56 protein-coding genes and 1 pseudogene (2 of these 57 running past the window's edge) are annotated in these 54,878 nt (G+C 74.0%); 29 read left to right on the forward strand and 28 right to left on the reverse strand.

Features of this window, described 5'->3' with window-relative positions:
• The 3 genes from IE244_RS30090 to IE244_RS30100 all read right to left on the reverse strand — a co-directional run.
• On the reverse strand, positions 1-865 hold the 5' portion of the coding sequence (locus IE244_RS30090; protein ID WP_191876707.1) for a pyridoxal-phosphate dependent enzyme. It extends 110 nt beyond the left edge of the window; 865 of the gene's 975 nt are visible here — the first part of the coding sequence; its start codon is at positions 863-865; its stop codon lies beyond the left edge, outside the window.
• A gap of 100 nt (positions 866-965) precedes the next feature.
• Entirely contained in the window at positions 966-2,318 is a 1,353-nt protein-coding gene (locus IE244_RS30095) for a VWA domain-containing protein (protein ID WP_191876708.1), read from the reverse strand.
• Entirely contained in the window at positions 2,315-3,172 is an 858-nt protein-coding gene (locus IE244_RS30100) for an AAA family ATPase (protein WP_191876709.1), read from the reverse strand. The genes IE244_RS30095 and IE244_RS30100 overlap by 4 nt, the downstream gene beginning before the upstream one ends.
• Positions 3,173-3,326: 154 nt before the next feature.
• Here IE244_RS30100 and IE244_RS30105 point away from each other — a divergent pair, with 154 nt between their 5' ends.
• From IE244_RS30105 to IE244_RS30120, 4 genes are all read left to right on the forward strand, one after another.
• Entirely contained in the window at positions 3,327-3,899 is a 573-nt protein-coding gene (locus IE244_RS30105; protein ID WP_191876710.1) for a TetR/AcrR family transcriptional regulator, read from the forward strand.
• A 106-nt stretch (positions 3,900-4,005) separates the two neighbouring features.
• Entirely contained in the window at positions 4,006-4,749 is a 744-nt protein-coding gene (locus tag IE244_RS30110) for an ABC transporter permease (protein ID WP_191876711.1), read from the forward strand.
• Positions 4,746-5,417, forward strand: a complete 672-nt coding sequence (locus tag IE244_RS30115; RefSeq protein WP_191876712.1) for an ABC transporter permease — start codon at positions 4,746-4,748, stop codon at positions 5,415-5,417. Before IE244_RS30110 ends, IE244_RS30115 begins: the two co-directional genes overlap by 4 nt.
• Before the next feature lie 137 nt (positions 5,418-5,554).
• Positions 5,555-6,481, forward strand: a complete 927-nt coding sequence (locus IE244_RS30120; RefSeq protein ID WP_373305794.1) for an ABC transporter substrate-binding protein — start codon at positions 5,555-5,557, stop codon at positions 6,479-6,481.
• A gap of 29 nt (positions 6,482-6,510) precedes the next feature.
• Here IE244_RS30120 and IE244_RS30125 read toward each other — a convergent pair whose 3' ends face one another.
• The 5 genes and pseudogenes from IE244_RS30125 to IE244_RS42360 all read right to left on the reverse strand — a co-directional run.
• On the reverse strand, positions 6,511-7,665 hold the full coding sequence (locus tag IE244_RS30125) for a betaine/proline/choline family ABC transporter ATP-binding protein (protein WP_191876714.1): 1,155 nt from the start codon (positions 7,663-7,665) through the stop codon (positions 6,511-6,513).
• Between the two features lie 151 nt (positions 7,666-7,816).
• A complete protein-coding gene (locus tag IE244_RS30130) occupies positions 7,817-8,458 on the reverse strand; it encodes a LutC/YkgG family protein (protein ID WP_191876715.1) in 642 nt (213 codons plus the stop codon).
• The gene (locus IE244_RS30135) at positions 8,455-9,933 is read right to left on the reverse strand and encodes a LutB/LldF family L-lactate oxidation iron-sulfur protein (protein ID WP_191876716.1); all 1,479 of its coding nucleotides are present in this window, start codon (positions 9,931-9,933) and stop codon (positions 8,455-8,457) included. The genes IE244_RS30130 and IE244_RS30135 overlap by 4 nt, the downstream gene beginning before the upstream one ends.
• Positions 9,930-10,685, reverse strand: a complete 756-nt coding sequence (locus IE244_RS30140; RefSeq protein ID WP_191876717.1) for a (Fe-S)-binding protein — start codon at positions 10,683-10,685, stop codon at positions 9,930-9,932. The genes IE244_RS30135 and IE244_RS30140 overlap by 4 nt, the downstream gene beginning before the upstream one ends.
• A 122-nt stretch (positions 10,686-10,807) precedes the next feature.
• A pseudogene (locus tag IE244_RS42360) lies at positions 10,808-10,963 on the reverse strand (rhamnulokinase); the annotation flags it as partial.
• A gap of 162 nt (positions 10,964-11,125) precedes the next feature.
• Here IE244_RS42360 and IE244_RS30145 point away from each other — a divergent pair.
• The 4 genes from IE244_RS30145 (at position 11,126) to IE244_RS30160 (ending at position 15,447) form a co-directional block, all read left to right on the forward strand.
• Entirely contained in the window at positions 11,126-12,427 is a 1,302-nt protein-coding gene (locus IE244_RS30145) for an alpha/beta fold hydrolase (RefSeq protein WP_191876718.1), read from the forward strand.
• Between the two features lie 92 nt (positions 12,428-12,519).
• A complete protein-coding gene (locus tag IE244_RS30150; protein ID WP_191876832.1) occupies positions 12,520-13,320 on the forward strand; it encodes a MerR family transcriptional regulator in 801 nt (266 codons plus the stop codon).
• A complete protein-coding gene (locus IE244_RS30155; protein ID WP_191876719.1) occupies positions 13,317-14,531 on the forward strand; it encodes a nucleotide disphospho-sugar-binding domain-containing protein in 1,215 nt (404 codons plus the stop codon). The genes IE244_RS30150 and IE244_RS30155 overlap by 4 nt, the downstream gene beginning before the upstream one ends.
• A gap of 52 nt (positions 14,532-14,583) precedes the next feature.
• Positions 14,584-15,447: a pentapeptide repeat-containing protein gene (locus tag IE244_RS30160; RefSeq protein WP_191876720.1), complete on the forward strand. Its 864-nt coding sequence runs from the start codon at positions 14,584-14,586 to the stop codon at positions 15,445-15,447.
• Positions 15,448-15,489: 42 nt separating this feature from the next.
• Here IE244_RS30160 and IE244_RS30165 read toward each other — a convergent pair whose 3' ends face one another.
• Positions 15,490-17,142, reverse strand: a complete 1,653-nt coding sequence (locus IE244_RS30165) for a cytochrome P450 (RefSeq protein ID WP_191876721.1) — start codon at positions 17,140-17,142, stop codon at positions 15,490-15,492.
• A gap of 119 nt (positions 17,143-17,261) precedes the next feature.
• Between IE244_RS30165 and IE244_RS30170 the strand changes: the two genes are divergently transcribed.
• Complete coding sequence (locus IE244_RS30170; RefSeq protein WP_191876722.1) at positions 17,262-17,867, forward strand: TetR/AcrR family transcriptional regulator; 606 nt, start codon at positions 17,262-17,264, stop codon at positions 17,865-17,867.
• Between the two features lie 82 nt (positions 17,868-17,949).
• Positions 17,950-18,675 (forward strand): DUF2470 domain-containing protein, encoded by a 726-nt coding sequence (locus tag IE244_RS30175; RefSeq protein WP_191876723.1) that lies wholly within the window; start codon positions 17,950-17,952, stop codon positions 18,673-18,675.
• Here IE244_RS30175 and IE244_RS30180 read toward each other — a convergent pair.
• The 3 genes from IE244_RS30180 to IE244_RS30190 all read right to left on the reverse strand — a co-directional run bounded on the left by IE244_RS30180 (position 18,643) and on the right by IE244_RS30190 (position 22,390).
• Complete coding sequence (locus tag IE244_RS30180) at positions 18,643-19,875, reverse strand: lactonase family protein (RefSeq protein WP_191876724.1); 1,233 nt, start codon at positions 19,873-19,875, stop codon at positions 18,643-18,645. The genes IE244_RS30175 and IE244_RS30180 overlap by 33 nt on opposite strands.
• 112 nt (positions 19,876-19,987) lie before the next feature.
• Complete coding sequence (locus IE244_RS30185) at positions 19,988-21,070, reverse strand: hypothetical protein (RefSeq protein WP_191876725.1); 1,083 nt, start codon at positions 21,068-21,070, stop codon at positions 19,988-19,990.
• Between the two features lie 66 nt (positions 21,071-21,136).
• On the reverse strand, positions 21,137-22,390 hold the full coding sequence (locus tag IE244_RS30190; RefSeq protein ID WP_191876726.1) for an aromatic acid exporter family protein: 1,254 nt from the start codon (positions 22,388-22,390) through the stop codon (positions 21,137-21,139).
• A gap of 128 nt (positions 22,391-22,518) precedes the next feature.
• Here IE244_RS30190 and IE244_RS30195 point away from each other — a divergent pair, with 128 nt between their 5' ends.
• Together IE244_RS30195 and IE244_RS30200 are read left to right on the forward strand one after the other, a co-directional pair.
• On the forward strand, positions 22,519-23,127 hold the full coding sequence (locus IE244_RS30195) for a TIGR03086 family metal-binding protein (protein ID WP_191876727.1): 609 nt from the start codon (positions 22,519-22,521) through the stop codon (positions 23,125-23,127).
• A 196-nt stretch (positions 23,128-23,323) separates the two neighbouring features.
• A complete protein-coding gene (locus IE244_RS30200; RefSeq protein ID WP_191876728.1) occupies positions 23,324-24,697 on the forward strand; it encodes an erythromycin esterase family protein in 1,374 nt (457 codons plus the stop codon).
• Here the strand turns inward: IE244_RS30200 and IE244_RS30205 are convergent.
• On the reverse strand, positions 24,661-25,239 hold the full coding sequence (locus IE244_RS30205) for a CGNR zinc finger domain-containing protein (protein WP_191876729.1): 579 nt from the start codon (positions 25,237-25,239) through the stop codon (positions 24,661-24,663). The two genes, IE244_RS30200 and IE244_RS30205, sit on opposite strands and share 37 nt — an antisense overlap.
• A gap of 218 nt (positions 25,240-25,457) precedes the next feature.
• On the opposite strand from IE244_RS30205, the gene IE244_RS30210 reads away from it, so the two are divergent.
• The gene (locus IE244_RS30210) at positions 25,458-26,450 is read left to right on the forward strand and encodes a quinone oxidoreductase family protein (protein WP_191876730.1); all 993 of its coding nucleotides are present in this window, start codon (positions 25,458-25,460) and stop codon (positions 26,448-26,450) included.
• A 33-nt stretch (positions 26,451-26,483) separates the two neighbouring features.
• Here the strand turns inward: IE244_RS30210 and IE244_RS30215 are convergent, their stop codons facing one another.
• Positions 26,484-26,978 carry an FBP domain-containing protein gene (locus IE244_RS30215; RefSeq protein ID WP_191876731.1) on the reverse strand — a complete coding sequence of 165 codons (495 nt, stop codon included), beginning with the start codon at positions 26,976-26,978 and terminating at the stop codon, positions 26,484-26,486.
• A gap of 134 nt (positions 26,979-27,112) precedes the next feature.
• Positions 27,113-27,754: a PAS domain-containing protein gene (locus IE244_RS30220; RefSeq protein WP_191876732.1), complete on the reverse strand. Its 642-nt coding sequence runs from the start codon at positions 27,752-27,754 to the stop codon at positions 27,113-27,115.
• Positions 27,755-28,003: 249 nt separating this feature from the next.
• Between IE244_RS30220 and IE244_RS30225 the strand changes: the two genes are divergently transcribed.
• Positions 28,004-31,186 (forward strand): bifunctional cytochrome P450/NADPH--P450 reductase, encoded by a 3,183-nt coding sequence (locus tag IE244_RS30225; RefSeq protein ID WP_191876733.1) that lies wholly within the window; start codon positions 28,004-28,006, stop codon positions 31,184-31,186.
• A gap of 113 nt (positions 31,187-31,299) precedes the next feature.
• Entirely contained in the window at positions 31,300-32,592 is a 1,293-nt protein-coding gene (locus tag IE244_RS30230) for an ROK family protein (protein ID WP_191876734.1), read from the forward strand.
• A gap of 143 nt (positions 32,593-32,735) precedes the next feature.
• On the opposite strand, the gene IE244_RS30235 is transcribed toward IE244_RS30230, so the two are convergent.
• Together IE244_RS30235 and IE244_RS30240 are read right to left on the reverse strand one after the other, a co-directional pair.
• Entirely contained in the window at positions 32,736-32,912 is a 177-nt protein-coding gene (locus IE244_RS30235; protein ID WP_191876843.1) for a hypothetical protein, read from the reverse strand.
• A gap of 21 nt (positions 32,913-32,933) precedes the next feature.
• Positions 32,934-33,965 (reverse strand): SDR family oxidoreductase, encoded by a 1,032-nt coding sequence (locus IE244_RS30240; RefSeq protein WP_191876735.1) that lies wholly within the window; start codon positions 33,963-33,965, stop codon positions 32,934-32,936.
• 173 nt (positions 33,966-34,138) lie between these two features.
• On the opposite strand from IE244_RS30240, the gene IE244_RS30245 reads away from it, so the two are divergent.
• Positions 34,139-35,017, forward strand: a complete 879-nt coding sequence (locus IE244_RS30245; RefSeq protein ID WP_191876736.1) for an alpha/beta fold hydrolase — start codon at positions 34,139-34,141, stop codon at positions 35,015-35,017.
• Positions 35,018-35,254: 237 nt separating this feature from the next.
• On the opposite strand, the gene IE244_RS30250 is transcribed toward IE244_RS30245, so the two are convergent.
• Both IE244_RS30250 and IE244_RS30255 read right to left on the reverse strand, forming a co-directional pair.
• On the reverse strand, positions 35,255-35,911 hold the full coding sequence (locus tag IE244_RS30250) for an HAD family hydrolase (RefSeq protein ID WP_191876737.1): 657 nt from the start codon (positions 35,909-35,911) through the stop codon (positions 35,255-35,257).
• Between the two features lie 52 nt (positions 35,912-35,963).
• Positions 35,964-37,004 (reverse strand): PHP domain-containing protein, encoded by a 1,041-nt coding sequence (locus IE244_RS30255; protein ID WP_191876738.1) that lies wholly within the window; start codon positions 37,002-37,004, stop codon positions 35,964-35,966.
• 162 nt (positions 37,005-37,166) lie between these two features.
• Between IE244_RS30255 and IE244_RS30260 the strand changes: the two genes are divergently transcribed.
• On the forward strand, positions 37,167-37,952 hold the full coding sequence (locus IE244_RS30260) for an SDR family oxidoreductase (protein ID WP_191876739.1): 786 nt from the start codon (positions 37,167-37,169) through the stop codon (positions 37,950-37,952).
• Positions 37,953-38,141: 189 nt separating this feature from the next.
• Positions 38,142-38,387, forward strand: coding sequence for a hypothetical protein (locus tag IE244_RS30265; protein ID WP_191876740.1), 246 nt, complete (start codon positions 38,142-38,144; stop codon positions 38,385-38,387).
• A gap of 9 nt (positions 38,388-38,396) precedes the next feature.
• Here the strand turns inward: IE244_RS30265 and IE244_RS30270 are convergent, their stop codons facing one another.
• Both IE244_RS30270 and IE244_RS30275 read right to left on the reverse strand, forming a co-directional pair.
• Complete coding sequence (locus IE244_RS30270; RefSeq protein ID WP_191876741.1) at positions 38,397-39,632, reverse strand: lectin; 1,236 nt, start codon at positions 39,630-39,632, stop codon at positions 38,397-38,399.
• Positions 39,633-39,733: 101 nt separating this feature from the next.
• A complete protein-coding gene (locus tag IE244_RS30275; RefSeq protein ID WP_191876742.1) occupies positions 39,734-40,366 on the reverse strand; it encodes a VanZ family protein in 633 nt (210 codons plus the stop codon).
• A 252-nt stretch (positions 40,367-40,618) separates the two neighbouring features.
• Between IE244_RS30275 and IE244_RS30280 the strand changes: the two genes are divergently transcribed.
• Genes IE244_RS30280 through IE244_RS30305 form a run of 6 tightly spaced genes read left to right on the forward strand, consistent with a single transcriptional unit; the run spans position 40,619 to position 44,423 of the window.
• Positions 40,619-40,813 carry a hypothetical protein gene (locus IE244_RS30280; protein ID WP_031172398.1) on the forward strand — a complete coding sequence of 65 codons (195 nt, stop codon included), beginning with the start codon at positions 40,619-40,621 and terminating at the stop codon, positions 40,811-40,813.
• On the forward strand, positions 40,810-41,262 hold the full coding sequence (locus IE244_RS30285; RefSeq protein WP_191876743.1) for an MrpF/PhaF family protein: 453 nt from the start codon (positions 40,810-40,812) through the stop codon (positions 41,260-41,262). The genes IE244_RS30280 and IE244_RS30285 overlap by 4 nt, the downstream gene beginning before the upstream one ends.
• Positions 41,263-41,283: 21 nt before the next feature.
• Positions 41,284-41,559 carry a Na(+)/H(+) antiporter subunit B gene (locus IE244_RS30290; RefSeq protein WP_191876744.1) on the forward strand — a complete coding sequence of 92 codons (276 nt, stop codon included), beginning with the start codon at positions 41,284-41,286 and terminating at the stop codon, positions 41,557-41,559.
• Complete coding sequence (locus IE244_RS30295; protein ID WP_191876745.1) at positions 41,556-42,293, forward strand: MnhB domain-containing protein; 738 nt, start codon at positions 41,556-41,558, stop codon at positions 42,291-42,293. The genes IE244_RS30290 and IE244_RS30295 overlap by 4 nt, the downstream gene beginning before the upstream one ends.
• Positions 42,294-42,300: 7 nt before the next feature.
• Positions 42,301-42,651 (forward strand): sodium:proton antiporter, encoded by a 351-nt coding sequence (locus IE244_RS30300; RefSeq protein WP_191876746.1) that lies wholly within the window; start codon positions 42,301-42,303, stop codon positions 42,649-42,651.
• The gene (locus IE244_RS30305) at positions 42,651-44,423 is read left to right on the forward strand and encodes a complex I subunit 5 family protein (protein WP_191876747.1); all 1,773 of its coding nucleotides are present in this window, start codon (positions 42,651-42,653) and stop codon (positions 44,421-44,423) included. The genes IE244_RS30300 and IE244_RS30305 overlap by 1 nt, the downstream gene beginning before the upstream one ends.
• Here IE244_RS30305 and IE244_RS30310 read toward each other — a convergent pair whose 3' ends face one another.
• Complete coding sequence (locus tag IE244_RS30310; protein WP_191876748.1) at positions 44,424-45,083, reverse strand: DUF4230 domain-containing protein; 660 nt, start codon at positions 45,081-45,083, stop codon at positions 44,424-44,426.
• Between the two features lie 156 nt (positions 45,084-45,239).
• Here IE244_RS30310 and IE244_RS30315 point away from each other — a divergent pair, with 156 nt between their 5' ends.
• Positions 45,240-46,187 carry a ribose-phosphate diphosphokinase gene (locus tag IE244_RS30315; protein WP_191876749.1) on the forward strand — a complete coding sequence of 316 codons (948 nt, stop codon included), beginning with the start codon at positions 45,240-45,242 and terminating at the stop codon, positions 46,185-46,187.
• Between the two features lie 3 nt (positions 46,188-46,190).
• On the opposite strand, the gene IE244_RS30320 is transcribed toward IE244_RS30315, so the two are convergent.
• A complete protein-coding gene (locus tag IE244_RS30320) occupies positions 46,191-46,571 on the reverse strand; it encodes an anti-sigma factor antagonist (RefSeq protein ID WP_191876750.1) in 381 nt (126 codons plus the stop codon).
• A 142-nt stretch (positions 46,572-46,713) separates the two neighbouring features.
• On the reverse strand, positions 46,714-47,664 hold the full coding sequence (locus IE244_RS30325; protein ID WP_191876751.1) for an NADP-dependent oxidoreductase: 951 nt from the start codon (positions 47,662-47,664) through the stop codon (positions 46,714-46,716).
• 71 nt (positions 47,665-47,735) lie between these two features.
• Here IE244_RS30325 and IE244_RS30330 point away from each other — a divergent pair, with 71 nt between their 5' ends.
• The gene (locus IE244_RS30330; RefSeq protein ID WP_191876752.1) at positions 47,736-48,704 is read left to right on the forward strand and encodes a GlxA family transcriptional regulator; all 969 of its coding nucleotides are present in this window, start codon (positions 47,736-47,738) and stop codon (positions 48,702-48,704) included.
• Between the two features lie 44 nt (positions 48,705-48,748).
• Here IE244_RS30330 and IE244_RS30335 read toward each other — a convergent pair whose 3' ends face one another.
• Together IE244_RS30335 and IE244_RS30340 are read right to left on the reverse strand one after the other, a co-directional pair.
• Complete coding sequence (locus IE244_RS30335; protein WP_191876753.1) at positions 48,749-50,383, reverse strand: amidohydrolase; 1,635 nt, start codon at positions 50,381-50,383, stop codon at positions 48,749-48,751.
• A gap of 20 nt (positions 50,384-50,403) precedes the next feature.
• Positions 50,404-51,906, reverse strand: coding sequence for an APC family permease (locus IE244_RS30340; RefSeq protein ID WP_191876754.1), 1,503 nt, complete (start codon positions 51,904-51,906; stop codon positions 50,404-50,406).
• A gap of 126 nt (positions 51,907-52,032) precedes the next feature.
• Between IE244_RS30340 and IE244_RS30345 the strand changes: the two genes are divergently transcribed.
• From IE244_RS30345 to IE244_RS30355, 3 genes are read left to right on the forward strand one after another with little or no spacing between them, the layout of a single operon-like run.
• On the forward strand, positions 52,033-52,752 hold the full coding sequence (locus IE244_RS30345) for a TetR/AcrR family transcriptional regulator (RefSeq protein WP_191876755.1): 720 nt from the start codon (positions 52,033-52,035) through the stop codon (positions 52,750-52,752).
• 44 nt (positions 52,753-52,796) lie between these two features.
• Positions 52,797-53,261 carry a pyridoxamine 5'-phosphate oxidase family protein gene (locus tag IE244_RS30350; RefSeq protein ID WP_191876756.1) on the forward strand — a complete coding sequence of 155 codons (465 nt, stop codon included), beginning with the start codon at positions 52,797-52,799 and terminating at the stop codon, positions 53,259-53,261.
• Between the two features lie 50 nt (positions 53,262-53,311).
• Positions 53,312-53,704, forward strand: coding sequence for a VOC family protein (locus tag IE244_RS30355; protein WP_191876757.1), 393 nt, complete (start codon positions 53,312-53,314; stop codon positions 53,702-53,704).
• A 161-nt stretch (positions 53,705-53,865) separates the two neighbouring features.
• Here IE244_RS30355 and IE244_RS30360 read toward each other — a convergent pair whose 3' ends face one another.
• Both IE244_RS30360 and IE244_RS30365 read right to left on the reverse strand, forming a co-directional pair.
• Positions 53,866-54,168, reverse strand: coding sequence for a DUF4235 domain-containing protein (locus tag IE244_RS30360; protein WP_191876758.1), 303 nt, complete (start codon positions 54,166-54,168; stop codon positions 53,866-53,868).
• A 35-nt stretch (positions 54,169-54,203) separates the two neighbouring features.
• Positions 54,204-54,878, reverse strand: the 3' portion of a protein-coding gene (locus IE244_RS30365) for a glutathione S-transferase family protein (RefSeq protein ID WP_191876759.1). 345 nt of this gene lie beyond the right edge of the window; the window shows 675 of its 1,020 coding nt (coding positions 346-1,020); its start codon lies beyond the right edge, outside the window — the gene reads right to left on this strand; the stop codon is at positions 54,204-54,206.

The raw sequence follows: 54,878 nt of genomic DNA on the forward strand, positions 1-54,878 counted from the left end.
GGACGGTACCGTCGCGGACGGCCGCGTGGAGGCCGGCGAGGGCCCGGCCCGTGTAGACCGGGTCGAGGACCAGGCCCTCGGTACGGGCCGCGAGCCGGAGCGCCTCGCCCGCCGGGCCGGTCAGCGTCGCGTACCCGGCCCCCACCTGGTCCCGGCGCACCCGCAGCCCCTCGGCCGTGACCCTCTCCGTGGTGAGCGGCGCCGCGAAGGCCACCACGGCGGCCGCCGGGTCGGCCAGGGCGCCCACGTCGACGCCGAGCACCGAACCGGCGCCCAGGGCCGCGACCAGCCCGGCCATGGTGCCGCCCGAGCCGAGCGCGACCACCACCGTCCGCAGCTCCGGCAGCTGCTCGTCCAACTCCTCGCCGCAGCGCACATAGCCCCGCGCGCCCAGCACACCCGACCCGCCGAACGGGATCAGCGCGGGCCGGGCCCCGCCGGCCCGCAGCCGCGCGCACACCTCGGCCGCCGCCGCGTCCAGCCCCGCCTGGTCCACCTGGCCCGCCCAGGCGAGCCGTGCCCCGAACAGCCCGTCCAGCGCGAGGTTCCCGGAGCGCGAGGCGCCCGGCGTGCCGCGCAGTACGAGGACCGCGGTCAGGCCCAGCCGGGCGGCCGCCGCGGCGGTCAGCCGGGCGTGGTTGCTCTGCGGCGCCCCCGTGGTCACGAGCGTGTCAGCGCCCTCGGCGAGGGCCGCGCCCACCATCCACTCCAGCTTGCGGATCTTGTTTCCGCCGCCGCCCAGGCCGGTCAGGTCGTCCCGCTTGATCCACAGGTCCTGTGTTCCCAGCCCGAGCGCGGCGGCGAGCCGGGGCGCCGGTTCGAGGGGGGTGGGGAAGGTGCCGAGCGGTACGGGGGAGTGGCTCATGGCGTACGTCCTTCGAATGCGGATCAGGCGCCGGGCAGGTGCCGATCAGGTGCTCATCAGTGCCGACCGGGTGCGGATCGCGGTCGTTCGGACCAGTCGATCACACCGGCAGCAGCCGGGCGATGAGCGCGCCGAGCTGACGGGCCGTACGGCACTCGTGCATCTCGGCCAGCTCGGCGTAGGCGGGCGCGGCCGAGTCGCCGGTACCCCACTGGGCGCGCGGCTCGGGGTTCAGCCAGTACACGCGGCGGGCCCGCCGGGCGAGATCGCGCACGGCGGCCAGGTTGGGGTCGCCCATGTTCGTCCGGGCGTCGCCGAGGACGAACACGGTCGTGCGCGGGCCCACCGCCTCGCCGTACCGCTCGGCGAACTCGCCCAGCGCCACGCCGTAGTCGCTGCTGCCGTGCCAGCCGGTGAGCGTGGCTTCGGCGCGGATCCGGGCGCCGAGCCCGCCGGGGTCGGCGCGGCCGTGGTCGAGCAGCCCGGTCACCTCGTCCAGCCGGTTGACGAAGGCGAAGACCCGGACCTTGCTGAACTGGTCGTGCAGTGCCTGCACCAGCAGCATCGTGAAGTCCGAGAAGCCGGACACCGAGCCGGACGCATCGCACAGCAGCACCAGTTCGGGGCGGACCGGACGGCGCCGGCGCAGCACCGGCCGCATCGGCACCCCGCCCGTGGACAGCGAGGAACGCAGGGTGCGGCGCAGGTCGACCGTACCGCGCGCGGCGCGGCGGCGGCGCGCGGCCAGCCGGGTGGCGAGCTTGCGCGCGAGCGGCTGAACCGTCCTGCGCAGTTCGGCCAGTTGGTCCCGGTTCGCGAACAGGAAGTCCACCCGGTCCGCGGTCGGGACGACACCGCGCCGGGCGATCTCGTCCGGCCCGCGCCGCTCGGCGACACGGCGCCGCGCGTCCGCCCCGACCATCCGCCGGAAGGCCTCGATCCGGCGCCGGATCTCGTCGTCCAGCAGCCGGTCCGCGAAGCCGCCGCCGCTCCCCTCGCCGCCCCGGACATCGGCCTGCACCCGGGCCAGGAGGGTCTGCGGGCGCAGCCGGTCCAGGGTCTGGTACGCCGACCAGCCGTCCGAGCCGGGTGAACTGCCGTACCCGCCGAGGCCGTCGACGGCCTCCGCCGCCAACTGGGCCATCAGCGCCCGGTCGTCGGCCGCGAGGGCCTGGGCCAGGCGGTCGCGCAGTGCCTCGCGGTCCGTGGCGGCGCCGTCCGGGCCGCCGACCCCGCGCGGGAAGTACAGGTCGAAGACGGGGTCGAACACCGCCCGCTGCCCCGGCCCGTGCAGCAGCGCGGCGGCCAGCCCCTCGCGCAGCCGCTCCCGGTCCGCGAGCCCCAGCGCCTCCAGCGCACGGGCCGCGTCCACGGTCTCGCCCGTGCCGATCCGCACGCCGTGCGCGCGCAGCGCCCCGACCAGCCCGGTGATCCGCTCGGCGAGCGCGGTCACAGCGCGTCCAGGTCGAGTTTCGCCGCCGCCTTCTGGATGTCGTCCTGGTGCTTGAGGATCACCCCGAGGCTGTCCCGTACGACCGTCTCGTCCAGCGTGCCGGCGCCCAGGGCCAGCAGGGTGCGCGCCCAGTCGACGGTCTCGGCGACGGACGGCGCCTTGCGCAGGTCCATGGCCCGCAGCGCCCCCACGACCCGCACCACCGACTCGGTCAGCGCCGCGCCGAGGCCCGGCACCTTCAGCCGTACGATCCGCCGCTCCAGCTCCTCCTCGGGGAAGCCGATGTGCAGGAACAGGCACCGGCGGCGCAGCGCCTCGGACAGCTCCCGGCCGGCGTTGGAGGTCAGCACGACGAACGGGCGGCGGGTCGCGGTGACCGTGCCCAGCTCCGGGACCGTGATCTGGAAGTCGCTGAGCACCTCCAGGAGCAGCCCCTCCATCTCGACGTCGGCCTTGTCGGTCTCGTCGATCAGCAGCACCGTCGGCTCCTCGCCCCGGATGGCGGTGAGCAGCGGGCGGGGGAGCAGGAACTCCTCGCTGAAGATGTCGGTGCGGGTCTCGTCCCAGCTCTCGTCGCGGCCGGCGCTGATGCGCAGCAGCTGCTTGGCGTGGTTCCACTCGTACAGCGCCCGGGACTCGTCCACCCCCTCGTAGCACTGGAGCCGGACCAGCCGCGCCCCGGCCACCTGGGCGACGGCCTTGGCCAGCTCGGTCTTGCCGACTCCGGCGGGGCCCTCCACCAGCAGCGGCTTGCCCAGCCGGTCGGCGAGGAACACGGTCGTGGCGACGGCGGGCGAGGCGAGGTAACCGGTCTCGGCGAGGCGGGCGGAGACGTCGTCGACGGACGTGAACAACGGGGCCTCCGGCGGGTCGGAAAGGGTGTCCAGACTCCTATCTAAGCGCTTGTTCAGTCGATCTGTCACGTGGGTCCGGCGGGGGCGGCCCCGGACGCCGCACGGTATACACCGATCGGTTTCCTTTCGTCCGCCGTCCGGCTACCCTCGCCGCATGGCCTCCACGGACAAGCTGTCCCCGCGCGACCGGCTGCTCGACGCGGCCGCCCGGCTCTCGTACCGCGACGGCGTCTCCGTCGGCATCGAGGCGCTGTGCCGGGAGGCGGGCGTCTCGAAGCGGTCCATGTACCAGCTCTTCGACAGCAAGGACGCGATGCTGGCCGCGAGCCTGGAACGGCGCGTCCCCTGGTACGACGCCCAGCTCGCGCACCCCGATCCGGAGGCCGCCACCCCGCGCGAGCGCATCCTGTACGTCTTCGAACGCCTGGAGCGGGCCTCCCGGGACGCCGGATACCACGGCTGTCCCTACCTGGCCGTCCTGGTGGAGCTGAAGAACCCGGAGCACCCGGCGAGCGTGGTCGCCCGCACCGTCAAGGACCGGCTGGCGGCGACCTTCCGCGCCGAGGCCGAGCGAGGCGGCGCCCGCGACCCCGACCTGCTCGCCCGCCAGCTCCTGCTGGTCTTCGACGGTGCCAGCGCCCGCGCCGGGGCGAAGGTGGAGGACCTGCGCGACGGCCTGGCCACGACGACGGTGACGGCACTGCTGGACGCGGCGGGGATGGACTAGCGCCCCAGGGGAGGGCCCACGAGGGGGAGCGGGGCTGCCGGCGGAGCGCACCCGTACGGGGCAGCCCAACGCGCCGCCCGCCTCGCCCACCCGGTCCAATGAAACCGTGACCGCGCCCCCAAACGACTGCCTCGCGCGCAACGAGTGGATCTGCGGCGCCTATCTGAGCACCCGCCGCCAGATACTCCTCGACGCGGTCGTCCAGCACCTCCAGCTGACCGCCCTGTCGGTCCTCGTCGGCCTGGTCATCGCCCTGCCCCTCGCGGTGCTGGCCCGTCGCTGGGGCTGGGCGGCCGGCCCCGTCCTCGCCGTGACGACGATCCTCTACACCATCCCGTCCCTCGCCATGTTCTCCCTGCTCCTGCCCCTGTACGGCCTCTCGGCCACCCTCGTCGTCGCCGGGCTCGTGCTGTACTCGCTGACCCTGCTCGTCCGGAACATCCTCGCGGGCCTGCGCGCGGTCCCCGAGGAGACCCGGCAGGCCGCACGCGGCCTCGGCTACGGCCCGGTCCGCCTGCTGCTCACCGTGGAGCTACCCCTCGCCGTGCCCGCCGCCATGGCCGGCCTGCGCATCGCCACCGTCTCGGCGGTGTCCCTGGTCACGGTCGGCGCGATCGTCGGTTTCGGCGGCCTCGGCAACCTCATCTACGCGGGCATGAACACCTATTTCAAGGCCCAGGTCCTCACCGCGTCCGTGCTGTGCGTACTGATCGCCGTCGCCGCCGACCTGCTCCTGCTGGCGGTGCAGTGGCTGATCACGCCCTGGACCAGGGCGGGCCGTGCCCGAGCGGCTCCCCGGCGACGGCGCGCCCGGGTGAGAGCCGCCGGGGCGAAGGCAGGCCGCGCATGAGCACGCTCACGGCCACCTGGCACTGGCTCGCCGACCCCGCGCACTGGTCCGGCGACGACGGCGTCCGGCACCGGCTGTTCCAGCACCTGGTGCTCACCGTGGTCTGCCTGGCCCTCAGCTGTCTGGTCGCGCTGCCCGTCGCCCTGGTCCTCGGCCACCTCGGCAGGGGCGGCGCGCTCGCCGTCAACATCTCCAACGTCGGCCGGGCCGTGCCCACCTTCGCCGTCCTGGTCCTGCTGCTCCTGACGCCGGTCGGCAGATGGGGCGAGGGGCCCACGGTGGTGGCCCTGGTGCTGTTCGCCGTCCCACCGCTGCTCACCAACGCCTACGTCGGCATGCGCGAGGTCGACCGCGGTGTCGTAGGGGCGGCCCGGGGCATGGGGATGACCGGACGGCAGATGCTGCTGCGCGTGGAGCTGCCCCTCGCGCTGCCGATGGTCCTGAACGGGGTGCGGATCGCTGCCGTCCAGCTCGTCGCCACCGCCACCATCGCCGCGCTCGCGGGCGGCGGCGGCCTCGGCCGGATCATCACCGCCGGCTTCAACCTCGCCAGCACGCCCCAGGTCGTCGCGGGCGCCCTGCTCGTCGCCGGGTTCGCACTCGTCGTCGAGGGCGTCTTCGAACTCGCAGAGAGGCTGGCACCGACCTGGACGAGGGCCGGCCGGTGAGAAGAGCTCCCGCCGGCGCGGGGCGGCTGGCGAGCAGAGCGGCTGCCGCTCCGGGGCGGCAGGTGAGGAGAGATCCCGCCTGCCCGGGGTGGCCGGTGCGGAGAGCCTCTGCCGGACCAGGGGCGCCGGTGAGAAGGATCTTCGCGGTGGTCGCCCTCCTCACGGCCACCGCCTGCTCCACGGGCCCCTCCCTGGAGGACCGCGGGCAGGTCACCGCGCCGCCCGGTGACCGTCACCACCTGACCATCGGCTCGGCCGGCTTCACGGAGAGCGATCTGCTCGCCCAGATGTACGCACAGCTGCTGAACCAGGCCGGCTACAAGACCTCCATCCTCACGGTCGCCAACCGGGAGCTGTACGAACCGGCGCTGGAGTCCGGCCAGATCGACGTCGTGCCCGAGTACGCGGCCACCTTCGCCGACTGGCTGAACGCCAGGACCCACGGCGCCGACGCGAAACCGGTCGGCTCACCCGACCTCGCCACCACCATGAAGGCCCTGCGCACGCTCGCCACGCCCCGCGGGCTCACCGTCCTTCCGCCGGGCCGGGCGGTCGACCAGAACGCCTTCGCCGTCAGCGCCGCCTACGCCCGCGCGCACGGCCTCACGACCCTCAGCGACCTGGGCGCCGCCAAGCTGAAGGTGCGGCTCGCGGCAGGGGACGAGTGCGTGCAACGCCCGTACTGCGAACCGGGCCTGAGGAAGGTGTACGGCATCGACATCACCGGCGTCGACCCCAAGGGCGTCGGCACCACCCAGGCGAAGCGGGCCGTGCAGGACGGCCGGGACCAGATGGTGCTGACCACCACCACGGACGCCACGCTCGACTCCTTCGGCCTGGTCCTGCTCGCCGACGACAGGCACCTGCAGAACGCCGACTACCTGGTCCCGGTCGTCAACCGCTCCCGGGCCGGCAGCGACCGCGTGGCCAAGGCGCTCGGCAGGCTCAACGACGTCCTCACCACGCGCGACCTGGCCGGGATGAACCAGCAGGTCGACGGCTGGCGGCGGCTGCCCGCCGACGTGGCCCGCACCTACCTGAAGGACAAGGGCCTGCTGACGTAGCGGGGAACGGAACCCCGGGCCGGGCGGCGTCAGGCGTCCGCCACCGAGTCGAACGGCACCTGTCCCCGCGTCACACCCCGCGCGTCCGCGTCCACCGAACGGCGCAGCGCCTCGTGCAGCTTCGCCGGGGTGAGCACACCGAGGAAGCGGGCGCCGTCCAGGACCGCGACCCATCCGGCGTCGTACTGGAGCATCACCCCGAACGCCTGCTTCAGCGGCGCGCCCACCGGCACCCAGGCGGTCATCCGGTGGGCCAGATCCCCGACCCGGCCGCCCGCCGACAGATCCTCGATGCCGGCCCAGCCGTGCAGATCCCCGTGTGCGTCGAGCACGACCGCCCACCGCGCGCCCTCGGCGCGCAGCCGCTCGACGGCCCGTTCGGCGGGCTCGTCCAGCCGGGCCACGGGCGGCTGCTCCAGGTCGTCCGGCTCGATCGGGGTGACCGACAGCCGCTTCAGCCCCCGGTCCGCGCCCACGAAACCGGCCACGTACGCGGTCGCGGGCGCCCCGAGCACCGCGCCCGGCGTGTCGAACTGCTCGATCCGGCCCTGTCCGTAGACGGCGATGCGGTCCCCGAGCCGGACGGCCTCCTCGATGTCGTGCGTGACCAGCAGCACCGTCTTGCGCACGGCGGCCTGCATGCGCAGGAACTCGTCCTGCAGCTGCTCGCGCACCACCGGATCGACCGCGCCGAACGGCTCGTCCATCAGCAGCACCGGCGGATCCGCCGCGAGCGCCCGCGCCACGCCGACCCGCTGCCGCTGGCCGCCGGACAGCTGTTCCGGGTAGCGGGGTCCGTACCTCCGTGGGTCGAGTCCCACCAGATCGAGCAGTTCGGCGGCCCGCGCCCGTGCCCTGGCGCGCTTCCAGCCGAGCAGGGCGGGCACGGTCGCGGTGTTGTCCAGGACGGTACGGTGCGGGAAGAGGCCCACCTGCTGGATGACGTACCCGATACGGCGGCGCAGCCGCACCGGATCGACGCCGGCGATGTCCTCGCCGTCGACCAGGATCCGGCCTCGGGTCGGCTCGATCAGCCGGTTCACCATCATCATGGTCGTCGTCTTGCCGCAGCCCGACGGGCCGACGAGCGTGACCAGCTCCCCCTGGGCCACCTCGAAGGAGAGGTCGTCCACGGCCGTCGTACCGTCCGGATACCGCTTGGTGACGTGCTCGAACCGGATCATTCCCTCACGCTAACGGTGCCGTCCCCGGCATGCCCTCCGAAACATCCGCAGCTACCCGGACAGCTTCACTCGTCGATCGCTCCGCATCGATCGGACGGTGTGGCGGGCGCCGCGCCCGCCCACCCGGCGACACCGCCGGCGGAGCGCCCGCTCAGCTCAGCAGGATCACTTCCAGCGTGCGCGGACCGTGCACCCCCTCCACCCGGTCCAGCTCGATGTCACTGGTGGCCGACGGGCCGGAGATCCAGGTCAACGGGCGTGCCGGGTCCAGGCGTTCGAGAGCCTCCGGGACCGAGGAGACGACCTGGCCGGGCACGCGCACCACACAGATGTGATGGTCCGGGACGAGCGAGATGCGGCGCCGGCCCTGGTCGGAGGAGCCGTCCAGGACGATCGTGCCGGTCTCGGCGATCGCCACCGCACACCCCGTCACCACGCTGTCCACCCGGTCCAGGCGCTGCGGTGTGTGCTCCGCCCGGTCGTGGATCCGCGCCACGTCCGCGGCGGCCGTCCACCGCGTCGGCAGCCCGGACGGCACCAGCACCTCCCGCGCGCCGCGCTCGGCCAGCAGCCGCATGACGAGCAGCGGCAGTCCCTCCGCGTCGGCGCGGTGCACGACCGCCCGGTAGTCCGCCAGGTTCTCGGCCAGCAGCTCCACCGTCTGCTCCGGCGTCCGCTCCCCGTGCACGCGCAGGTGGTCCCGGGGCACCGCTTCCCCGTACGGCCGCTCGTCCGGTGTCACATCGGCGAGCGCCCGCCGCACCCGTCCCAGGATCCTGTCCCTGCTGCTCACTCTGCGCCGTCCCTTCCGGCGCGGGTGCGCTGCCACCAGTCCCGGAACGGCTCCGCCGGCACGGCCGGCAGATCCCGGGTGCCGCTCCACGCCCTGCCCGGGCCGGGCAGCGTACGGGGGTGCAGCCGGCGGGTGCGGGAGGCGAGCCGCTGACCGGCGCGCAGGGTGCCGGGGTGGGCGAACGCCCAGCGTGCCGCGCGCATCGCCGCCCGCTCGGCCGCGTGCCCGCGGGCGGGCTTGAGCACCACCTTGTTGCCCTGCCGGACCGCGGGGCCGCCCTCGACGACCCGCTCCCGCAGATGCACCAGCACCTCGGGGATGTCGATGGCGACCGGGCACACCTCGTAGCAGGCGCCGCACAGACTCGACGCGTACGGCAGCGAGGCGTCGATCTCGCTCGCCGTGCCCCGCAGCTGGGGGCTGAGGATCGCGCCGATCGGGCCCGGGTAGACCGAGCCGTAGGCGTGCCCGCCGGCCCGCTCGTAGACGGGGCAGACGTTCAGGCAGGCCGAGCAGCGGATGCAGCGCAGGGCCTGGCGGCCCACCTGGTCGGCGAGGGCGTCGGTGCGGCCGTTGTCGAGCAGGACCAGGTGGAAGGCCCGGGGCCCGTCCTCGTCCGTCGTGCCGGTCCACATGCTCGTGTACGGGTTCATGCGCTCGGCGGTGGAGGAGCGCGGCAGGGTCTGCAGGAAGACCTCAAGGTCCCGCCAGGTCGGCACGATCTTCTCGATGCCGACGACCGAGATCAGCGTCTCGGGGAGGGTCAGACACATCCGGCCGTTGCCCTCGGACTCGACGACCACCAGGGTGCCGGTCTCGGCGACCATGAAGTTGGCGCCGGAGATGCCGACCCTGGCCCGCAGGAACTTCTCGCGCAGGTGCAGCCGGGCCGCCTCGGCGAGCTCGGCGGGCGTGTCGGTCAGGTCCTCGGGAGCCGGGCGGCCCCACGCGCCCATCTCGGAGCGGAAGACGTCCCGGATCTCCCCCCGGTTGCGGTGGATGGCCGGCACCAGGATGTGCGAGGGCCGGTCCTTGCCCAACTGCACGATCAGCTCGGCGAGATCGGTCTCGTAGGCGTGGATGCCCTCCGCGAGAAGGGCCTCGTTGAGCCCGATCTCCTGCGTGGCCATCGACTTGACCTTGACGACCTCCGACTCGCCGGTCGCCTTCACCAGGTCCGCGACGATGCGGTTGGCCTCCTCGGCGTCGGCGGCCCAGTGGACCGTGCCGCCCGCCGCGGTGACCGACTCCTCCAACTGCTCCAGATACCGGTCGAGATGGCGCAGGGTGTGGTCCTTGATCCGGCGGCCCGCCTCGCGCAGCGCCGGCCAGTCGTCCAACTCGGCGACCGCGCGGGCCCGTTTGGCGCGGATGGTGTGCGTGGCGTGCCGCAGGTTGCCCCGCAGGGTGGCGTTGTGGACCGCCGCGCGCGCCGCCTCAGGAAAGGCCGGCATGCCGACGAACGTTCCGCTCATGCCGCCGGTTCCTCCTCCGTGCTCGCCAGGATCTCCGCGATGTGCACCGGCCGCATGTCCGTCCGCAGCCGGCTCATCGTGCCGCCGATGTGCATCAGACAGGAGTTGTCGGCCGCGCACAGCACCTCCGCGCCCGTCGACTCGGCGGCGCGCACCTTGTCCGCGCCCATCGCCGCCGACACCTCGGCGTTCTTCAGCGCGAACGTGCCACCGAACCCGCAGCACTCCTCGGCACCCGGCAACTCGACCAGTTCCAGCCCCTTGACGGCCTCCAGGAGCCGGCGCGGCCGGTCGCCGAGGCCCAGGCCGCGCAGTCCGTGGCAGGTCGGGTGATAGGTGACCGTGTGCGGGTAGCAGGCGCCCACATCCGTCACGCCCAGCACATCCACCAGGAACTCCGTCAGCTCGTACGTCTTGTGCACCACCGGCGCCAGGGTCCGTGCCAGTGAGTCCCCGCGCCCCTCGGCCCTGGCCCGCTCGCCCATCCGCGGATACAGCTCCCGCACCATCGCCCCGCAGGAGCCGGACGGGGTCACGATCGCCTCGTACCCCCGGAAGACATCGGAGAAGTGCCGGGCCAGCGGCTCGGCCTCGTGCCGGTAACCGGTGTTGTAGTGCGCCTGTCCGCAGCAGCTCTGGCCCATCGGGAAGTCGACGTCGACACCCAGCCTGGTCAGCAGTTTCACCACGGCCCGGCCGGTGTCCGGATAGAGCGTGTCGTTGACACAGGTCAGGAACAGGGCGACACGCATCGCGGCTCCTCGGGTCGGTCATCGGACGAGTGCAGGGTAGTGGGCGGACACTGCCGGGGGGAGACGGCCTCGCCGTGGACGGCGTCCTCACCGGGTGGCGAGCCGCGCCTCGGCCTCCACCCCGGCCGCAGCACGCCGGCCGGATCACCGGGCTGCCGCAGCGGCGCGAGCAGCCCGAGGCCGACACCGAGCCGCTCCGCCACGCCGTACGCCCAGTCGCGTGTCCGGGGATCGATCAGCCGGGTGGCCGAGGCGTCGGTCAGCTCGGTGCCCTGCTCGCGGCTGGTGGTGCGCCGTTCCAGGCTCGTCGCACGCTGAGCCGTATCCCGGCCGGGCGCTGACCGGAAGTTCAGTAACAATCCATGATCCCAGGGGTCGGCGCGCGGCCGGTCATGTGCTGAACTTGGGATGCGTCCGTCCCACCCGTCCGGAGAGACCCGTTGAGCCTCAGCTACCGCCAGCCCGGCGTCATCCTCACCGACCGCCGCTTCACCGTGCCCCTCGACCACGCCGACCCGGGAGGGGAGAGGATCGAGCTGTACGCCCGCGAGGCGGTGGCGAGCGACAAGGCAGGACAGGAGCTGCCCTGGCTGCTGTATCTCCAGGGCGGCCCGGGCTTCGGGGCGAATCGTTTCGTCGGACGTCAGGCGTGGCTCGACCGGGCCTTGCAGGACTACCGGGTCCTGCTGCTCGACCAGCGCGGCACCGGAAGCTCGACGCCCGCCAACCGGCAGACGCTCCCGCTGCGCGGCGGCCCCGCCGCGCAGGCCGACTACCTCACCCGGTTCCGCGCCGACTCCATCGTCCGGGACTGCGAGACCATCCGCCCCGAGGTCACCGGCGGCGCCCCGTGGACCGTGCTGGGCCAGAGCTTCGGCGGCTTCTGCACGGTGTCGTACCTCTCCCACGCCCCCGAGGGCCTCGCCACCGCCGTCATCACCGGCGGCCTGCCCTCCCTGCAGGCCCACGCCGACGACGTCTACCGCGCGGCCTACCCGCGCACCGAACGCAAGGTCACCGCGCACTACGCCCGCTACCCGCAGGACGTGGAACGCGCCCGCCGGATCGCCGACCACCTCCTCAGCCGCGACGTGGTCCTCCCGAACGGCTACCGGTTCACCGTCGAGGCCTTCCAGTCCCTCGGACTGATGCTCGGCATGAGCGACGGCAGCCACCGGCTGCACCACCTCCTGGAGGACGCCTTCGTGCGCACACCGGGTGGCCACGAACTGTCGGACGCCTTCCAGGAGCAGGCCCAGTCCCTGCTGTCGCACGCCGCGCACCCCCTCTACGCGCTCGTCCACGAGTCGATCTACGGCCAGGACGCCCGCCCGACCGCATGGGCCGCCGAGCGGATCCGCGCCGAGTTCCCGCAGTTCGACGCGGCCAAGGCGCTCGCCGGAGACACACCGGTCCTCTTCACCGGCGAGACGGTCCACCCGTGGATGTTCGAGACCGACCCGGCGCTGCGCCCGCTGCGCGAGACGGCCGGCCTGCTCGCCGCCCGCACCGACTGGCAGCCCCTGTACGACCCCGCCCGCCTCGCCGCCAACGACGTCCCGGTCGCCGCCGCGGTCTTCCACGACGACATGTACGTCGACGCCGCCCACTCCCTGCAGACCGCCCGCGCGGTCCGGGGCCTGCGCACCTGGGTCACCGACGAGTTCGAACACGACGGTCTCCGCGTGGGCGCACCGCGGGTCCTGGACCGCCTGCTGGCACTGGCACGCGACGAGGTCTGAGGCGGCGCCCCGCGAAGCAGCGCGGGGCCGCGCCGGGTTGACCCTCCCCTTACGTCAGGCTTGAGGCTGTGAGCGGACGAAAGGGCGGACACATGGGCTACGCGGTGGGGGAGGTGGCGGCGTTCGCGGGGGTGACCGTGCGGACGCTGCACCACTACGACAAGCACGGCCTGCTCTCACCCGGCGAACGCAGCCGCGCCGGCTACCGCTCCTACGGCGACGCCGACCTGGCCCGGCTCCAGCAGATCCTCTTCTACCGCGAACTGGGCTTCCCGCTCGACGAGATCGCCCTCATCCTGCGCGACCCGCAGGCCAACGCCCTGCACCAGCTGCGGGCGCGGCAGCGGCAGTTGCGCGAGGAGATCCACCGGCTGGAGCGCCTCGCCGAGGTGGCCGAACAGGCCATCGAGGTGCAGCGCACCGGGGTGGCGCTCACCCCCGAGGAGCGCTTCGAGGTCTTCGGCGAGATCTCCTTCGACCTCAGCTACGCCACCCAGGCACAGCAGAAGTGGCAGCACTCGGCGGCGTACCGCGAGGCGATGGCACGGGCCGGGGCCCACACCAAGGAGGACTGGCGGCAGCTCATGAACGAGGCCGCCGCCTGGCGGGGCGAGCTGCTCGCCGCCTTCGACGCGCACGAACCCGCCGACGGGGAGCGGGCGATGGCCCTCGCCGAGGAGCACCGCCGCCATCTCACCCGCTGGTTCGCCCCGTGCCCGCCGGACATGCACCGGCGCATCGCGGACGACCTCATCGCCGACCCGCGCGCCTTCGCCCTCCTCGTCCCGCCGTCCCACGGCCGGCCCGGCCTCGCCGCCTACACCGGCAAGGCGATCCACGCCAACGCCGCCCGCCACGACGGCTCCCGCACCGATTCCGAGGAGCACCCATGAGAATCCTGATCGCCACGGCGGGATCACGCGGCGACGTCGCGCCCTACACCGGTCTCGGCGCGGCACTGGCCGCCGCCGGGCACGAGGTCACGCTGGCCACCACCGACGCCTTCGCCCCGCTCGCACAGGGCGCCGGACTCGGCTTCCGGCGGCTGCCGGCCGACCCGCGGGGGCACGGCCGGGGCGGCAGCGGACGGGAACTGATGCGCACGGCCGCCGCGTTCGTCACGGAACTCGGCCGGGGGTTCGCCGACGCGGTCGCCGAGGGCACGGATCTGCTGCTGCTGTCGGCCACGACGGCCCCGCTCGGCTGGCATCTCACCGAGGCCACCGGAACCCCGAGCCTCGGTGTCTACCTCCAGCCCGCGGCAGCCACCGGCGACTTCCCGCCGGTCATCACGGCCATGCGGTCGCTGGGCCGGGCCGGCAACCGGGCGGCCGGCCGGTTCGCCCTGCGCATGGCCGACCGTGTCTTCGCGCCGGCGGTCACCGAGCTGCGGCGCGACCTCGGGCTGCCGCCGCTGTCCGCGGTGGCGATGCGCCGGCGCCGGGAGCGGGAGAACTGGCCCGTGCTGCACGGCTTCAGCACGGCCCTCGTGCCACGGCCCGCCGACTGGCGGCCCGGCCTGGAGGTCGCCGGCACCTTCTGGCCCCACGTCGGTCCCGATGAGCACCTGCCCGGTGCCGTGGAGGACTTCCTGCGGGCCGGGCCCCGGCCGGTCCTGGTCGGCTTCGGGTCCATGGCGAACGGTGAGGGCGAACGGCTGAGCGAGATCGCCGTACAGGCCCTGCGGCGCGCGGGGCTGCGCGGCATCCTGCAGTCGGGCGCCGCCGGGCTCGCCGCCGACGGCGACGACGTGCTGACCATCGGCGACACGCCGCACGCCCTGCTCATGCCACGGCTCGCCGCCGCCGTCCACCATGCGGGAGCGGGCACCGCGGCCGCCGCGCTGCGCGCCGGGATCCCGTCCGTCCCCGTGCCGGTCATGGCGGATCAGCCGTTCTGGGCGGCGCGCCTCGCCGCGATCGGCGCCGCCTGCGAGCCCGTCCCGTTCTCCGGCCTGAGCGCCGGCCGGCTCGCCGAGGCACTCGCACGGGTGGTGCGGCAGCAGTCGTACAGCCGGGCCGCCGCGACCGCCGCGGCGCACCTGGCCGGGGAGGACGGCGCGGCCCGCGTGGTGAAGGCGGTCGAACCGCTGGCACACCGCTGACCTGCACGATCTGGCCGGATCCGGGACGAGGTGACCCAGTAGGCTGTCCCGTATGCCAGATCAGACAGCGGACCTCTCCAAGCTGCGCGGGGACTGCGCGCGTTGCTTCGGGCTGTGCTGCGTAGCCCTGCCCTTCGCCGCGTCCGCCGACTTCGCGCTGAACAAGCCCGCCGGGAAGCCGTGCCCGAACCTGCAGGGTGACCACCGCTGCGGCATCCACGCCGACCTGCGGACGAAGGGGTTCACCGGCTGCACGGTCTACGACTGCTTCGGCGCGGGCCAGAAGGTCTCGCAGGTCACCTTCGGCGGCCAGGACTGGCGTACGGGGCCGAAGGAGCACGCCCGCCGGATGCTCGACGTGTTCCCGGTCGTACGGCAGCTGCACGAGCTGCTGTGGTACCTGACCGAGGCGCTCGGACTGCCCGCCGCCCGCCCGGTCCGTCCCGAGCTGCGGCGGGCGCTGGAGGAGACCGAGCGGCTGACCCGGCTGACCCCCGAGGAACTGGCCGCGCTGGACGTGCCCGCGCACCGCCATGAGGTCAACCTGCTGCTCCTGCGCACCAGCGACCTGGCCCGCTCAGGGGCCGCCGACGCCCGGAGCGGCGCGAAGGGCAAGGGCAAGGGCAAGGCGAAGGACCGCCGGGGCGCGGACCTGATCGGCGCCCGGCTGCGGGGTGCCGATCTGCGCGGGGCGAGCCTGCGCGGCGCCTACCTGATCGCCGCCGACCTCACCGGTGCCGATCTGCGCGGCGCGGACATGATCGGTGCCGACCTGCGCGACGCCGACCTGACCGACGCGGACCTCACCGGCGCGTTCTTCCTGACCCAGCCCCAGCTCAACGCGGCTCGCGGCAGCGCCGGCACCCGACTGCCGGCGTCGGTGACGCGCCCGGCGCACTGGACGGCGGGCGACTGAGCCGCAGGAGGCGTCGACAGCGGCCCGGCGTGGCCGCCGGGATCAGTGCGCCGGCCGGCGCACCGGACAACCGTCGGCCGGGACGGTGACCGGCGCGGCTTCGCCGGTTTCCGTCGCCCGCCCCGGGCCTTCCCCCGTGCCCGCGGGCGCGTCCACGCCGTGCGCGGGGCAGGCCCCCGGCGTACTGAGCGCCTCCGTTAGCGCCGAGGGGGGCGCCGGGGCCCGCGTCGGCGCCGGGCGCCGCTCCAGTCGCAGCCGCAGGCCGTCCGGCATCACCGTCAGCCGTTCCGTCACGCTCAGCCGGTAGGCGGGGTCGGCCGACAGGTCGTAGCGGCGCAGCAGCAGGCCCAGGACCAGGGTCGCCTCGTGCAGGGCGAACTGGCGGCCGATGCAGGCCCGTGCTCCGGTGCCGAAGGGCTTGAAGGTGTGCGGGGGCCGGGCCCGTACGGCCGCTGCCTCGAAGCGGTCGGGGTCGAAGCGTTCGGCGTCCTCGCCCCACACCTGAGGGTCGCGGTGCAGCATCGGGGTGAGGACGAGCGCCCAGGCGCCCCGCAGCATCGGATGCTCGCCGGCGAGGACCGTGTCCTGGCGGGCCTCGCGGGCGAAGGCGGGCGCGGTCGGCCACAGCCGCAGCGACTCGTCCAGCACCCGGCGCACCTGGCGCAGCCTGGCGATCTGGTCGTAGGCGGGCCGTTCGGTGTCGCCCCAGACCCGGTCCACCTCGGCGCGGGCGCGGGCGGCGACCTCGGGATGCCGGGCGAGGTAGTACAGGGCGAAGGAGAGCGCGCCCGAGGTGGTCTCGTGGCCCGCGACCAGGAAGGTGATCACCTGCTTGCGGACGTTCTCCGCCGACAGCTTCTCGCCGGTCTGCGGATGCGCCGTCTCCAGCATCCGGTCCAGCAGGTCGCCGTCCCCGCGTCCGGAGCGGCGGCGGGCCGCGACCAGGCCGTCGACCGTGCGGTCGAGGTACGCCATGTCGGCGGCGTTGCGCCGGGCGGCGGCGCGCAGCAGCAGCGGGGCCAGCGGCGCGGGCACGCTGTTCAGGCGCTGGGCGTAGGTGAGGGTGCCGACCATCGCGGTCACGAAGGGGTGCGGCCGGTCCCGCTCGAAGGAGCCGAAGTCATGCCCGAAGCCGGTGCGTGCGATGGTCTCCAGGGTCAGTTTCGTCATGTCGCCGGGCACGTCCACCCCGCGCCCGGCCGCCGCCTCACGGTCCCAGTGATCGGTCAGCCGCTGTGCGGCCGCCAGCATCATGCCGTGGTACCCCTCCATGGCCTCCCGGCTGAACCCGGGCGCCAGGACGTCGTGCGCCAGCTGCCAGTTGGGCTCGTGGTTGTAGGCGGTGAACAGGCCGTCCCCGGCGACCGGCCGCAGATTGGCCACGCCCAGCCCGACATGCTTGGCGAACCGGGACTCGTCGGCCAGGTCCGCGACCAGCGGCGCGCCCCACACGAACACGAACTCCTTGCCGAAGGCCCGCCGCCGGAACACCGGCCCCAGCTCGCGCGCGAAGCGCATGGAGTCCTGCAACGGCCTGCGCCGGTCGGCCCCGAGCACATCGCCGAGCAGCGGCACCCGGCGCGGCGGATGCGGGATGCGGTGCAGCTCGGGCCAGCCCTTTTCGGCACTCCGGAAGCCCTTCGCCGGGCCCGGCTCCCTCGTCCCCGTCTGCCTCGTCCCCGCTGTCCCCGCCATGACGCCGATCTCCCTTGATCCAGCGGACGTTGATCCCTGAACGCGCGTGTTGTACGTGGGTTCAATAACGCGTTCCAGTGTGGGCCGCTTGTTGAACCCACGTCAAGTAAAGTGACGCCATGCCCGCGAACCAGGGGGAGCGCGTCCGGCGCCGCCTCAGCACCGAGGAACGCCGTGAGCAGCTGCTGTCGGTCGGCGCGAGACTCTTCTCGGAGAGCCCCTACGACGACGTGTGGATCGAGCAGGTCGCCGAGATCGCCGGGGTCTCCCGGGGGCTGCTGTACCACTACTTCCCGACCAAGCGGGACTTCTTCGCGGCGGTCGTGGAGCGCGAGAGCGAGCGGATGCTGCGCATGACGGCGGGTGTGCCCGGCGTGCCGGTGCGCGAGCAGCTCAGCGCGGGCCTCGACGCCTACCTCGCCTACGTCCAGGCCCACGCGCACGGCTTCCGCGCCTTCCATCGCGCCGACGCGGCCGGCGACCAGGCCGTACGCCGGGTCTACCGGCGGGCCCTGGCCGCCCAGGAGCGGCAGATCCTCGCCGCGCTCGCCGCCGACCCCGAGTTCGGACCCGCCTTGGGGGGCGCTCCGCGGGTGCGCCTGGCCGTGCGCGGCTGGCTCGCCTTCACCACGGCCGTGTGCCTGGAGTGGCTGCGCGACGGCGAGTTGACCCGGGAGCAGGTGCGCGACCTGTGCGCCCGGGCGCTGTTGGGCGTCATCGCCTGATCCCGCACGCCGGTGGGGGTGTGGTTGGCGTGCGCCCCGATCTTCGATAAGTTAGGCAAGGCTTACCTAAGGAGGTCTCGGGATGGGTGACACGCAGGACTGGACGGCCGCACCCGGCGCGGCGGAACGGGCGCGGTCGGTGCTGGCCGCCGCCTGGTCGTGCGCGGTGACCGCGGACGGTGCCCGCGAGGAACACGTCGGCGCGCACACCGTGACCGACGACGGCGCCGTACGCCTGACGGTGCCCGACGGCAGCGCCCTGTTCGCGGCGGCCCTGTGCGCCCCGCGCCAGGAACCCTCCGCCGTGCTGGAGTTCGCCGACGTGGCGCCCGTACCGGTCCGGGGCCGGATCCGGGCCCGGCTCCACCTCGCCGGCTGGTTGGCCCCGGACCGCGGTGCCCTGGTGCTGAGGCCCACGCGGGTGGTGCTGCGGCAGTCCTCCGGGGCCGTGGTCGTCGACCTCGACGAGTACTCCGCCGCTCGGCCCGACCCGCTCGCCGAGGCCGAGGCCCGGCTCCTCACCCACCTCGCCGACGCCCACCCGGACGCCGTCGAGCGGCTGACCCGCCTCGTGCGCCCGGAGAGCCTGCACGCCGCGACCCGCGTGCTGCCCCTCGCCGTCGACCGGCACGGACTGACCCTGCGCATCGAGCGCACCCGCGCCCACGGCGACGTACGGCTGCCCTTTCACACGCCCGCCGACGACGTCGCCCAGCTCACCGAGCGCATGCACGCCCTGCTGGCACAGGCCGGTGCCGCAGCCTGCCCCCGCGCGCTACAGCGGCAGCGCGCAGACGGCGACGGGTGAGGCGAACGGCTCGCCGGCCGACCGGAGCCCGCCGCTGTCCCGGTCCACGTGGAAGACGGTGACCGTACCCGAGCGCTGGTTCGCCGCGAACAGCAGAGCGCCGTCCGGCGAGAGGGCGATCTGCCGCGGGAAGTCCCCGCCCACCGGCACCGTGCCGAGCAACCGCAGCCGGGTGCCGTCGGCCTCGATCGCGTACCGCGCGAGGCTGTTGTGGCCCCGGTTGGCCAGGAACGCGAACCGGCCGTCCGCCGTCACCACGAACTGTGCCGGATAATTGGTGCCACCGTCCGAGCCGGTCGGCTGCGGCTCGCCGATCGTCAGCCGGCCCGACGCGGGGTCGTAGCCGCAGACGGCGACCGTGTCGTCCACCTCGTTGGCCAGATACGCCGACCGGCCGCCCGGGTGGAAGGTCAGATGACGCGGCCCGGCCCCGGGCCGCGTGTGCGCCTGCGCCACCTCCGTCAGGGTGCCCCTCGCCTGGTCGAGGCGGTAGCTGTAGACGGTGTCGGTGCCGAGGTCGACCGCGAGGACATGGCCGCCGTCCGGGCTGGTGAGGAACTGGTGCGCGTGCGGCCCCTGCTGCCCGGGACCGGGTGGCGGAGCGGTGTGCGTGACCAGGTCGGCGCGCTCGCCGAGAGCCCCCGAGGCGTCGATCGGATGCACGGCGACACTGCCCGACCCGTACGCGGCGCTCAGCAGCCAGCGCCCCGAGGGATGCACCGACAGATGGCAGGGGCCCGCGCCGCCCGTGCCGCGGGCACCGAGCACCCGCCGGTCCGCGAGGCGTACCGCCGTCACGGCGCCCTCCTCGCGCTCGTCCACCGCGTACAGCGTGCGGCCGTCCGGGTGGACGGTGAGATACGACGGGTCGGGGACGCCGGTGAGCGTGCCGGAACCGGTGATCCGGCCGCTCGCCGGGTCGTAGGCGGCCAGCCCGATGCCGGTGCCGCCGCCGTCGACGGAGGTGTAGGTGCCCACGTACAGCGGACGCGGCCCGGACGCCTGGCGGGCAGGGGTGCCGGCCCTGGGCTCGTCCGCCACGGCCGGCGGTCCGGCCGGCGGGGCCGCCGGGGACGGCACCGCGACCACGGCCGCCGCGCCCGCCACGGCCCCGACGAACCGGCGCCGGCTCCAGCCGCCCGCGGACTGCCGCCCCGGCCGGGGAGTTCCCCGTCGCGCCGCCCGTGCCTCCCTGTCCATGCCGCACCTCAGGTCGTCGGTTGCCCCGCTCGTGACAGCAACCTTGGCCTGACTCCACCGTCAAGGGCAAGACGGGCAACGGCCGTTGCACACCATGCAACGGCTGGTTGGTCTACCACTCCCCGTCGTCGACCGGCTCGCCCTGCGCGTCCTTCAGCGGGGTCACCTGGCCCGCGGCCGGCGGCTGCCAGGGGTCCAGGTCGTCGCCCAGCCAGTCGCCGACCGGCTTGACCGCCTCCAGGGTGTCCGCGGGAGCCAGATCCTCGGCGTCGGCGTCGTAGTAGTCGTACCAGGGCAGGCCCGCGCGCGTGTACGCCGCCCGGTCCACCGGCGACGGCGGGGGTGCCTCGCCGGTGATGCGGCGCCATTCCGGCGGCGTGACCAGGTGCACGAACACCCGCCCGGCGGCCGCCTCGGACCAGTCCGTCAGCGGCCGGTCGTCCCGGTACACCTCCTGGCGCATCGAGCCGCCGACGCCCAGGCCCATGGCCGCGGCGCGCCGGGGAGCCGCACCGGCGGGCGGCGGGGCCGCGCCCGGAGCAGCCGGCATGGCCGGGGCACCGCCCGGGGCGGGCGCCATCATCGGCATCGCCGCGCCGAACCCGCCCGCCGGCCCGGCCGGCAGGGCCCTGCGGCGCGCCTCCTCCCGCTCCCGCTCAAGGCGCCGCCACTCGGCGAGCACCGGCTCCTTCAGCGGGAACGACTGGAGCTGCACCCCGCCCCACACCTCCTCGCCGGTGACCTGCCCCTCCACCGTCGCGCCGAGACCCAGCGGCACGGCGACGAACTGGCGGACCGTCCCCTTGCCGGAGTTGATGCCGTCCAGCCAGGGCTGGCGGGGCAGCACCACGTAGTTCTGCGGATCGCGGGCGAGACGGTCGCTCCAGGGCCGGCCGGACACCGCGCACACCTTGCCGACGCCGACCTGGAGCGCCGCCGGCTCCCTGGTGCCGGAGAAGCTCAGCCACATCGCCTCGCGCAGATACACCGGGAGCATCACCCCGCCGCGCGCCCGCCATTCGGCCGGCACGGTGTCGGCGTGGTCCTCGACCCGGCGGACGGGGAACTCGCCCAGGCCCGGCGGCAGCGGATGCGTGCCCTTCTCCGGCAGCCGCAGCGTGCGGACGAACCGCACCGCCACCCCGCCCGGCAGTCGCAGCCTGTTCCCGTCGATCCGCACCCCGGAACCGGCCATCCCGTCCCCCTCGCCTCGCGCCGGCCCGCCCGGCAGCATCCGCACCGGCTCTGGCCGGCGCCTTCCTCACAGAGAACGCTCGCCGAACCCCGCACGGTTCCGCCACAGCTCCTCCTGCACCCCGAGCCGCTCACGCAGCCGGGTCATCCGGGGCAGCTTCGCCCTGTGTTCACGGGAGACCCGGTCCAGCTCCTCCAGCAGACGGCGGGTGCGGTGCTCGGTGTTCAGCTCGTCGATGATCCGGGTCGTCTCCGTCAGCACCGCCCCGAACAGCTGCCAGTTCGCCCAGTCCCTGGCGACCTCCTCCCGCAGCAGCTCGGCCAGCCGGTCGCGGGTGCCGGCCGCCGTGTGCAGCTCGGCCGACAGACGGGACTCCGCCGACTCGGCGTTCTCGCTGAGATGGGTGGTGACGAGGACCGCGAAGCTGACCACCGCGTCCGCGATCTCCGACAGAAGCTGCTCCACGGTCACCCCGACCCGGGGCGGGAACAGGTCCTCGGCCCCGCGGGACTTCGCCAGGTCCGTGAAGGAACGGGCCAGCACCCGCAGGACCACCGTGCAGATCTCCAGGGTGTCCAGGCCGGTGCGCATCACCACCCGGTGCAGCAGCCCCTCCTTGACGCGCGGATTGAGCCGCAGGCTGTCCTCGGCCTGCCGCAGCGAGGCGTCCACATGAGCGATGTGCTGGTCCAGCCGGCGGGCCTCGTGCAGCCGTTCGGCCGCCCGCTCCCAGGGGATCCGGCCCGCGGCCTCCTCGCCCATCCGCAGCATCAGCTGCCGTACCCGGCGCGCCAGGTCCTCCATCGAGCGGCCCGCCTCGTCCACCCACACCGGGGGTGGCAGCAGCAGGTTGCAGGCCGTCCCGACGACGGCGCCGATCAGCGTCTCCACGATCCGGGCCCACGCGGTGAACCCGACGGTGGTCACGCCGAGCACCAGCATGGCGCTGATCGCCACCTCGGCCACGTACTCGTCGACCCGCACCAGGTGCCCGACGGCCAGCGAGGCCACGATCAGCAGGGCGAGGCTCCACCAGGTGAGCCCCACCAGCACACTGAAGGCGATCGCCACCAGTACCCCGGCCACCACCGAGTTCACCCGGCGGATGCCGTTGGTGAGGGTGGCGTAGAAGGTCACCTGGACGACCAGCAGCGCGGTCAGGGGCGCGGTCAGCGGGGCCGGCTCGGGGCTGAGCCGCAGCGCGACGACGTAGGCGATCGTCGCCGCCGTCGCCGACCGCAGTGTCTGGACGACCACCGGCTGCCGGCGGCGCTTCAGCAGGCGCAGCGGTCCCGCGGTCCACTTCCGTACGTCGTGCATCCCTTGGCCTGTTCCCGTTCCTCCGCCGGGTCGAACGTGCCCGGTTGAGGACCGTGGCTGTCCGCAAGTGCTCCTACGGTGGTCTCAGCGGTGGGGAGGTCGCCGCGAGGCCACGGAAGGGTTCGGACATGGGGCAGAGCAAGGGTGTCGGGCAGGCCGAGGGCGTCGAGGTGCTGGAGCAGGCGCACGCCTACCTGCGCGAAGTGGTCGCCGCGGTGCCGGAGGAGGCCTGGGGCAGGCCGACGCCGTGCTCCGGGTGGACCGTGCGGCAGGTCCTCAACCACGCGCGGATCGACCAGCACGCCTACGCGCTCACGCTGGTCGCCGACCGGCCCGGCGAGGACCCGTTCCAGCCGGACGACGCCCTCCACGGCGATCCGGTGGCCGAGCTGGACAAGGTCCTGGACGCGGTGGCCGACGGCTACGCGCAGCTGCCCGCCGACTCCGAGCGCGTGCCGACCCCGCTGGGCCCGCTGTCCCTGCCGCTGGCCGCCGGCGCGGGCGCGCTGGACGCCGCCGTGCACGCCTGGGACATCGCCGTCGCCACCGGTCAGGACCGGCCGCTCGCACCGGAACTGGCCGCGGGGCTGCGGCCGGCCGCCGGTCATCTGGTGCCGCGTCTGCGCACGTACGGCGTGTTCGCACCCGCCCTGGCGTCCGACGGGGCCCGGGACGAGGCGGCGGCCCTGCTCGCCTTCCTCGGCCGGGACCCGGAGTGGGCGCCCGCGGCGCACTGAACGGCGCGGGCCACGGGGCGGCTCTCCGTGCCGACGTGGCGGGGCGCCTCCCGGGCCCTGACCGGGCGGGCCCCGGGCCTTCGCGGGCGGACCGTGGCCACCGGCCGTCCCCCGCGTCGGCAGGGGGCTGTCCGCAGCGGTGAAGCGGTGGACAACCGTATGGTTCCGCCCCGTGCCGGGCCACCAGCCTTGAGGCATGACACGACATCGGATCACCGCCGTCCTCGCCCTGCTCACCGGCCTCTGCGCCACCGGTGCCACGGCCTTACCGGCGGCCGCCGCGCAACCCGTCCCCGCGGCGGCCCGCACGAGCGTCCCGGCGCGCACCGACGGCCCGGTCGTCGCCGCCCTCGACCGAGCCGCCCACCCGTTGCGGACCGTCGAACCCGGCGGCCCCGACGGCGACCTGCGCCCCCTGGACCGGATGATCGGCGGCGCCGGGGTGGTCGGGCTCGGCGAGGCCACGCACAGTTCGCACGAGTTCTTCGCCCTCAAGGACCGGGTGTTCCGCCATCTGGTCGAGAAGAAGGGCTTCCGCACCTTCGCCCTGGAGGCTCCCTGGAGCACCGGGCGGCGCCTGGACGACTACGTGGTGCACGGCGAGGGCGACCCCCGCCGGATCATGCGCGAGGAGTTCCAGCGGGACTACCTGTGGTGGGACAACACCGACTACCTGCGGCTCCTGGAGTGGATGCGGGCCTACAACGTCCGCCACCCCGGCGATCCCGTCCGCTTCCTGGGCGACGACATCGGCTGGGCCGGACCCGAGGTCTACGACACGGTCACCGGCTATGTGGCCCGCACCCATCCCGAGGCCTCCGCCCGGCTCGCCGGGCTGTACCGCGGGCTGCGGCCGGCCCTGGCCACCGGACCGTACATCGAGCACTACCTGCACACGCCGTATCCCGAACGCGCGGAGATGGCCGGCCGGGCGGGCCGCGCGCTGACGTTGCTGAAGCGGCTGGGGCCGGGCGGCGACCGGGCGGCGTTCGACGACGCCGTGCGGAACGCCACGGCGGTGGACCAGGTCGCCCGCCAGTACGCCTACGACTTCGACGACCCCGCGCAGCTGGCCGCGAGCATGCGCTACCGCGACGCGACGATGGCCGCGAACGTGACCGAGTGGCGGCGGCGGACCGGCGGCAAGGTGCTGCTGTCCGCGCACGACGCCCATGTCGGGTACGTGTCGCAGCAGCCCGCCCAGTACCCGAAGATGCAGGGTGCCTTCCTGCGGGACCGCCTCGGGGCCGGGTACGTGAGCGTGGGCCTGACCTTCGACCGGGGCTCGTTCAACGCCACCGGCACGGACGGCGCCATCCACCGCTTCACGCTCGGGCCGGCGGGGCCGGGCACCAACGAGGCCACCCTGGACCGCGTGCGTCTTCGCGACTACCTGGTGGACCTGCGCACGCTCCGCTCACCCGCCCGTGACTGGCTGGACCGGGCCCGGCCGACCCGCAGCATCGGCACCGCCTATCCCGACGGCCCCTGGGACATCGCGCCGGCCCGCAGCCACGACGTGCTGATCCACCTTCACCGCGTCGAGGCCGCCCGGTTGCGCGACCGGTAGCCGGCGACCTTCGCGAGGTTGCCGCACCGCTCCATCGAGCACCAGCGGCGCCGCCGGGCCTGGGAGTCGTCGAGGAACAGCAGCGAGCAGTCCGGGTTCCCGCACTCCTTGACGCGCTCCAGCAGCGGGCCGCCCACCAGCAGGACGGCGTCCCGGGCCACGGTCGCCAGCGCGGCACGCGCCGGATGGCGGGCCGTCCAGCGTCGCGGGCCCAGCTGGGGGGCGAGGTCGGGACCGGCCGCGACCTCGTTGACCAGCGCGACGTCCGCCGGGTCCGCGTCCCGCCCGGTCATCGCCGCCCGCAGCACGCGGTACACCGCCTCGCGCAGGGTGCGTGCCTCGGCGAGGTCCCGTACGGCGACCGCGACCGGACCGTCCCCGGCTGCCAGCCCGGCCTCGGTGATCCAGCGGGCCAGGGCGGCGGGGTCGGGGATCCGCTCCACGGGCGTGGCGTGCCGCTTGCCGAGCGTGGCGACGAAGTCGAGGCAGGGACGGCCGCCGAGGAAGGGGAAGGCGGGGGCGGGGTCCGGCGGTGTGGTCATGGGGCGAGCCTACCTCGCGACACCCTTTCATGGGGTGTCTTGACACCGGTTGGACCGGTGTCGCATGGTGACACCACTTCAACCGGTGTCCAAAGGGGCGCCGGCCTTCGTACGGCGGTGCCGGCGCCGCCGCCGGAGTGGGCTGTGCCGGTACCGGCGGCCTCGCTCCGGCCGATGGCCGCTGTGGCCGCCGGCGTCTGGGAACAGGACGGTGTGTCATGCGTGCGGTGCGGATCGAGGAGTTCGGCGGACCCGAGGTGCTGGTGCCGGTGGAGGTGCCGGACCCGGTGCCCGGACCCGGCCAGGTGCTGCTGCGGATCGCGGCGGCGGGCGTGAACCGCGCGGACGCGCTGCTGCGCGCCGGTTCGTACCACCGGGCGGGGCGCCCCCCGCTCATCCCCGGTGCGGAGGCGGCCGGCACCGTGGCCGCGCTGGGGGAGGGTGTGACCGGATTCCGGGTGGGGCAGCGGGTGATGGCCCTGGACGGCGTCAACGCGCCCGGCTTCTACGCCGAGTCGGCCGCCGTGTCCGCCGCACAGGTGACCGCGCTCCCCGAAGGCCTGGACCTGACGACGGCGGCGGCCCTGCCGGTCGCCTGGCTCTCCGCCTGGTACTGCCTGCGCCGCCTGGCCCGGGTCACCGAAGGTGAGACGGTCGTGGTCAAGGCCGCGGCGAGCGGGGTCGGCACGGCGGCCGTCCAGATCGCGGCGCGGGCCGGCGCCCGGGTCATCGCGCTGGCCGGATCGGCGGAGAAGGCCGCCTGGGCCGGGGAGTTCGGGGCCGACGTCGTCGTCGACACCTCCCGGTACGCCGACGAGGGCGAGGTCGAGGAGGTGCTGCGGCTCACCGGCGGGCACGGTGCGGGCGTCGTCCTCGACACCGTGGGCGGCCCGGCCCTGCGCCGGAGCCTGCGCGAGACCGCGCACGGCGGCCGGGTCGTCTCACTCGCCAACGTGGCCCTGCAGCCGACCACCCTCGACACCCGGGACTTCTACCCGAAGAACATCGCGATCCTCGGCTTCCAGCTCACCAACCTGCAGATCCACGGCTACGACCCGCGCCCCGACCTGCGCGAACTCGCCGAGCGGGTGGCCGCGGGCGAGTACCGGGTGCCGGTCGAGACCGTCCTGCCGCTGGAGCGGGCGCGGGTCGCGCACGAGCGGCTGGAGAGCCGGGACAACCGGGGCAAGATCGTGCTGAGCGCGGAGTGAACAGCGGCGCCCCGGGTGTGGCCTGCCGGGTGGTCAGACGTACAGCTTGTCGATGAAAGCGGACAGGTTGCCCGTCGCGCGGGCGATCTGCTCCTCGGTCGTCAGGCTCTCCTCGAACCGGGCGCCGGACTCCGGCACCTTCCTGCCCCGCACATACAGGGAACACGCGAGGTCGGTGCACATGTACAGGCCGACCGAGTTGCCCTCGCGGCCCGCCGCACCCGCTTTCCGCGCCGCCATGAGCGAGACTCCGCCACCGGGGTGCGTGGTGAGACACACCGAGCACATGCTGCGGTGCAGGAACCCGCGCCGTGAGGTCGTCAGGCGCAGGGCGACGCCGACGAGCCGGTCGTCCCGTTCGGTCACCAGATAACTGCGGTCGGGCGCCCCCGGTTCCCGCCAGCCGAGGAAGTCCAGGTCGTCCCAGGGGTGTTGGCCGAGGTCCCGGGGCACCGCCAGTCGCTGGGCCTCACCCTTGGAGCAGTTGACGAAGGAGTTGCGGATGTCCTGCTCGGTGAGCGGTCTCATGGAGGGAGTCCTTTCGGATGCGCGGCCGTAACCTAATATCCCTAGGTTCATGGCTAGCGTAAGTAGGCGAGGGGAGGAGGGCCAGTGGATTTCCGGTGCCGCTCCGCGCCGGCCCGCTCCGGGGCCGGCGTGCCTCACTCCGCGTCCGCCGGTCTCGGCTCCGGCGGCCACACCCCGGGCGACAGGGCACCCAAGGCGTAGGCCCGCGCCACCAGTTCGGTGCGGTTGGAGGCGTTCCAGCGGGCCGACAGACGGCGCAGGTGGTAGGTGACGCCGTCCTTGCTGAGCCCCAGTTCGCGGGCGGCGCCCGTCGTGGTGGCGCCGCCCGCCAGCAAGGCCAGCACCCGGCCCTCCACCGGAGTGACCCGCGCCGGCTCGGGCTCGGCCGGCGCGCTCTCGCCCCGCACCCGCAGCATCACCAGGAGCGCCGGCGTCTCGTCCACGGTGTCGCTGACCGGGTCGGCCGTCAGCTCCCCGAACCGCTCGGCCCCACCGGGCGCCCGCCAGCGCACCGACACCTGGTAGCGCGAGCGGTGCCGCAGCCGCAGTGCCTCCGCGATCCGCTCCACCTGCGTGGCCTCCTGCGGGCGGAACAGCTCCAGCACGTCCCGGCCGCGCAGCCGTCCCGGCGCCGTCCCGCACTCCGCCGCCATCGCCGGGTTGGCCAGCACCACCCGGCCGTGGACATCGCACACCGCGACCGGCACCGACACCCGGTCGAAGAGCATCAGGGCCCGGTTGCGCCACACGACTCCGTCGGCCTGCCCCGCATCCACGCCTACCTCCCGAAGTGCCGAGCCAGCCCCCTCATCCAAGACGAAGAGGCAGGTCAGCGGCAAACCCCACGGACCGCGAGCGCGCGTGGCCCAACGCCCGGCGCGGGCCCGCGCAAGCCCCGTGACCGATTTTTGACTGCGCGATCGTGTAGTGCGGTGGCACGAGTACGTCCCGCCGGTCGAGCACCCTGGGACGCAGTACTCGGTTACCGCGAGTACTCCGTCACCGCGAAAGGCAGTTGTCGCGCCATGCCCCCCACCGCAGTGCACCCGGACCCGGCCGCCACCCTGCCCGGCGTTCCCGTCGTCGACATCACCGCCACCGGTCCCGGCCGCACCCCCCTGCAGCAGATCATGGGCCTGATGCGCACCCACGGCCCGGTGCTCGTGCGCCGGCTGCACGGCCGGGACGCGCTGTTCGTCGCCGACGCCGGCCTGGTGGCGGACCTCGCCGACGAGGACCGGTTCGCCAAGCACATCGGCCCCGCGCTGGAGAACGTCCGCTCCTTCGCCGCCGACGGCCTGTTCACCGCGTACAACGACGAGCCCAACTGGGCCAAGGCGCACGACATCCTGATGCCCGCCTTCGCGCTCGGCTCCATGCGCACCTACCACCCCGTCATGCTCAAGGTGGCCCGCCGGCTCATCGAGTCCTGGGACCGGGCGGCGCGCGCCGGGCGGCGCGTCGACGTGCCCGACGACATGACCCGCATGACGCTCGACACCATCGGGCTGGCCGGGTTCGGCTACGACTTCGGCTCCTTCGAGCGCGACGAGCCGCACCCCTTCGTGGAGTCGATGGTCCGCTGCCTGGAGTGGAGCATGACCCAGCTGGCCCGCACCCCCGGTGAGGACCACTCCGCGGCCGACGCGGCGTTCCGCGCGGACGCCGGCTATCTCGCCCGGGTCGTGGACGACGTCATCGCCTCCCGCACCGGCACCGACCAGAGCGGTGCCGAGGACCTGCTCGGACTGATGCTCAGCGCGCCGCACCCCGCCGACGGCACCACCCTGGACGCCGCCAACATCCGCAACCAGGTCATCACCTTCCTGATCGCCGGCCACGAGACGACCTCCGGCGCGATGTCCTTCGCCCTGTACTACCTCGCCAGGCACCCCGCCGTACTCCGGCTGGTGCAGCGCGAGGCCGACGCGCTCTGGGGCGACACCGCCGACCCCGAGCCGTCGTACGACGACATCGGCCGGCTCACCTACACCCGCCAGGTCCTCAACGAGGCGCTCCGGCTGTGGCCCACGGCCGCCGCCTTCAGCCGCCACGCCCGCGAGGACACCCTCCTCGGCGGCCGGATCCCGCTCGCCGCCGGCCAGGCCGTCACCGTGCTCACCCCGATGCTGCACCGACAGCCCGTGTGGGGCGACAACCCGGAGCTGTTCGACCCCGAGCGGTTCACCGCCGAGGCCGAGGCCGCCCGCCCGGTGCACGCCTTCAAGCCCTTCGGCACCGGCGAACGCGCCTGCATCGGACGGCAGTTCGCGCTCCACGAGGCGACCATGCTGCTCGCCATGCTGGTGCACCGCTACCGGCTGCACGACCACGCCGACTACCGGCTCTCCGTGAAGGAGACCCTCACCCTGAAGCCCGAGGGCTTCACCCTCGCGCTCACCCCGCGCACCCCCGCCGACCGGGTCCACGCCCCGCTCCCCGGCGCCCTCCCCGCGCAGTCCGGCCGGACGTCCGCCCCGGACCCGCTCCCCGCCCGTGTCCGCCCCGGCACCGGCGTCCTCTTCCTGCACGGCAGCAACTACGGCACCTGCCGCGCCTTCGCCGCCCAGCTCGCCGACGAGGCCGCCGCCGTCGGCTGCGCCACCGAGGTCGCCGCGCTGGACGCCTACGCGGACGGGCTGCCCACCGGCCGGCCCGTGGTCATCACCGCCGCCTCCTACAACGGCCGCCCCACCGACGACGCCGGCGCCTTCACCGCATGGCTCGACGGCACCCCCGACCTGACCGGCGTGACCTACGCCGTCCTCGGCGTCGGCGACCGCAACTGGGCCGCCACTTACCAGCAGGTCCCCACCCGCGTCGACGCCCGCCTCGCCGAACTCGGCGCCACCCGCCTGACCGACCGGGCCGCCGCCGACGCCTCCGGCGATCTGTCCGGCACCGTCCGGGAGTTCACGGCCCGGATGCGCGCGGCACTCCTGACGGAGTACGGCGACCCCGACACCACGCAGGGCGCCCCGGCCGACGAGCCCGCCCACGCCTACGAGGTCCGCACGCTCGCCGGCGGCCCGCTGGACGCCCTCGCCCAGCGGCACGAGCTGGTCCCGATGACCGTGACCGAGGCGTACGACCTCACCGCGCCGGACCACCCGCGCACCAAGAGGTTCCTGCGCGTCGCACTGCCCGAGGGCACCACCTACCGCACCGCCGACCACCTGACCGTCCTGCCGGCCAACGCCCCCGGCCTGGTGGACCGCGCCGTCGCCGCGTTCGGCCTCGACCCCGACGCCGTCCTGGACATCCGGGCCACCCGGCCGCGCCGCGACGGCCTCGCCGTGGACCGCCCGCTGACCGTACGGGAACTCCTCACCCACCACGTCGAGGTGCAGGAACGGCCCACCGCGCGGCAGCTGGCCCTGCTCGCCGAGGCCAACCCCTGCCCGCCCGAGCGGGCCGCCCTCGCCGCCCTGACCGGCGACGATCCACGCACCCTGGTGGAGCTCGCCGAGGACCACCCCGCCCTGCGCGGCGCCCTGGGCTGGCCGCAGCTGCTGGACCTGCTGACCCCGCTGCGGCCCCGCACCTACTCGGTGTCCTCCTCGCCGGCCGTCGACGCGGGCCACGTGGACCTCATGGTCTCCGTGCTCGACGCCCCCGCCCGCTCCGGCAGGGGCCGCTACCGGGGCACCGGCTCCGGCCACCTCGCCGCCCTGCGGCCCGGCGACACGGTGTACGCCCGCGTCCAGCCGTGTCGCGAGGCCTTCCGCGTCGACGGCTCGGCACCGGTGGTGATGGTCGCCGCCGGAACCGGACTGGCCCCGTTCCGCGGCGCCGTCGCCGACCGCGCCGCGGCCCGCACCGCCGGCGCCGAACTCCCGCCCGCGCTCCTGTACTTCGGCTGCGACGCCCCCGACGCCGACTTCCTGCACGCGGCGGAACTACGGGACGCGGAGGCGGCCGGAGCGGTCTCGCTGCGTGCGGCCTTCAGCGCCGCCCCGGTGAACGGCGCCGCGTTCGTGCAGCACCGCATCGCCGCCGAGTCCGACGAGGTCTGGCAGCTGCTGGGCTCGGGTGCGCGGGTGTACGTCTGCGGTGACGGTGCCCGGATGGCGCCGGGCGTCCGGGAGGCGTTCCGCACGCTGTACCGGGAGCGCACGCCCGGCGGCGACGAGGCGGCGGCCGAGCGGTGGCTCGACGCGCTGGTGGCGGACGGGCGTTATGTGGAGGACGTCTACGCGGCAGGCTGAGCCAGGGGCGGTCGTGCTTAGCTCACATCGTGAACTAAGTCCTGGGGGAATGTCCCCTTCCCCCGCCCGAAGGGGTATGTTGCAGGTCGGACACGGTTCGTGAAGGGAGCCGCATGGCGGGGTGCAACGGGCGCACGGTACGCGACCTCAGGCGGGGCAACCGCGCGGCCGTGCTGCGGAAGCTGTACTTCGACGGTCCCCTCAGCCGGTTCGAGCTGGGCCCGGCCACCGCTCTGAGCAGCGGCTCGGTCAGCAACGTGGTCGCCGACCTGATCGCGGACGGCCTGGTCGAGGAGGCCGGCAGCGTCGACTCCGACGGCGGCCGGCCCCGCACCCTGCTGCGCGTCGCCCCGGACAGCGGACAGATGATCGGCGTCGACGTCGGCGAAACCCGCGTCCGCGTCGAGCTGTTCGACCTGGCCCTGACGGAACTCGCCCGCACCGAACGCCGGCTGACCCCCCAGGGACGCTACGACGTCGAGGTGATCACCGGCCACATCCGCGACGGCATCGCCGAGGTCCTCGGCGCCCGACAGGCCGCGCCCGAGCGGCTGCTCGGCGTCGGCGTCGGCGTTCCCGGCATCGTCGAGCACACCCCGGACCGGGGCGCCGTCGTGCACGGCCAGACCATCGGCTGGGACGCGGTCCCGCTGGAGCGGCTGCTCCGCTCGCAGTCCCGGCTGCCCGACGAGATCCCGTACCTCATCGACAACGGCGCCAAGACACTGGGCCAGGCCGAGATGTGGTTCGGGGCCGGACGCGGCGCCCGCAACGCCGTGGTCGTGCTCTTCGGCTCCGGCGTCGGCGCCTGTGTGGTCACCCCCGAGGTGGAGCACGGGCGGGCCGTCGAATGGGGTCATCTGACGGTACGGGTGCGCGGACGCCGCTGCCGCTGCGGCGCGCCCGGCTGCCTGGAGGCCTACGCGGGCGCCGAGTCGCTGCTCGCCCGCTGGCGGGAGGAGGGCGGACGGCCGCCCGAGGACACCGACGAGGAGACGGCGCTCACCGCGATGCTCGCCGCCGCCTACCCGCCCCCGGGCACCGGGCCCGACCCGGTCGCGCTGGCCGTCCTGGAGGAGACCGCCGAGTACCTCGGCGCCGGTCTGTCGGACCTGGTCAACCTCTTCCAGCCCGAGCGGATCCTCATCGGCGGCTGGGCCGGGCTGCAGCTCGGCAGCCGCTTCCTGCCCGCCGTACGGCGCCACGTGGCGACGTACGCGCTGCGCCATCCGGCCGACAGGGTCACCATCGACCTCGGCCGGCTCGGCTCCGACGCGGTCACCGTCGGCGCGGCGATCCTGCCGCTGGCCGAGTTCTTCGCCAGCGGGGGGCACCGCCCCGAACGGGTCACGGATGACCCCGCACCCGCGTGGCGAACGGCACTTCGGCAGCGGACGCCGCGCTGAGGCCGATGGGCCACCAGAGGTGAGAGGCGCCGCTCGTCCGTGGCGCCGTCGTGACAGGTCGTGCCCGCGTCCCCCGGGAGCCGGTGCGGCGGCGGTCGTCGAGCCGCCGTGGCAGCGAGCGCCACGATCCGGCCACCGCTGCCTCAGGCCGTCGGTTCGTCCGCGTCCGGCGCGTCGGCCGCCGGGACCGCGTCGTCCTCGGGCTGCTCGTCCGGCGTGACCTCCCACGGGTCCTCGCCGGCGCCCGCCTGCTGGTCGGGCATGTCCCTCGGCACCGGACCGTTGTCGCGGTCCGGCTCGGGTTCCTGTGGTGCCGTCATGATGTGCTCCCCTCGGCCCGCTCAGCCGACCTTGTGTCCGCGCATCGGCTCGGTGTCCATCCCCGCGCCCTTCTGCAGGCCGTCCAGGAACTCCCGCAGCACCTCGGTCGCCGAGCGCCGCGGCTGCCAGCCCAGCTCGGTGTGTGCCCGGCCGCAGTCCATCAGCGGCAGCCGGAGCACCGCGTCGAACAGATGGGGCGAGGCCGGGAGCAGGTGCAGCCCCCAGGCCGCGGCGAGCGCCGACCGGGCCGCCGCGCGGGGCAGCCGTACCGGGCGGCTGCCCAGCAGCTCAGCGAGCACACCGGCGTCGAGCGGTGGGTCCGCCGCGAGGTTGAAGGCGCCCCGCGCGCTGTCCGAGGCCACCGCGAGCCGGTAGGCCTCCGCGGCGTCGTCCGTGTGCAGCGCCTGCACCCTGAGCCCCGGGACGTCCGGCAGGAACGGCAGCAGCTCCGGCCGGGCCAGCGGCCCCGGCAGGAAGCGCCCGCCGAAGATCCGCCGCTGTTCGCTCGCCGACTGCCACTTGAACAGGAACGCCGGGCGCATCCGTACCACCCGCACCTCGGGATGGTCGCGCTCGAACACGTCCAGTGTGCGCTCCAGATAGGCCTTCTCCCGGCAGTACGCGGCGTCGGGCCAGCCGTGCGTCGGCCAGGACTCGTCCACCGCGTGGTCCTTCGGACCCGGCGAGTACGCGCCCACGGAGGAGGCGTGCACCAGCACCGGCACGCGCGCCGCGGCGACCGCCTCGAACACCCGGATCCCGCCCAGCACATTGGTGCGCCAGGTGGCCGCCGGATCGTGCGTCGGCTGGAAGGCCCAGGCCAGATGGACCACCGCGTCGGCGCCCTCGAACCGCTCCGCGAGGCCGGCCTGCGCGGAGGCGATGTCGACCGCGGCCCACTCGGTCCTCGGCGGCGACCACTCGGGGGTGCGCCGGGCCAGTCCGCGCACCGACTTCACCCCCGGATCCTCCGAGAGCAGCCGCACCACACTCGTGCCGACATTGCCGGTGGCGCCCGTCACCACGACCCTTATGCCCGCTGCGCTGCTCACCTTCGGCTCCTCTCGGCCGACGCTTCGGCGGACGGCCGGGTACCCGGGGCCGGGCGCGCGCACACCCCGGCATGACGCCACAGGTAATCGACCCGTGCGCGCACCGCGGGGAGTATCGAGGACGTCAGCGACCGAGCCGCGTCGCACCTGGTCCACCGCCCGAGGAGGCACCCATGCCGTACTTCGAGAGCCCCGTCGACGGTACCCGTCTGCACTACGTCGACCACGGTCCCGCGACCGGGCCCGTCGCCGTCTTCGTCGCCAGCGCGTACGTGGGCCACGAGATGTGGGAGTACCAGATGCTGCCCCTCGCGGAGGCCGGTCACCGTTGCGTCGCGCTGGACCGGCGCGGCCACGGTCGTTCCGACGACGCCTGGTCCGGCTACGACCTCGACACCCTCGCCGACGACCTGAACGCTCTGCTCGACCACCTCGACCTGCGCGAGGTCACCCTGATCGGCCACTCGGTCGGCACCGGCGAGGTGGTCCGCTGTGTGACCCGGCACGGTCTCGCCCGCGTGGCCCGTCTCGCCCTCGTCGCGGGAGTCAGCCCGGGCGTCGTCCGCTCGCCGGGCACCCCGGACGGCGTGGACCCGGAGGCCGTGCGGGCCGACGACGAGGTGTTCCGGCGGGACCGGGCCGCGTACTTCAGCGCTCTGGCCGACGACTTCTTCGCCGCCCACCTGCCCGGCAACCAGATGTCCCCGGCCTATGTCCGCTACCTGGTCGACCGTTGTCTGAGCGCCACCCCGCGTGCCGCGAACGGCGTCCGGGCCGTGGTGGCCGCGCTCGACCTGACCGAAGAGCTGCCCGCGGTGGATCTCCCGGTACTGGTGGTGCACGGCACCCATGACACCTCCGCGCCGCTCGCGCTCACCGGCGAGCGCGTGGCCCGGCTGGTGCCCGACGGCATCCTGAAGGTGTACGAGAACGGCGGGCACGGCCTGTTCGCCACGCACGCCGCGCGGCTGACCGCCGATCTGCGGGAGTTCCTCGACGCCGGGGCCGCGCGGGCCGCGGACACGGTCGGCGCCGCCGCGGCCGGCCGCTGAACACGAAAGAGCCCCGGCCGTGACGGGGGAATCACGGCCGGGGCGGTCCGGTGGTGGGCACGGATGGCGGTCGCCTCTCGGCGAAAGGCTCCACAGGGCTTCAGCCGAACGATCGTCCCTGTGGGCGGAAGGTGAGGCCCGGGGACTCTGTCCCATCCGTACCCACGGTTGGTTCAACGGGCAACCACCCTGGGGTGGTCCGGTGGGCCAGGTGACCCGCGCCACCCTCGGTGGTGCTCAGGCCAGCGGACTCCCCTCGAGTCGTCCGAGCAGGTCGGCGGGGTCGGCGTAGACCGCCTCGGCCCCGGCCTCCGCCAGGTCGGCGCGGGGGATCCCGCCGCACAACACGCCCAGGCAGCGCACCCCGGCCGCGCTGCCGGCCCGCATGTCCCACACGGTGTCCCCGACGAACACCGCCTGCGAGGCCGGGGCCCCGGCCAGTTCCAGGGCGAGTTCCACGGGCTCCGGGGCGGGTTTGCCCTCCCGCACGTCCTCCGCGCCGGCGATGTCCGTGATGGCGTCGTCGGCGTCGATCGCGCGGCGCAGCGCGCCCAGCTCGGCGCCGCTCGCCGAGGTGGCGAGGACGACCGTCCAGCCGTCGCGGTGCAGCCGGCGCAGCAGGTCCCCGGCCCCCGGCAGCGCGGGCAGCCGGTCCATGTACTGGCCGTACAGGGCCTTGTGCGCGGCGCTCAGCCCGGCGTCCCGGTCCGTGTCGCGGTCGTCGCCCAGCAGGTGGGCGATCAGGTCCGTGGAGGGGAGGCCGACGGCCCGGTGCACGGCGTGCATGGGCACGTCGTGACCGGCCTGGCGGAAGGCCTCCCACCAGGTGACGACGTGCAGGTGGTTGGTGTCGACGAGGGTCCCGTCGACATCGAAGACGGCGGCTCGCTGCATCCCGGCTCCTTCCCTGGCGCCCGCTCGCACCCGGGTACCACGCCGAGCCGGGTCAGGAACCCGTCGCCCGCGCCGGCACCCGTCCCTCCCGGGTCCAGGCCAGCAGCTCATCGGCGGACCAGGTGGTCACCACCCGCTCGGGCGGCACCCCGCACTCCTCGGCCCGGGCGCAGCCGAGGATCTGCCAGTCCAGCTGGCCGGGCGCGTGTGCGTCGGTGTCCACGGAGAACAGCACCCCCGCGGCCACCGCCCGGCGCAGCAGCCGGCGGGGCGGGTCCAGCCGCTCGGGGCGGCTGTTGATCTCCACGGCCGTACCGGACTCGGCGCAGGCGGCGAACACCGCGTCCGCGTCGAACTCCGACTCCGGCCGGCCCCGTCCGGTCACCAGCCGCCCGGTGCAGTGCCCGAGCACGTCGGCGTGCGGACTGCGCACGGCGGCCACCATCCGGCGGGTCATCGAGCGGGCGTCCATGCGCAGCTTGGAGTGCACGGACACCACGACCACGTCCAGCCGCCGCAGCAGCTCCGGCTCCTGGTCCAGCGAGCCGTCGTCGAGGATGTCGCATTCGATGCCGGTCAGCAGCCGGAACGGCGCCCACCGCGCGTTCAGTTCCGCCACCACGTCCAGCTGCTCGCGCAACCGCTGCGGCGACAGGCCGCGCGCCACGGTCAACCGGGGGGAGTGGTCGGTGAGGACCGTCCACTCATGGCCCAGCGCGGCCGCGGCCCGCCCCATCTCGTCGATCGGGCTGCCCCCGTCGGACCAGTCCGAGTGGGTGTGGCAGTCGCCCCGGATCAGCGCCCGCAGCTCCGCCCCGGGCCCCGACGCGGGCGCCGCACCGGCCTCCTCCTCCAGCTTGCGCAGATACCCGGGCACCTCCCCGGCCAGCGCCTCCCGCACCACCTGCGCGGTCTTGGGGCCCACCCCTTTGAGCGCCTCCAGGGTCCCGGCCTCCGCCCGCTCGGCGATCTCACCCTCGGGCAGTGCGGCCAGGGCCCGGGAGGCGTGCCGGAAGGCCTTCACCCGGTACGTGGGCGCCATGGCCCGCTCCAGCAGAAAGGCGATCCGGTCGAGAGCGGCGACGGGATCCATGCAACCAAGGTGGCACGAGACGCCCCGACGGGGCGCGCGGAACCGCGCGACAGGCCACGACGCACCCGCGGCCCGCGGTGCTCCTCACACCCGCGGCCGACGCCCGTTTGCCCACCCCGCCCCGGGGTACTGCGATGCCCACCGCGGCTGAGGAGGTCGGCCATGCCAGGCGCAGCGATCGTCACCGGCGCAGACAGCGGAATCGGCCGGGCCACCGCCGTACGCCTGGCCGAAGCGGGCCTGGACATCGGGATCACCTGGCACACCGACGAGAAGGGCGCCGAAGGAACGGCGGAGGAAGTGCGCCGCGTCGGCCGCCGCGCGGCCGTGGCCCGACTGGACCTCACCCGCCTGCCCGAGGCCGCCGACACGATCGACGAGCTCTGCGGCGCGCTCGGCCGTGTCGACGTCCTCGTCAACAACGCCGGCACGGGCACCATGACGCCCTACCTGGACCTGACCCTGGCGGACGTGCGCCGCGTCCTGGACGTCGACCTCGTCGGCCCGTTCCTGTGCGGGCAGCGGGCGGCCCGGCGGATGATCCGGCAGGGCGACGGCGGCCGGATCGTCAACGCCTCCGTGCACGAACACCAGCCCCGTGTCGGTGCGGCCCCGTACTGCGCGGCCAAGGGCGGACTCGGTCTGCTCACGCAGGTGATGGCGCTGGAGCTCGCCGAGTACGGCATCACCGTGAACGCGGTGGCACCGGGTGAGATCGCCACGCCGATGACCGGCCAGGAGGACATCGACGTGCACACCGAGCGCCGGCCGGGCGTGCCGCTCGGGCGGCCCGGCGACGCCCGTGAGGTCGCCGCGGTGATCGCCTTCCTGGCGAGCCCGGACGCCTCGTACGTCACCGGGGCCTCCTGGAGCGTCGACGGCGGCATGCTCCGGATGGGCCCGCAGGCCGGATCGCACCTGACCGGCGACGACTGGCGGCGTCCCTGAGCGGGTGCGGCCGCGGGCCACGGCGACGGGCACACCCGGGACGGCGAGACCTGCGGTCCGACGACATGCTCCGTGAGCACGTCACCCGCCGCCGCGACGAGATCACGTTCGGCCACCCGGCCAAGGGCGGCACCGGGACGGCTCCGGTGGATGACCCGTCGGCGCGCGTTGCGTTCTACCCTCGATGGCATGACCGAACAAGCAGCTCCCCACATCTCCCATCCGCGGGTTCTGGTTCTCGGTGTGTGCCCGGGCAGGCCGGGCGAGCCGCCGTTCCGGATCATGGAGATCGACGGTCAGGTGGTCGGTGAGGCCAGGACCGTCACCGACGTGCTGGAGGCGGCCGCGTCCTACGGCATCACCATCCACGACCTGGACGATCCGGACGTGGTCCGCTTCGTGGGCGGTGACAAGTACACCTGGACCCTGCGCTGAGCCGACGCCTCAGCCGACCGTCCACTTCTGGTTGGCGCCGCCCGTGCAGCTCCAGATCTGCAGCCGGGTCCCGTCGGCCGCGTTGTTCCCGGTGACGTCGAGGCACTTGTTCGCCTGCGGGTTGACGATGTCGTGCGCCCCGGTGACGGTCCACTTCTGGTTGGGACCGCCGGTGCAGTCCCACAGCTGGACGGCCGTGCCGTCCGCCGTGCCGTTGCCGGTGACGTCCAGGCACTTGCCGAGCGCCCGGACGGTGCCGTCCGCGCCGACCGTCCACGTCTGTGCGGCGGTGCCGTTGCAGCCGTAGAGCTGGACCGGTGTGCCGTTCGCGGAGTTCGCGCCGGCCACGTCCACGCACTTGCCGGCCAGGCCGCGTATCGGGGCGCCGGACGCGCTGTCGCTCGTCGTCACCGACACCGAGTCCACCACCAGCTGCTGCGGGAACGCGGTGCCGGCGTCGGGGTCGCCGGGCCAGTAGCCGCCGACGGCCAGGTTCAGGATCAGGAAGAACGGCTTGTCGTCGAAGACCCATGTCTTCCCGCCCAGGTCGGCGGGCGTGCGCCGTTCGTAGACGTTCCCGTCCACGGACCAGGTGACCGAGCCGGGCGCCCAGTCCACGGCGAAGGTGTGGAAGGCGTCCGCGAAGGCCTGTCCGTTCGGCAGCGTGTAGGCGGCGCCGATGCCGCCGGAGCCGGAGTAGCCGGGGCCGTGGATGGTGCCGTGCACGGTCGAGGGCTCGAAGCCGACGTTCTCCATGACGTCGATCTCGCCCGAGTCGGGCCAGTTCACGGGGGTGCCGAGCATCCAGAACGCCGGCCACATGCCCTGGCCGCGCGGGATCTTCATCCGTGCCTCGACATGGCCGTACCGGGCGGTGAACTTCCCGGCCGTGTTCAGCCGGGCGGAGGTGTACTGGCAGCTGCCGTACCAGCACTGGTAGCCGGCCGGGTTCTCCTTGCGGGCCGTGATCACCAGATGGCCCTGGCCGTCCAGGGCCGCGTTCCCCGTCCCGGACGTGTAGTACTGCCGCTCGTGGTTGTTGACGTTGTCACCGGTCTCCAGCGTCCACTTCGAGGAGTCGGCCGCGGCGCCCGCGGGCCCGTCGAAGGTGTCGGAGAAGGCGGTCACGGTGGCCGCCGCCGGCGCGGTGGTCCGGGCGCGCGCCGGCCCGACGGCGGCGGAGCCGACCAAGGCGGCGGACAGGGCGGCGAGAAGGCATCTGCGGAGCAGGCGTGAGGAGGCCATGGCTCTCCGTTCGGCGTGGGGGGCGATGAGATGCCTCTTGATTTAAGGAGTGAGATAAGCCGGCGTCAATACCCTGGTACAGACCTGTAGCTGACTGGCCATCAGGTCTCTGGATGGCGTACGCGCCGGTGCACCGCCCGCCCGAGCCGCCGTCCCAGCAGCAGCCAGCCGAGCAGCGCCCCGGCCGTGTTGAGCAGGACGTCGTCGATGTCGAAGGCCCGCCCGGTGACCAGCGCGCCCTGCGTCAGCTCCACCATCAGCATCACGAGCGCCGTGAGCGCAAGCACCGGGAGCACCCCTCGGGCCCGCGGCGCGAGGACCGGTACCAGCACCCCGAACGGAACGCCGAGGAGCACGTTCCCGCCGATCTGCCGCACCGCGTCCGCCGTCCGCGCCTGCTCCACATAGGCCCGCAGGGAGCGGCCGGGGTGCAGGTTGCTGTGCGTCAGATGCACCGAGGCCGGCGACGGTTCCAGCGTGATCCTGGCCAGGGCGACGGCGAACGCCACCATGCACACGAAGGCGACCAGCATCGCCAGCAGCCGCAGGGGCAGGGCGAGCGCGTGCCGCGTGACCGGCGGACGGCCTCGACCGTCCCGCTCCCGGGGCGGGCGCAGGGCGGCGGGCAGCCGGGAGGTGAAGCGGCTCGTACGGTCGTTCGGTGACCGGGTGTCTGGCTGCCGCTTTCCTGGCAGGCGCAGTACGGCGGGCAGATGCCGCACGGTACGGGCCATGTCGTCCTCCGGGTGGTCCTTCGGTCCTCAACTTCCCTGGGCCCTAAGGCGGTTACCCGGCAACCGGCCCGGAATGCCACCGCCCGGACCGCTCCGGGCGCACGGCGGCGTTTCCGTTCACGCTCCCGGGGCACTCCGGCTGCGGACCCGCGTGCCGCCGCCCCGCCGCGGGCCGGCGGTGCTTGGATGCCCCGAGCGGCATCTCGGACATATCGCCGCACACGGGAACGGAGCGGACCGAGGAGGTGGGCGATGACGCCGCGTACGGCCCCGCGCACGGCCCTCCTCGCCCTCGCCGAACTCCTGGCCTGGTGGGGCGCGCTGGCACTGCTGTGGCTGGTGCTCATCACCTCGGTCGACACCCTGGAGCGGATCGTCGGGGCAGGCGCCGCGGCCGTCGGGGCGCTGCTGGCCCGGGCCGGCCGGCGGGCGGTGACGTGGCGGTGAACGGCTGGATCCTCGCGGCCACCGTCTGCCTGGGCGGGGGAGGGGCGGCCGCCCTGTGGGGCGTCACCACCGGCCCGCCGGCCCGCCGCGTCGTCGCCCAGAACATGACCACCTCGGCCCTGTGCCCGGCCCTGCTGCTGCTCTCCCAGGGCTACGGCCGCCCGGCCTACGTCGATCTCGCCCTGCTGCTCGCCCTGCTCGGCCCGGTCGGGACACTCGTCTTCGCCCGGCTCCTCGGCGACGACCTGGAAGGCGGGCGGCCGAGCGCCTGGGGGCTGACCTGGACCGCCGCCGGCCTGAGCGCGGTGGTCGTGGCCGCCGTCTGCGCCGCCACCGGCCCCGGCCGGGCGATGGTGAAGCTCCTGGTCGTCGGCGCCCTGCTGATCGCCGGCAACGTGATCGCCTCCCGGGCGCTGTCGGGCGGGTTCCGGGGGGTGCGGGGTGGCTGAGACGTTCCCGGGAGGTGCGGCGTGAGCGATGCCGTGATCGTGGTGGCCCTGCTGCTGACGGCCGCGTCCGCCACCGCGGCCGTGGCCCAGCGCGACCCCGCCCGCCAGGCGCTGGTGCTGTCCGTGCTCGGGTCCGTGCTGGCCGTGCTGTTCACCGTGCTCCAGGCCCCGGACGTCGGCCTGTCCCAGCTGGCCGTCGGGGCCGCCCTGACCCCGCTGCTGATCATGCTGAGCGTGCGCAAGGTCAGGCGCCGCGGCCGTACGCACGACGCTGCCGCGAAGGACGGTGCCCGGTGAACCGGCTGCGGCTCGTCCTGCTGGCCGTCGGCGGCACCGGCCTCGCCGCCCTGCTCGTCGCCGCCTGCCTCGGCCTGCCCGGCTTCGGCGGCCGGAGCCACCCCTACGGCGCCCGGGCCGTGCACGCCTCCCTCACCCGGCACACCGCCAACACCATCGCCTCGGTCAACTTCGACCAGCGCGCCTACGACACCCTCGGCGAGATGAGCATCCTGTTCGCCGCCGTCCTCGGCTGCGTGGTGCTGCTGCGCCAGGCCCGCGACGAGCACCGGGCCCAGCCGCAACCCGCCGAGGTGGCCCGGCCGGTCCGCCGCTACGCCCTGATCGTGCTGCCCGTCGCCCTGGTCACCGGTCTCTACGTCGTCGCCCACGGCCAGCTCAGCCCCGGCGGCGGCTTCCAGGGCGGCGTCGTCGCCGCGACCGCCCTGCACCTGCTCTACCTCGGCGCCGACTACCGCGCGCTGGAACGCGTCCGCCCGCTCGCCGTCTTCGAGACCTCCGACGCGCTCGCCGTCTCCACGTACCTCGTGCTGGGCGCCGCCGGGGTCCTGGCGGGCACCTCGTTCCTCGCCAACACACTGCTGCCGTACGGCACCTTCAACACGCTGTCCTCCGGCGGCACCGTCCCCCTGCTGAACGCGGCCGTCGGCATGGAGGTGGCGAGCGCGGTCGTCGTCCTGCTCGCGAACTTCCTCGACCAGGCCGTCGAGATCGAGGAGGAGCACGGGAGTTGAGAACACCATGATGCACGTCCTTCCCTACCTGGTCGCCGCCTACATCTTCCTGACCGGCTGCTACGGCCTCGCCACCAGCCGCAACCTCATCCACGCCATCGGCTGCCTCGCGGTGTGCCAGTCCTCCACCTATGTGCTGCTGCTGGCGGTCGGATACCAGGACGGCGCCACCGCACCGGTCTTCTCCGACCTCCGGCCCGGTTCCCGGCCGGTGGTCGACCCGGTGGTGCAGGCGCTCACCCTCACCGACATCGTCGTCGGCGCCACCGTGACCGCGCTGCTGCTCGCCCTCGTCCTGCAGATCGCCAAACGGCACGGCACGGTCGACCCCGACGAACTGCGGGAGTTGCGCGGCTGATGCACCACCTGCTTCCCCTGCTCGTCGCGGTCCCGCTGCTCGGCGCCGCCCTGCTGGTGGCCGTCGGACACCGTCTGCCGAGGATCGCCGCCGAGATCACCGGCTTCGTGGTCAGCGGTGCCACGGCCGCCCTCGCGCTCGTCCTGCTGCTGAACTCCTCGCCCCCGATGGTCGAGTGGGTCGGCGGCTGGCTGCCCGTCGGCGGCGAGAGCGTCGGCATCGTCGTGGTCGGCGACGGCCCGGCGCTCGGCATGGCCGCGCTGGTCTCCCTGCTGACGCTGGCGGCCCTCGCCTACTCCTGGCGCTACTTCGAAGAGCCCCCGCGCGGCCACCGCGGCGCCTTCACCGCGCTGATGCTCGCCTTCCAGGGCGCGATGTGCGGGTTCGCCATCGCCGGCGACCTGTTCAACGCGTTCGTGTTCTTCGAGCTGATGAGCGTCACCGCGTACGCGCTCACCGGCTACCGCATCGACGACGCGAAGGCCGTACAGGGCGCCCTGACCTTCGGCGTCGTCAACTCCCTGGGCGCGTACGCCATGCTCCTGGGCATCGGCCTGCTGTACGCCCGTACCGGCGAGCTGTCCATGGCGAAGATCGGCCGCGGCCTCGACGCCGCGGCCGGGCACGGCGGACCGGACGCGCTGGTCCTCGCCTCCTTCGTGCTGGTCCTGACCGGACTGCTGGTGAAGGCGGCCGCGGTGCCCTTCCACTTCTGGCTCCCGGACGCGCACGCCGTCGCCCCCACCCCGGTCTGCATGCTGCTGTCCGGGGTGATGGTGGAACTCGGCGTCTACGGCGTCTGGCGGGTGTACGGCACCGTCTTCGCCGGGCCCGGCGGCATCCCCGCCGCCGACCTGACCCGGGCCCTGGTGACCCTCGGCACCCTCACGGCCGCGACCGCGGCCGTCATGTGCTGGTACCAGCGGCACATCAAACGGCTCCTGGCCTACTCCACCGTCGCCCACACCGGTCTGTTCCTGGTGGGGATCGGCGTCCTGACCCCGGAGGGTGACGACGGGGTCGCCCTGTACATCATCGGGCACGCCGGGGTGAAGGCCGCGCTGTTCGCCTGCGCCGGCGTCCTGCTCGACCGGTACGGCAGCGTCGACGAGCACACCCTGCACGGCCGGGCCCGCGAACTGCGGACCACCGCGGTGCTGTTCGCCGTGGGCGCCCTCGGTCTCGCCGGCCTGCCCCCGTTCGGCGTCGCGCTCGGCAAGGCGGTCACCGAGGAGGCGGTCGGCGGCCCGCTCACCGCGGTGTACGTGGCCGCCTCCGCGATCACCGCGGGTGCCGTGCTGCGGGTCACCGCCCGGGTGTTCCTCGGCCTCGGGCCGCGCCCGCAGGACGCCGACTCCGACCTGGAGACCAGCGGAGCCGGTGAGGAACCCGAGACGGCCGGCCTGCTGAGCCGGATCCCGGACACCATGACGACGGTGCCCGCCCTGCTGCTCGCCGCCGCCTTCGCCGTCGGCGTGGGTCCCGGCTTCGGCGACCTGGTCGCCCGCTCCGTCAACGAGGCGGGATCGGGCGGCGCCCACGCCTCGGTCCACTGGACGCTCCCCGGAGTCCTGCTGGGCCTCGCCTCCACCGCGCTGGCCGTGGCCCTCGGCGGGCTCGCCGTGACCCGCCCGCACTGGACCACCGCCCCCGACTGGGCCAGGCCCCTCAGGCGCCTGCAGTCCGGCCACGTCGGCGACTACGTGGCCTGGCTGCTGATGGGCGCCACGGTGCTGGGGGCGCTGGCCCTGCCGGGGGTGCTGGGCGGCTGATCAGCGCGCCGGGGTGCCGTAGGAGATGTGCACCCGTGTGAAGCCGAGGGAGCGCAGCAGTCCCTGGAGCATGGCGGTGGTGTTGGCCTCGGCCCGGGCGGTCAGCCCGCTGTCCCTGGCCGCTTCGCCGATGTGCCGGACGGCGAGTTTCTGCACGGCCTGCTCGCTGTTCGGATTGTCCGAGAACAGGTCACCGAGCCGGTCCAGCAGCCCGCGCTGTTTGGACACGGCGTAGGAGCGGTCGGGGTCGAGGGCGGGCCTGCCGAGCCGCGCGTGCGGCAGCCGGAGGGTGGCGGACGTACGGTCGGCGTCGACCGACACGTCCTTCTCGCCGACCTGGCCGAGGTCGACGTACGCGTCCACCGTGCCCGCCCCGACGTACAGGGTGCGGGTGCCGCGGATCGCGTCGGGCAGGAACTTCGCGTCCTTCTCCAGATCGACCACCACCTGGAAGTTGCCCGAGGCGGCGTCGTAACGGCTCATGTCCTGGACGGATGTGAGGAGCGCGGGTCCGGAACGGTCGTGCGTCTCGGTGCCGAACAGGTCCTTGACGCCGGGCAGTACGGCCAGCCGGATCCCGGCGAACAGCACGGCGAGCACCAGGACGAGCGCGGCGACGGCCTGGGCCCAGCCGGGCAGGCGCCTGACGGAAGTCGTCATCGCGACGGTCCTCCTTCCTGCTGTCCGGATGCCCGCCGACAGCGCCCCCCAGACCCGTGCGTCGACGCAATCGCACGCCTGACGTACGCGCCGGGACGGCGGACGGCGTCAGTACCATGACGGTCCAGCCCGTGACGGTTCTGCGAGGAGCGGATCGTGCGAGACATCGCCGTCTTCAGCGGCAGTGCCCACCCCGACCTGGCCCATGAGGTCTGCGCCCACCTCGGGGTGCCGCTCAGTCCGACCCGGGTCAGCCGGTTCGCCAACGACTGTCTGGGGGTGCAGCTTCAGGCCAACTGCCGGGAACGGGACGTGTTCCTGATCCAGCCGCTGGTCCGGCCGGTGCAGGAGCACCTGGTGGAGCTGCTGCTGATGTGCGACGCCGCCCGCGGAGCCTCCGCCGGCCGGATCACCGTCGTCATGCCGCACTACTCCTACGCCCGCTCCGACAAGAAGGACGCCCCGCGGATCTCCATCGGCGGCAGGCTGGTCGCCGATCTGCTCGTGGCGGCGGGCGCGGGCCGGGTGCTGGCCATGACCCTGCACTCCCCGCAGGTGCACGGCTTCTTCTCGGTGCCGGTCGACCATCTGAACGCGCTGCGCGAACTCGCCGCCCACTTCCGGAAGTACGACCTGACGCGCACCACGGTGGTCTCACCGGACCTCGGCAACGCCAAGGAGGCCGCCGCCTTCGCTCGGCTCGTCGGGGCCCAGGTGGCGGCCGGCGCCAAACAGCGGTTCGCGGACGACCAGGTGCGCATCAGCTCGGTCATCGGCGATGTCACCGGGCGGGACGTGATCGTGCTGGACGACGAGATCGCCAAGGGCAGCACCGTGCTGGAACTCCTCGGCAGACTGCGTGAGTCGGGCGTGCGGTCGGTCCGGGTGGCCTGCACGCACGGGCTGTTCGCGGCCGGCGCGCTGAAGCGGCTGAGCGAGCAGCCGGACGTGCTGGAGATCGTCTGCACCAACACCGTACCGGTCCCCGCGGACGCGGAGCGCACGGACAAACTGCGGGTGCTCTCCATCGCCCCGGCCCTCGCCGAGGCGGTACGGCGCATTCACAACGGTGAGTCGGTGAGCGCCCTGTTCGAGCAGTCGTAGCGCTCACAGCGAGCCGGACGCGGCTCCGGACCGGGCCAGGGCCGCGTCCAGCGTGGGATGCGGGGGCAGCAGCCGGGACAGCCCGGTGACCCGGAAGACGCGCAGGGTCAGCGGGTGCGTGCACACCAGGTGCAGCTGCCCGCCGCCGCCCAGGACCCGGGAGCGGGCCCGGTACAGCAGCCGCAGCCCCGAACAGTCGAAGAACTCCACCGGCCGCAGGTCGACGACGACCCGGGCACCGGGCCGGCCGGTGACCCGGTCCAGCGACGGGCCGATCTCCGTCGCCGCGACGAGGTCGATCTCGCCCCGCAGCTCCAGGACCGTGTGCTCCCGGTGTTCGTACACACGCAGGTGACGGGTGAACGGTGCGGGCTCGTCTCGCACGACGGCATCACCTCCCACCCGTGCCCGGACGTCGGTCTCCCGATCGTCAAGTTACCCTCGATGGAAGGAATTTGAGCATGTTCGATTGACATATGTCTTGGAGTTTGGCGCTAGTCGATCGTCGACCGCGCCGAGCTGCCCGTCAGTCGACCAGAAGGACCAGCTTCCCCGTGGTCCGTCCGGTGTCGCCCACTTCGTGCGCCTTCGCCGCGTCGGCCAGCGGGAAGGTCCCGGCGATCGTCGCCTTCAGCTTCCCCGACTCCGCCAGCTCCGCGACCGTCCGCATCCCGGCCCGGTCGGCGTCCACCAGCATGCGCACCGCCCGCACCCCGAGCCGCGCGGCCTCGTCGTGGAACTCCCGCGAGCCCACCGGCAGGATCGACACCACGACACCGCCCGGCCGCAGCACCTTCAGCGAGTCGACCGAGGTGTCCCCGCCGAGCGTGTCCAGGACGACGTCCACGTCCCGCACCGCCTCCGTGACATCGGTGGACCGGTAGTCGACCGGCTCGTCCACGCCGATCTCCCGCAGGAAGTCGTGCTTGGCGGCGCTGGCCGTGCCGATCACGTACGCGCCGCGCGCCTTGGCGATCTGCACGGCCACGTGACCGACCCCGCCCGCCGCCGCGTGGATCAGCACCCGCTGCCCGGGCCGCACGTCCGCGTGCTCGGTCAGCGCCTGCCAGGCGGTCAGGGACACCAGCGGCAGCGCGCCCGCCTGGGTGTGGTCGATCGCGGCCGGCTTGTGCGTCAGGGCGCGGACCGGGGCGATCGCGTACTCGGCGTGCGAGCCGTGGCCGAAGGGGTAGGGCAGCATGCCGAAGACCTCGTCGCCGGGCTGGAAGGCGGCCACGCCGATCCCGGTCTCGGCCACCTCTCCGGAGAGGTCCCAGCCGAGGACGAACGGCGGCTCGCCCAGGAACCCGCCGGTGGCCCGGTGCTTCCAGTCGGTGGGGTTGACCCCGGCGGCCCGCACCCGGACCAGAACCTCGTTCGGACCCGGCTTCGGCCGCTCCACCTGTACTTCCTTCAGGACCTCGGGACCGCCGAGGACGTCCTGGCTGATGGCTCGCATCGTGTTCACATCGCTCATGGTCACCCAGCCTGCCCGGCTTCGCGCCTCCGGGAAATGGCATGATTGCCAAGCTTCGCTAGGATCGTGCCATGCATGACATGGAGCTGCGCACCCGGCCGCCGGAGCGGGTGGTCGTCCTGGCGCTGGACGGCGTCTACCCCTTCGAGCTGGGCATCCCCAGTCGTATCCTCGGCGCCGCCGACGGCCACTACGAGGTGCTGACCTGCACGGTCGACGGCCGGCCGGTGCGCACCAGCGCCGACTTCACGATCGGCGTCGCCCACGGCCCGGAGCTCCTGGAGACGGCGGACACGGTGGTGGTCACCTCCATGCCGCCCGCGTACATCCCCGCTCAGCTGCCGGACGAGGTCGCCGCGGCCCTGGCCCGCATCCGCCCGGACGCCCGGATCGTCTCCATCTGTACCGCCGCCTTCGTCCTCGCCGAGGCCGGTCTGCTCGACGGCCGCCGGGCGACCACGCACTGGCAGGTCGCCGAGCTGTTCCGCCGTCGCTTTCCCCGGGTCGACCTCGACCCGGACGTCCTCTTCGTCGACGACGGCCGGATCCTCACCTCGGCCGGGGCCGCCTCGGGCGTCGACATCTGCCTGCACATCGTGCGCACCGACCACGGCAGCGAGCTGGCCAACTCGGTCGCCCGCCGCTGTGTCGTCCCGCCGTTCCGGGACGGCGGCCAGGCCCAGTACATCGAGCAGCCGGTCCCCGTCAGCGGCGCGGCGAGCACGGCCGCGACCCGGGCCTGGGCCCTGGAGCGCCTGGACGAGCCGCTCACCCTGTCCGACCTGGCCGGCCACGCCCGGATGAGCCTGCGCACCTTCGCCCGCCGCTTCGGCGACGAGGTCGGCCTCAGCCCCGGCCGCTGGCTGATCCAGCAGCGCGTCGCCCGCGCCCGGCACCTGCTGGAGGCCAGCGACCTGCCGGTGGACCGGATCGCCGCCGAGGTCGGCTTCGCCACCGGCGCCTCGCTGCGCCAGCACCTGCACGCGGCGATCGGCGTGTCCCCGCAGACGTACCGCCGCACCTTCCAGCAGGCCCGCTGAACGGCTCCGGACGCTGCGGCGGGCGACGGCGGCCGCCCGCACGCTCACCCGGCCGCGTACACCCGCTCACCCCCCACGTAGGTGAGCGCCACCGCGGTCTGCGCGATCTCCTCCGGCGGCCCGGCGAACGGGTCGCGGTCCAGGACCACCAGATCGGCGAGCGCCCCGACGGCCACCCGGCCGGAGTCGTCCAGATGGTTCACGTACGCCGATCCCGCCGTGTACGCCGTCAGCGCCTCCGCGAGGCCGAGCCGTTCCCCGGGCAGGAACACCGGCCCGGTGCCGCCCGGCTCCACCCGGTTGACCGCGACATGGATGCCCTGCAGCGGATCGGGGCTGCTCACCGGCCAGTCGCTGCCCGCCGCGAGGCGGGCGCCCGAGCGCAGCAGCGCGCCGAACGGGTACTGCCAGGCGGCCCGTTCGGGCCCGAGGAAGGGGATGGTCAGCTCGTCCATCTGCGGCTCGTGCGCGGCCCACAGCGGCTGGATGTTCGCGGTGGCGCCGAGCCGGGCGAAGCGCGGTACGTCGTCGGGGTGCACGACCTGCAGGTGCGCGAGGTGCGGCCGGGTGTCGCTCGGCCCGTTGGCGGCGCGGGCCGCCTCGACCGCGTCCAGCGCGTCGCGCACGGCCCGGTCGCCCAGCGCGTGGAAGTGGCACTGGAAGCCGAGGGCGTCCAGCTCGGTGACGTACTCGGGCAGGCGGCCGGGGTCGATGAAGCTCTTGCCGCGGTTGGCGGTGGCGCAGCCGCACCGGTCCAGATAGGGGTCGAGCAGCGCGGCCGTGTGGTTCTCGGCGACCCCGTCCAGCATCAGCTTCACCGTTCCCGCCCGGAACCGGCCGTGGCTCAACGCCGCCCGCTTCTCGGCCAGTTCGGGGATCTGCTCGGCCCCCCGCTCCCGGTCCCACCACAGCGCGCCCACCACCCGCGCGGTCAGCGAGCCGTCCCGTGCCGCCGTGCGGTAGGCCTCGGCCGGGTCGTCCATGCCCAGGAAGTCACCGACCAGGGCGTCCTGCCAGGCGGTGATGCCGAGCGCGTGCAGATGCCGCTGGGCGTGCAGCAGCGCGGCCAGGCGGTCGGCCGGTGTGGCCGGCGGGGTGAGCCGGCCCACGAGCTGCATCGCCCCCTCCTGGAGCGTGCCGCTCGGCTCTCCGGAGGCGTCCCGCTCGATCCGGCCGTCGGCCGGGTCGGGGGTGTCGCGGTCGATCCCGGCCAGCCTCAGGGCGCGGCTGTTGACCCAGGCACCGTGGTGGTCCCGGTTGGGCAGATACACCGGCCGGTCCGGCACGACCGCGTCCAGCAGCTCCTTCGTCGGCGTACCGCCCGCGAACGCCTCCATCGACCAGCCGCCGCCGAGGATCCACTCCCGCCCGGGATGCGCCTCGGCGTAGGCGCGTACGGCGGCCACGGTGTCCGCGGCGGTCGTGGCGCCGCTCAGGTCGCACTGGGCCAGCTCCAGCCCCGCCGGCACCGGGTGGACGTGCGCGTCCTGGAAGCCGGGCAGCAGCAGCCGTCCGGCGAGGTCGACCACCTCGGTGCGCGGCCCGGCCAGCTCGCGCAGCTCCTCGCCGCCGACGGCGGTGATACGGCCCCCGGTGACGGCTACGGCGGTCGCGGTACGGGCCTCGGGCGCCTCAGGGGTGAGGACGGCGCCGCCGGTGAACAGCAGATCAGCGTGCATGATGCCTTTCCTGGAAGGTGTCAGTGGGAGGTGGTGAGCAGCTCGGGCGCGTCGGCGTCGGTGCCCGCTCCGGTGTGGAAGTACGGTGACCTGCGCACCCATTTGGCATACGCGGCCACCGCGAACCCGGACACGATCATCGCGACCGGCATGAGCAGCAGGAACCAGCCGTTGTCCGCGCGCGGTTCGAGGTGGTCGGCGGACGCGTAGAAGGACCAGCCGAGGTAGCCGCCGAGGCCCAGCAGGGCCAGCGCGCTGAGCGCGGGCAGCAGCACCGCCCGCACGCCCTGGCGCCAGTCGGCCCGCAGCAGAGCGCGGAAGCGCACGGCGGCCGCCAGCGCGGTCAGCGCGTAGGACAGGGCGACGACGATGCCGACGGCGTTCACGATCGCGTCGATCATGTCGGCGAGCCGCGGGATGACCAGCGCGCCCGCCGCCACCGCGACGGCCAGCGCCCCGATCAGCAGCGTCCCGGCCGCCGGAGTCCCGTACCGGGCACTGACCTTGGACCACACCGGTCCGAGGGTACGGTCCCGGCTCATCGCGAACATGCCGCGCGCCGTCGGGATGACCCCGGCCTGGAGCGAGGCCACCGCCGAGAACATCAGCGCCACCAGCGGCAGCGCGGCCAGCGGCTGGTCGGCGAGCCGGTCCCCGTAGTACGCGAGCCCCTGCGCCCCGTGACCGGCCAGCTCCCCCGGGGACAGCACCCGTTGGAAGGCCAGGGAGCCCAGCAGGAACAGGCCGAGCATCGTGACCAGGGTGATGGTCCCGGCCCGGGAGGCGTCCTCGGGGTCCCGCACCTCCTCGTTGACCGTGAACGCGGCCTCGAACCCCCAGTAGCAGAACACCGACAGCAACAGGCCCTGCGCCAGCGCGGTCGGCGAGGGGATCGCGAACGGGTCGAACCAGGAGAGGCGGAAGGAGTGCGCTCCGGTGACGATGCCGTAGCCGCAGAACCCGAGCAGGACGACGTACTCGAAGACCAGCAGACCGGACTGCAGCCGGGCCGCCGTGCGCACACCGGTCACGGCGGTCAGGGTGACGGCGGCCAGCACGACGATGCCGACCGCCGTCGTCTGCGCGGTGGAGTCCGGGTCGAGACCGAGCGAGCCGACCCGGTGCAGGCCCGCCTCCCCGGCCAGCTGCAGCAGCGCCGAGCCGGTGACCGCCGTGGTGTAGGCGAGGAACGCCACGCTGGCCACGACGTTCACCCAGCCGACCAGGAAGCCGAGCCAGGGGCTGAGGGAACGGCCCACCCACACATAGCCGTTGCCCGCGTTCGGCTCCACCCGGTTCAGCCGCGCGTAGGCCCCGGCGATGCCGAGGACGGGCAGGAACGCCAGCAGCATGATCGCGGGCAGATGCGGGCCGACCACGCCCGCGGTCACACCGAGCCCGATGCCGATGCTGGTCGTGGCGGCCGTACTGGAGGCGGCGACGGCGACGCCGTCCACCACGCTCAGGGATCTGCGCAGCTCGGGCCGCGCGGGGGGATCCGCTCCGAAGGGGCTGTCGCTCATGGCCGGCTCTCCGCTCGCACCGCGGGGCCCTGGACGGCCCCGGTGACCGGACATGAAACTGCCCGGGCACTCCACAGGTCAACGGTGTTGTCATAAGGTGCGGGGCAACGTCCCGAGGGAGGCCCCATGACCGACCGTGTCGTCCCGCCCGCCGCCCGGCAGCGCCGCCGCCCCACCAAACAGGGCGTCGTCCTCTCCCCGGAACTGATCGTGGAGACCGCCCTGCGGCTGATCGAGGAGCACGGCGCCGACGCGCTCTCCGTGCGCCGCCTCGGCCGTGCCCTGGGCGCCGACCCGAGCTCCCTGTACCGGTACTTCCGGCACACCGACGATCTGATGCTGGCCGTCGCCGACGAGCTGATCGGCCGTACCCTGCGCACCTGGCGGCCCACCGGCGACTGGCTCGCCGACCTGCGCGACCTCGGCCTGCGGATGCACGCCGGCGCCCTCGCGCACCCGCGGGCGGCGATGCTCAGCGCCCACCGCGTCACCGGGCGCGTCCATGAGATCCAGGCCGTGGAGAGCATCCTCGGCGTGCTGCGCCGGGCGGGGTTCCCGGACCCGGAGGCGGTGCGGATCTACCACGCCTTCGTCGACCAGGCCCTCGCCTTCGGCGCGCTGGACTCCGCGGGCACCGCCCTGCCCCGGGCCGCGCGCGAGGCCGAGGCGGAGGTGTGGCGCAGCACCTACGGCCGGCTGCCCGCCGACACCCACCCGCACATCGCGGCCACCGCGTCCCGCCTCGTCGCCACCATGCGCTCCAGCTCCTACCCGGCCGCCCTCGAACTGCTCCTGACGGCCGCACGGACACACCTTGATCACGTTCGTGCGGGGACGGGGGAGTGACGGCCACACTGGACGGGATCCGTATCGTGAGGAGGCAGTACGACATGACCCCACCGCCCGCCCGCACCCCCGCGGAGCGCAAGAAGGACACGCTGCACCGGCTGGAGCACGACGTCGACGTCTGGGTCGCCACCGCCGGATCCGACGGCTCCGCCCCCTATCTCGTGCCGCTGTCCTTCGTGTGGGACGGCGCCACCCTGCTCATCGCCACCCCGGCCGAGAGCCCCACCGGACGCAACCTCGTGGCCGGCGGCCGGGCCCGACTCGGCCTCGGCCCGACGCGGGACGTCGTCATGATCGAGGGCACGGTCCAGGTGGTGACTCCGGAGGACCTGCCCGAGGAGGACGCCGAGGTGTTCGCCGGCAAGACCGGCTTCGACCCCCGTCAACTGTCCACGCGCTACCTGTACTTCAAGATCCTCCCGCAGCGCGTCCAGGCCTGGCGCGAGGAGAACGAGCTGCGCGGCCGGGAGCTGATGCGGGACGGAAGGTGGCTGCTCGCCGACTGAACGCGGCGAGCCGGGATATCCGCAGGAAGAGGACATCCCCGGGAGGAAGCATGGCAGTGGTGAAAGCGGGCGTCGTGGTGCTGGACTGCGCCGAGCCCGAGAAACTCGCCGAGTTCTACAGGGAGTTGCTGGCGGGTGAGCAGACGGGCGCGTCGGCCAACCTGGTGGAGATCCGGGGGGCCGACGGCATCCGGCTGGCCTTCCGCCGCGATGTGAACGCCACCCCGCCCAGCTGGCCGCGCCCGGAGAACTCCCTCCAGGCCCATCTCGACTTCCTGGTCGAGGACCTGGACGAGGCCGAGCGGCGGGTGGTGGGACTCGGCGGCCGGCCACTCGACACGAAGGACCCGGCGGGGCCGTACGAGGAACGCGGCTACGCCGACCCCGCCGGCCACTCCTTCACCCTGCGCCTGGTGCCTACGGCGGCCCCGAAGCAGGGCTGAGCGCGAGTCCCCCGAAAGGGGTGCGGGGAACCGCGCGACCAGCCACGACGATCCCGCAGCCGGCCGCGGACCCGGCACCCCTGCGGCGCCGCCCCGGACGGGCCCCGACGCCGCAGCCGGGCGCGGCCCGCACCCCCGCGGCGCTGCCCTGGACGGCCACCTCAGTCCCGGCCGCCCTTCTCCACCACCGGCCACTGTCCCGTCGACCGCGCGATGGCCTTCGCCCCCGTGCGGTCCACCGCGCTGCGCACCACCGCGAAGATCGCCCCCTGGACCGCCGCGGCCAGCAGGATCTCGCCCCAGCCGCGGTCCGGGTCCAGGGCGTCGGGCGCGTCGTCCTCGTGCCGGATCGCCTTCCACGCCTGCCGGAAGGCCATTCCGGCCAACGCTCCACCCGCCCAGCTCAGTACGAAACCGACCGGCTGGTAGACGAAGGGAAGCTTTTTCTTCTTTGTCCTGGCCATGTGCGACTCCTTCCTTGTCGGACGGCCCCCGGCCCTCAACCGGGTCGTCCCGCGGGGGCCACCTGTTCGCCCGGGGGCACCGGTCCCGGCGGTGTGCCGTCGCCGAACGGCCGGCCGCCCAGCTTCTCGCGGTGGTGCGGACTCAGCCAGCCGGCGAGGTCCGGTCCCAGGGGCACGATGCCGGTGGGGTTGATACCGGTGTGCACCTGGTAGTAGTGCCGCTTGATGTGGTCGAAGTCGACCGTGTCCCCGAACCCCGGTGTCTGGAACAGGTCGCGGGCGTACGCCCACAGCACCGGGTTCTCCGCGAGCTTCCAGAGGTTGCACTTGAAGTGGCCGTGGTAGACGGCGTCGAACCGGACCAGCGTGGTGAACAGCCGGATGTCCGCTTCCGTGAGGGTGTCGCCGACCAGATACCGCTGTTCCGCCAGCCGCTCGGCGAGCAGTTCCAGCCGCCGGAAGACGCCCGCGCACGCCTCCTCGTACTCCTTCTGGTGGGTGGCGAACCCGGCCCGGTACACACCGTTGTTCACGTCCGTGTACACCTCGGCCATCACCTGGTCGATCTCCTCGCGCCGGCCGGCCGGGTAGAGGTCGGGCGCGCCGGAGCGGTGCAGGGCCGTCCACTCGGTGGCCAGGTCCAGGGTGAGCCGCTGGTAGTCGTTGGTGACCAGCCTCCCGCTGGGCACGTCCACGACCGCGGGCACGCT

Source organism: Streptomyces filipinensis, from assembly GCF_014649495.1.
GTDB classification, from domain to species: domain Bacteria; phylum Actinomycetota; class Actinomycetes; order Streptomycetales; family Streptomycetaceae; genus Streptomyces; species Streptomyces filipinensis.

What these genes read in the sequence shown, in the direction of transcription:
- IE244_RS30105 (WP_191876710.1), top strand. Translation starts at nt 3,327, where the DNA reads ATGGCCTCCACGGACAAGCTGTCCCCGCGCGACCGGCTGCTCGACGCG.
- IE244_RS30115 (WP_191876712.1), top strand. Translation starts at nt 4,746, where the DNA reads ATGAGCACGCTCACGGCCACCTGGCACTGGCTCGCCGACCCCGCGCAC.
- IE244_RS30125 (WP_191876714.1), bottom strand. Translation starts at nt 7,665, where the DNA reads ATGATCCGGTTCGAGCACGTCACCAAGCGGTATCCGGACGGTACGACG.
- IE244_RS30135 (WP_191876716.1), bottom strand. Translation starts at nt 9,933, where the DNA reads ATGAGCGGAACGTTCGTCGGCATGCCGGCCTTTCCTGAGGCGGCGCGC.
- IE244_RS30140 (WP_191876717.1), bottom strand. Translation starts at nt 10,685, where the DNA reads ATGCGTGTCGCCCTGTTCCTGACCTGTGTCAACGACACGCTCTATCCG.
- IE244_RS30150 (WP_191876832.1), top strand. Translation starts at nt 12,520, where the DNA reads ATGGGCTACGCGGTGGGGGAGGTGGCGGCGTTCGCGGGGGTGACCGTG.
- IE244_RS30155 (WP_191876719.1), top strand. Translation starts at nt 13,317, where the DNA reads ATGAGAATCCTGATCGCCACGGCGGGATCACGCGGCGACGTCGCGCCC.
- IE244_RS30160 (WP_191876720.1), top strand. Translation starts at nt 14,584, where the DNA reads ATGCCAGATCAGACAGCGGACCTCTCCAAGCTGCGCGGGGACTGCGCG.
- IE244_RS30165 (WP_191876721.1), bottom strand. Translation starts at nt 17,142, where the DNA reads ATGGCGGGGACAGCGGGGACGAGGCAGACGGGGACGAGGGAGCCGGGC.
- IE244_RS30170 (WP_191876722.1), top strand. Translation starts at nt 17,262, where the DNA reads ATGCCCGCGAACCAGGGGGAGCGCGTCCGGCGCCGCCTCAGCACCGAG.
- IE244_RS30175 (WP_191876723.1), top strand. Translation starts at nt 17,950, where the DNA reads ATGGGTGACACGCAGGACTGGACGGCCGCACCCGGCGCGGCGGAACGG.
- IE244_RS30180 (WP_191876724.1), bottom strand. Translation starts at nt 19,875, where the DNA reads ATGGACAGGGAGGCACGGGCGGCGCGACGGGGAACTCCCCGGCCGGGG.
- IE244_RS30185 (WP_191876725.1), bottom strand. Translation starts at nt 21,070, where the DNA reads ATGGCCGGTTCCGGGGTGCGGATCGACGGGAACAGGCTGCGACTGCCG.
- IE244_RS30190 (WP_191876726.1), bottom strand. Translation starts at nt 22,390, where the DNA reads ATGCACGACGTACGGAAGTGGACCGCGGGACCGCTGCGCCTGCTGAAG.
- IE244_RS30195 (WP_191876727.1), top strand. Translation starts at nt 22,519, where the DNA reads ATGGGGCAGAGCAAGGGTGTCGGGCAGGCCGAGGGCGTCGAGGTGCTG.
- IE244_RS30200 (WP_191876728.1), top strand. Translation starts at nt 23,324, where the DNA reads ATGACACGACATCGGATCACCGCCGTCCTCGCCCTGCTCACCGGCCTC.
- IE244_RS30205 (WP_191876729.1), bottom strand. Translation starts at nt 25,239, where the DNA reads ATGACCACACCGCCGGACCCCGCCCCCGCCTTCCCCTTCCTCGGCGGC.
- IE244_RS30210 (WP_191876730.1), top strand. Translation starts at nt 25,458, where the DNA reads ATGCGTGCGGTGCGGATCGAGGAGTTCGGCGGACCCGAGGTGCTGGTG.
- IE244_RS30215 (WP_191876731.1), bottom strand. Translation starts at nt 26,978, where the DNA reads ATGAGACCGCTCACCGAGCAGGACATCCGCAACTCCTTCGTCAACTGC.
- IE244_RS30225 (WP_191876733.1), top strand. Translation starts at nt 28,004, where the DNA reads ATGCCCCCCACCGCAGTGCACCCGGACCCGGCCGCCACCCTGCCCGGC.
- IE244_RS30230 (WP_191876734.1), top strand. Translation starts at nt 31,300, where the DNA reads ATGGCGGGGTGCAACGGGCGCACGGTACGCGACCTCAGGCGGGGCAAC.
- IE244_RS30235 (WP_191876843.1), bottom strand. Translation starts at nt 32,912, where the DNA reads ATGACGGCACCACAGGAACCCGAGCCGGACCGCGACAACGGTCCGGTG.
- IE244_RS30245 (WP_191876736.1), top strand. Translation starts at nt 34,139, where the DNA reads ATGCCGTACTTCGAGAGCCCCGTCGACGGTACCCGTCTGCACTACGTC.
- IE244_RS30250 (WP_191876737.1), bottom strand. Translation starts at nt 35,911, where the DNA reads ATGCAGCGAGCCGCCGTCTTCGATGTCGACGGGACCCTCGTCGACACC.
- IE244_RS30255 (WP_191876738.1), bottom strand. Translation starts at nt 37,004, where the DNA reads ATGGATCCCGTCGCCGCTCTCGACCGGATCGCCTTTCTGCTGGAGCGG.
- IE244_RS30260 (WP_191876739.1), top strand. Translation starts at nt 37,167, where the DNA reads ATGCCAGGCGCAGCGATCGTCACCGGCGCAGACAGCGGAATCGGCCGG.
- IE244_RS30265 (WP_191876740.1), top strand. Translation starts at nt 38,142, where the DNA reads ATGACCGAACAAGCAGCTCCCCACATCTCCCATCCGCGGGTTCTGGTT.
- IE244_RS30270 (WP_191876741.1), bottom strand. Translation starts at nt 39,632, where the DNA reads ATGGCCTCCTCACGCCTGCTCCGCAGATGCCTTCTCGCCGCCCTGTCC.
- IE244_RS30275 (WP_191876742.1), bottom strand. Translation starts at nt 40,366, where the DNA reads ATGGCCCGTACCGTGCGGCATCTGCCCGCCGTACTGCGCCTGCCAGGA.
- IE244_RS30280 (WP_031172398.1), top strand. Translation starts at nt 40,619, where the DNA reads ATGACGCCGCGTACGGCCCCGCGCACGGCCCTCCTCGCCCTCGCCGAA.
- IE244_RS30300 (WP_191876746.1), top strand. Translation starts at nt 42,301, where the DNA reads ATGATGCACGTCCTTCCCTACCTGGTCGCCGCCTACATCTTCCTGACC.
- IE244_RS30305 (WP_191876747.1), top strand. Translation starts at nt 42,651, where the DNA reads ATGCACCACCTGCTTCCCCTGCTCGTCGCGGTCCCGCTGCTCGGCGCC.
- IE244_RS30310 (WP_191876748.1), bottom strand. Translation starts at nt 45,083, where the DNA reads ATGACGACTTCCGTCAGGCGCCTGCCCGGCTGGGCCCAGGCCGTCGCC.
- IE244_RS30325 (WP_191876751.1), bottom strand. Translation starts at nt 47,664, where the DNA reads ATGAGCGATGTGAACACGATGCGAGCCATCAGCCAGGACGTCCTCGGC.
- IE244_RS30330 (WP_191876752.1), top strand. Translation starts at nt 47,736, where the DNA reads ATGCATGACATGGAGCTGCGCACCCGGCCGCCGGAGCGGGTGGTCGTC.
- IE244_RS30335 (WP_191876753.1), bottom strand. Translation starts at nt 50,383, where the DNA reads ATGCACGCTGATCTGCTGTTCACCGGCGGCGCCGTCCTCACCCCTGAG.
- IE244_RS30340 (WP_191876754.1), bottom strand. Translation starts at nt 51,906, where the DNA reads ATGAGCGACAGCCCCTTCGGAGCGGATCCCCCCGCGCGGCCCGAGCTG.
- IE244_RS30345 (WP_191876755.1), top strand. Translation starts at nt 52,033, where the DNA reads ATGACCGACCGTGTCGTCCCGCCCGCCGCCCGGCAGCGCCGCCGCCCC.
- IE244_RS30350 (WP_191876756.1), top strand. Translation starts at nt 52,797, where the DNA reads ATGACCCCACCGCCCGCCCGCACCCCCGCGGAGCGCAAGAAGGACACG.
- IE244_RS30355 (WP_191876757.1), top strand. Translation starts at nt 53,312, where the DNA reads ATGGCAGTGGTGAAAGCGGGCGTCGTGGTGCTGGACTGCGCCGAGCCC.
- IE244_RS30360 (WP_191876758.1), bottom strand. Translation starts at nt 54,168, where the DNA reads ATGGCCAGGACAAAGAAGAAAAAGCTTCCCTTCGTCTACCAGCCGGTC.